General features: G+C 44.2%; 42 protein-coding genes and 2 tRNA genes (1 of these 44 cut by a window edge). 21 read left to right on the forward strand and 23 right to left on the reverse strand.

Going from position 1 to position 52,611, the window contains the following annotated elements; all coding sequences use genetic code 11:
- Positions 1-4 carry the start of a phosphohistidine phosphatase SixA gene (gene sixA / locus ACRN9H_RS07375; protein WP_220772986.1) on the reverse strand. It extends 467 nt beyond the left edge of the window, so 4 of the gene's 471 nt are visible here — the first part of the coding sequence; its start codon is at positions 2-4; its stop codon lies beyond the left edge, outside the window.
- Positions 5-435: 431 nt separating this feature from the next.
- On the opposite strand from sixA, the gene ACRN9H_RS07380 reads away from it, so the two are divergent.
- From ACRN9H_RS07380 to ACRN9H_RS07390, 3 genes are all read left to right on the forward strand, one after another.
- Positions 436-3,225 (forward strand): insulinase family protein, encoded by a 2,790-nt coding sequence (locus ACRN9H_RS07380; protein WP_432313118.1) that lies wholly within the window; start codon positions 436-438, stop codon positions 3,223-3,225.
- 281 nt (positions 3,226-3,506) lie between these two features.
- Positions 3,507-7,787: an EAL domain-containing protein gene (locus ACRN9H_RS07385; protein ID WP_432313119.1), complete on the forward strand. Its 4,281-nt coding sequence runs from the start codon at positions 3,507-3,509 to the stop codon at positions 7,785-7,787.
- A gap of 109 nt (positions 7,788-7,896) precedes the next feature.
- On the forward strand, positions 7,897-8,637 hold the full coding sequence (locus tag ACRN9H_RS07390) for a hypothetical protein (RefSeq protein WP_432313120.1): 741 nt from the start codon (positions 7,897-7,899) through the stop codon (positions 8,635-8,637).
- A 615-nt stretch (positions 8,638-9,252) separates the two neighbouring features.
- Here the strand turns inward: ACRN9H_RS07390 and fadJ are convergent.
- Together fadJ and fadI are read right to left on the reverse strand one after the other, a co-directional pair.
- A complete protein-coding gene (gene fadJ, locus ACRN9H_RS07395) occupies positions 9,253-11,373 on the reverse strand; it encodes a fatty acid oxidation complex subunit alpha FadJ (RefSeq protein WP_432313121.1) in 2,121 nt (706 codons plus the stop codon).
- A 5-nt stretch (positions 11,374-11,378) separates the two neighbouring features.
- Positions 11,379-12,689, reverse strand: coding sequence for an acetyl-CoA C-acyltransferase FadI (gene fadI, locus ACRN9H_RS07400; protein ID WP_432313122.1), 1,311 nt, complete (start codon positions 12,687-12,689; stop codon positions 11,379-11,381).
- 262 nt (positions 12,690-12,951) lie between these two features.
- Here fadI and ACRN9H_RS07405 point away from each other — a divergent pair, with 262 nt between their 5' ends.
- The 15 genes from ACRN9H_RS07405 (at position 12,952) to ACRN9H_RS07475 (ending at position 30,968) form a co-directional block, all read left to right on the forward strand.
- Positions 12,952-13,908 (forward strand): AAA family ATPase, encoded by a 957-nt coding sequence (locus ACRN9H_RS07405; protein WP_028761051.1) that lies wholly within the window; start codon positions 12,952-12,954, stop codon positions 13,906-13,908.
- 25 nt (positions 13,909-13,933) lie between these two features.
- Positions 13,934-14,887, forward strand: a complete 954-nt coding sequence (locus ACRN9H_RS07410; protein WP_432313123.1) for a DUF58 domain-containing protein — start codon at positions 13,934-13,936, stop codon at positions 14,885-14,887.
- Positions 14,888-14,889: 2 nt separating this feature from the next.
- Complete coding sequence (locus ACRN9H_RS07415; protein WP_432313124.1) at positions 14,890-15,534, forward strand: DUF4381 domain-containing protein; 645 nt, start codon at positions 14,890-14,892, stop codon at positions 15,532-15,534.
- On the forward strand, positions 15,528-16,547 hold the full coding sequence (locus tag ACRN9H_RS07420) for a vWA domain-containing protein (protein ID WP_432313125.1): 1,020 nt from the start codon (positions 15,528-15,530) through the stop codon (positions 16,545-16,547). Before ACRN9H_RS07415 ends, ACRN9H_RS07420 begins: the two co-directional genes overlap by 7 nt.
- Positions 16,547-18,550, forward strand: coding sequence for a VWA domain-containing protein (locus ACRN9H_RS07425; RefSeq protein ID WP_432313126.1), 2,004 nt, complete (start codon positions 16,547-16,549; stop codon positions 18,548-18,550). Before ACRN9H_RS07420 ends, ACRN9H_RS07425 begins: the two co-directional genes overlap by 1 nt.
- The gene (locus ACRN9H_RS07430; RefSeq protein ID WP_432313127.1) at positions 18,544-20,241 is read left to right on the forward strand and encodes a BatD family protein; all 1,698 of its coding nucleotides are present in this window, start codon (positions 18,544-18,546) and stop codon (positions 20,239-20,241) included. The genes ACRN9H_RS07425 and ACRN9H_RS07430 overlap by 7 nt, the downstream gene beginning before the upstream one ends.
- Before the next feature lie 84 nt (positions 20,242-20,325).
- Positions 20,326-20,889, forward strand: coding sequence for a sigma-70 family RNA polymerase sigma factor (locus ACRN9H_RS07435; protein WP_432313128.1), 564 nt, complete (start codon positions 20,326-20,328; stop codon positions 20,887-20,889).
- Positions 20,882-21,586: a DUF3379 domain-containing protein gene (locus ACRN9H_RS07440; protein WP_432313129.1), complete on the forward strand. Its 705-nt coding sequence runs from the start codon at positions 20,882-20,884 to the stop codon at positions 21,584-21,586. The genes ACRN9H_RS07435 and ACRN9H_RS07440 overlap by 8 nt, the downstream gene beginning before the upstream one ends.
- 146 nt (positions 21,587-21,732) lie before the next feature.
- A complete protein-coding gene (gene putP / locus ACRN9H_RS07445; protein ID WP_432313130.1) occupies positions 21,733-23,184 on the forward strand; it encodes a sodium/proline symporter PutP in 1,452 nt (483 codons plus the stop codon).
- Between the two features lie 354 nt (positions 23,185-23,538).
- The gene (locus tag ACRN9H_RS07450; RefSeq protein WP_432313131.1) at positions 23,539-24,837 is read left to right on the forward strand and encodes an OmpP1/FadL family transporter; all 1,299 of its coding nucleotides are present in this window, start codon (positions 23,539-23,541) and stop codon (positions 24,835-24,837) included.
- A gap of 201 nt (positions 24,838-25,038) precedes the next feature.
- Positions 25,039-25,755 (forward strand): SIMPL domain-containing protein, encoded by a 717-nt coding sequence (locus ACRN9H_RS07455; RefSeq protein ID WP_432313132.1) that lies wholly within the window; start codon positions 25,039-25,041, stop codon positions 25,753-25,755.
- A 176-nt stretch (positions 25,756-25,931) separates the two neighbouring features.
- Entirely contained in the window at positions 25,932-26,945 is a 1,014-nt protein-coding gene (locus ACRN9H_RS07460) for an efflux RND transporter periplasmic adaptor subunit (RefSeq protein WP_432313155.1), read from the forward strand.
- A gap of 36 nt (positions 26,946-26,981) precedes the next feature.
- Positions 26,982-30,218 (forward strand): efflux RND transporter permease subunit, encoded by a 3,237-nt coding sequence (locus ACRN9H_RS07465; protein WP_432313133.1) that lies wholly within the window; start codon positions 26,982-26,984, stop codon positions 30,216-30,218.
- A gap of 43 nt (positions 30,219-30,261) precedes the next feature.
- A complete protein-coding gene (locus tag ACRN9H_RS07470) occupies positions 30,262-30,474 on the forward strand; it encodes a YgaP family membrane protein (RefSeq protein ID WP_432313134.1) in 213 nt (70 codons plus the stop codon).
- 92 nt (positions 30,475-30,566) lie between these two features.
- Positions 30,567-30,968 (forward strand): rhodanese-like domain-containing protein, encoded by a 402-nt coding sequence (locus tag ACRN9H_RS07475; protein ID WP_432313135.1) that lies wholly within the window; start codon positions 30,567-30,569, stop codon positions 30,966-30,968.
- A 180-nt stretch (positions 30,969-31,148) separates the two neighbouring features.
- On the opposite strand, the gene ACRN9H_RS07480 is transcribed toward ACRN9H_RS07475, so the two are convergent.
- From ACRN9H_RS07480 to ACRN9H_RS07525, 10 genes are all read right to left on the reverse strand, one after another.
- Complete coding sequence (locus tag ACRN9H_RS07480; protein WP_432313136.1) at positions 31,149-31,691, reverse strand: YaeQ family protein; 543 nt, start codon at positions 31,689-31,691, stop codon at positions 31,149-31,151.
- 121 nt (positions 31,692-31,812) lie between these two features.
- Positions 31,813-32,724 (reverse strand): precorrin-2 dehydrogenase/sirohydrochlorin ferrochelatase family protein, encoded by a 912-nt coding sequence (locus ACRN9H_RS07485; protein WP_432313137.1) that lies wholly within the window; start codon positions 32,722-32,724, stop codon positions 31,813-31,815.
- A 19-nt stretch (positions 32,725-32,743) separates the two neighbouring features.
- A complete protein-coding gene (locus ACRN9H_RS07490) occupies positions 32,744-33,103 on the reverse strand; it encodes a rhodanese-like domain-containing protein (RefSeq protein ID WP_432313138.1) in 360 nt (119 codons plus the stop codon).
- A gap of 141 nt (positions 33,104-33,244) precedes the next feature.
- Positions 33,245-33,562, reverse strand: coding sequence for a putative signal transducing protein (locus ACRN9H_RS07495; protein ID WP_432306256.1), 318 nt, complete (start codon positions 33,560-33,562; stop codon positions 33,245-33,247).
- Positions 33,563-33,791: 229 nt separating this feature from the next.
- Positions 33,792-34,739 (reverse strand): protein translocase subunit SecF, encoded by a 948-nt coding sequence (gene secF, locus ACRN9H_RS07500; RefSeq protein WP_432313139.1) that lies wholly within the window; start codon positions 34,737-34,739, stop codon positions 33,792-33,794.
- A 12-nt stretch (positions 34,740-34,751) separates the two neighbouring features.
- Positions 34,752-36,602 (reverse strand): protein translocase subunit SecD, encoded by a 1,851-nt coding sequence (gene secD, locus ACRN9H_RS07505; RefSeq protein ID WP_220774402.1) that lies wholly within the window; start codon positions 36,600-36,602, stop codon positions 34,752-34,754.
- 17 nt (positions 36,603-36,619) lie between these two features.
- Positions 36,620-36,952, reverse strand: coding sequence for a preprotein translocase subunit YajC (gene yajC / locus ACRN9H_RS07510; RefSeq protein ID WP_432313140.1), 333 nt, complete (start codon positions 36,950-36,952; stop codon positions 36,620-36,622).
- Between the two features lie 26 nt (positions 36,953-36,978).
- Entirely contained in the window at positions 36,979-38,103 is a 1,125-nt protein-coding gene (gene tgt, locus ACRN9H_RS07515) for a tRNA guanosine(34) transglycosylase Tgt (RefSeq protein WP_220774403.1), read from the reverse strand.
- A 162-nt stretch (positions 38,104-38,265) separates the two neighbouring features.
- Positions 38,266-39,303, reverse strand: a complete 1,038-nt coding sequence (gene queA, locus ACRN9H_RS07520; protein ID WP_432313141.1) for a tRNA preQ1(34) S-adenosylmethionine ribosyltransferase-isomerase QueA — start codon at positions 39,301-39,303, stop codon at positions 38,266-38,268.
- Positions 39,304-39,366: 63 nt separating this feature from the next.
- Entirely contained in the window at positions 39,367-39,576 is a 210-nt protein-coding gene (locus ACRN9H_RS07525; RefSeq protein ID WP_432313142.1) for a hypothetical protein, read from the reverse strand.
- A gap of 106 nt (positions 39,577-39,682) precedes the next feature.
- Between ACRN9H_RS07525 and ACRN9H_RS07530 the strand changes: the two genes are divergently transcribed.
- Positions 39,683-40,306, forward strand: coding sequence for an ACP phosphodiesterase (locus tag ACRN9H_RS07530; protein ID WP_432313143.1), 624 nt, complete (start codon positions 39,683-39,685; stop codon positions 40,304-40,306).
- 76 nt (positions 40,307-40,382) lie between these two features.
- A complete protein-coding gene (locus tag ACRN9H_RS07535; RefSeq protein WP_432313144.1) occupies positions 40,383-41,054 on the forward strand; it encodes an RluA family pseudouridine synthase in 672 nt (223 codons plus the stop codon).
- Positions 41,055-41,138: 84 nt separating this feature from the next.
- Here ACRN9H_RS07535 and ACRN9H_RS07540 read toward each other — a convergent pair whose 3' ends face one another.
- The 8 genes from ACRN9H_RS07540 to ACRN9H_RS07575 form a co-directional block, all read right to left on the reverse strand.
- Positions 41,139-41,579: a hypothetical protein gene (locus ACRN9H_RS07540; RefSeq protein ID WP_432313145.1), complete on the reverse strand. Its 441-nt coding sequence runs from the start codon at positions 41,577-41,579 to the stop codon at positions 41,139-41,141.
- Between the two features lie 786 nt (positions 41,580-42,365).
- A complete protein-coding gene (locus ACRN9H_RS07545) occupies positions 42,366-42,890 on the reverse strand; it encodes a CIA30 family protein (protein WP_432313146.1) in 525 nt (174 codons plus the stop codon).
- A 74-nt stretch (positions 42,891-42,964) separates the two neighbouring features.
- Positions 42,965-44,188, reverse strand: coding sequence for a serine/threonine transporter SstT (sstT, locus tag ACRN9H_RS07550; RefSeq protein WP_432313147.1), 1,224 nt, complete (start codon positions 44,186-44,188; stop codon positions 42,965-42,967).
- Between the two features lie 175 nt (positions 44,189-44,363).
- Entirely contained in the window at positions 44,364-45,260 is an 897-nt protein-coding gene (locus ACRN9H_RS07555) for a chemotaxis protein CheV (RefSeq protein ID WP_263188399.1), read from the reverse strand.
- A 139-nt stretch (positions 45,261-45,399) separates the two neighbouring features.
- Positions 45,400-45,870 carry a dual specificity protein phosphatase family protein gene (locus ACRN9H_RS07560; protein ID WP_432313148.1) on the reverse strand — a complete coding sequence of 157 codons (471 nt, stop codon included), beginning with the start codon at positions 45,868-45,870 and terminating at the stop codon, positions 45,400-45,402.
- Positions 45,871-45,942: 72 nt separating this feature from the next.
- Positions 45,943-47,226 (reverse strand): DEAD/DEAH box helicase, encoded by a 1,284-nt coding sequence (locus tag ACRN9H_RS07565; RefSeq protein ID WP_432313149.1) that lies wholly within the window; start codon positions 47,224-47,226, stop codon positions 45,943-45,945.
- A gap of 59 nt (positions 47,227-47,285) precedes the next feature.
- Positions 47,286-47,831, reverse strand: a complete 546-nt coding sequence (locus ACRN9H_RS07570; protein WP_432313150.1) for a methylated-DNA--[protein]-cysteine S-methyltransferase — start codon at positions 47,829-47,831, stop codon at positions 47,286-47,288.
- A gap of 104 nt (positions 47,832-47,935) precedes the next feature.
- Positions 47,936-49,642: an Ada metal-binding domain-containing protein gene (locus tag ACRN9H_RS07575; RefSeq protein ID WP_432313151.1), complete on the reverse strand. Its 1,707-nt coding sequence runs from the start codon at positions 49,640-49,642 to the stop codon at positions 47,936-47,938.
- A gap of 226 nt (positions 49,643-49,868) precedes the next feature.
- Here ACRN9H_RS07575 and ACRN9H_RS07580 point away from each other — a divergent pair, with 226 nt between their 5' ends.
- Entirely contained in the window at positions 49,869-51,698 is a 1,830-nt protein-coding gene (locus tag ACRN9H_RS07580) for an ABC transporter ATP-binding protein (protein WP_107882282.1), read from the forward strand.
- A gap of 581 nt (positions 51,699-52,279) precedes the next feature.
- Here the strand turns inward: ACRN9H_RS07580 and ACRN9H_RS07585 are convergent.
- A tRNA-Glu gene (locus ACRN9H_RS07585) sits at positions 52,280-52,355 on the reverse strand.
- Positions 52,356-52,484: 129 nt separating this feature from the next.
- A tRNA-Glu gene (locus ACRN9H_RS07590) sits at positions 52,485-52,560 on the reverse strand.
- Between the last annotated feature and the right edge of the window lie 51 nt (positions 52,561-52,611).

The raw sequence follows: 52,611 nt of genomic DNA on the forward strand, positions 1-52,611 counted from the left end.
GCATACTTATCTCGTGACTCACACGTGTTTTTGTTTTATCCCAATTGTAGCCCTAAAATCCGTTTCAACAAACCATGTATACCCAAGCGACCTCAAAATACGAGTTCAGAGCGCCTAGGGTGCTTCAATTCAAGGCGTATCAATGACAGAATGTCGGCCACCTTTTAAATTGATGCAACACGGAAGTGGAGTACCCTAGGCGCTCCATCCCGGCGGGTTTTAACGCACTTTATGCTGTGTTAGTTATTTTTAACTTAGTCCACTAGGTCTGCAAATAACCGCATTGCCTAAAGTGCGTTAAATTCCCGCTGAATCCTGCATTTTGAGGTGGTTTGGGTATAAGACTTAATCTTTAGTCGATAAACACAAGAGATATTTGCTAAAAACCATTAAGACTATCAATATATAACAAGCTATCGTTACCGGAGTGTCTCTTTGCAAGCCTCTCAGTCCATATATAAAAGTCCAAATGATCACCGCCAGTATCGTTATCTTGTATTAGATAACGCGCTTAGGGTGCTATTAGTTGAAGATCAAGATGCCAGCCAAGCGGCGGCATCCATGGCTGTAGGCGTAGGTCATTTCGATGATCCCGCCGATAGACCCGGTATGGCGCATTTCTTAGAGCATATGCTCTTTCTTGGCACAGAGAAGTTCCCCGATTCAGGCGAGTATCACGCTTTTATTAATCAACATGGTGGCAATAATAACGCTTGGACAGGTACTGAGCACACCAACTTTTTTTTCACCATCAATGAAGACGTGTTTGCCGATTCTTTAGACAGATTTAGCCAGTTTTTTATCGCACCTAAATTTGATTTAGAATTAGTGGATAGAGAGCGACAAGCCATTGAATCTGAATTTAGTTTAAAGCTCAAAGATGATATCCGCCGAACCTATCAAGTGCTAAAAGAAACCGTTAACCCGCTCCACCCTTTTTCAAAATTCTCTGTCGGTAACTTAGTCACTTTAGGCGGTGAACAAGCGCAAGTTCGTAGCGAATTACTCAACTTTTACCAAAGCCATTACAGTGCCAACTTAATGACACTGTGCTTAGTCGCGCCACTTTCTCTTGATGAATTACAAGACTTAGCAAACCATTATTTTAGTGGCATACAGAACTTAGGTTTAGTTAAAAACTATCCTCAAGTGCCTATTTTCTCTGAAAAAGAACTATTAACTCAAATCAACATTGTGCCGCTTAAAGAACAAAAACGTTTAAGTATCAGTTTTAACTTCCCAGGAATTGACCACTACTACAAACGTAAACCTTTGACTTATATCAGCCATATTTTAGGTAATGAGAGCCAAGGTAGTCTGTTGTCCTATCTTAAAGAGCAAGGACTGGTGAATAACTTGTCTGCGGGCGGCGGCGTAAACGGGTATAACTTTAAAGATTACAGTATCGGCTTGCAGTTAACCGATAAGGGACTGGCGAATCTTGATGAGATTATCAGTTGTTGTTTTGAGTATATAGAACTCATCAAAACCCAAGGGTTAGATGAATGGCGTTATTTAGAACGCGCAAATTTACTTAAAATGGCATTTCGTTATCAAGAACAAGTAAAATCACTCGATTTAGCCAGCCATCTCAGCATCAATATGCATCATTATGACGTTGAAGACTTAGTCTTTGGCGACTACCGCATGGATGGACTCGATATCCCTGAGACTATCGAGTTACTTGAGCTAATGACGCCATCGAACATGCGTCTACAGCTTATCGCGCAATCGGTTAAAACAGATCGTAAAGCGAACTGGTATCACACACCTTATAAAGTCAGCACGATTGCACCACAATCTCTTGCTCGCTGGCAAGTTAAGCATATTCGTAATGAATTACAACTACCTACGCCGAACCCTTTTATCGTAGCGGACTCTATTCCCAGGCCAGATAAGAGTGATGTAGATGTTCCTGTGATCGTCGCTGAATCAACTGGATACCGTATTTGGCATAAGAAAGATGATGAGTTTAATGTGCCGAAAGGCCACATGTATTTATCACTGGATTCAGAACAAGCGAGTAAAACGCCAAAGCATGCCGCCCTCACCCGCTTATATGTTGAAATGCTGCTAGATTATTTGACCGAGCCAACCTATCAGGCTGAAGTCGCGGGCTTAAGTTACAATATTTATCCGCATCAAGGTGGCATTACTCTACATTTATCTGGATTCACGGGTAATCAAGAAACTCTGCTGGCTTTATTAATTGATAAAGCGAGGGAACGTAATTTTACTGAAGATCGTTTTGCGCTGATTAAATCTCAATTACTGCGCAGCTGGCAGAATATGGCCCAAGCTAAACCCATTTCACAATTGTTTACTAGCCTGACCGTTACACTGCAAAAAAGCAGTTATGAACCCGCACGCATGGCACAAATGCTGGAAGACATTAGCCTAGAAGATTTACATGATCATGTACGCGCCTTTTACGAAAAAATTTACCTCGAAGGTTTAGTCTATGGGGATTGGTTAGTCTCAGAAGCTCAAGCTCTCGGCAAACGCTTAGAGCACATTTTAGCCTTAGTTTCGACGCCAAGCGCCGAGTCCACCAGAGAATTAGTCAATCTAACCGCCCAAGGTACGTTGTTAAGAGAACTCGCTATAGATCATCAAGACAGCGCAATCATAGTCTATTACCAATCAGCCGTGGCAACGCCAGAAAAAATGGCGCTATTTAGCTTACTTAATCACACTATGTCGTCCACCTTCTTCCATGAACTGCGCACCGAAAAGCAATTGGGCTATATGGTCGGGACAGGTTATCTGCCACTCAATCGTCATCCTGGACTCATTTTTTATATACAGTCACCCACAACCGGTCCATTGCATTTATTAGAAGCAATCGATGAGTTTATTGCCGACTTTAATTATGCGGTGATGCAAATTACTAATGAAGAATGGGAAAGCACAAAGGTAGGCTTAATTAGCCAAATAATGGAACATGATGCGAATCTCAAAACGCGTAGTCAACGTTATTGGGTCAGTGTCGGTAATAGAGATTATCAATTTAACCAAAGAGAAATCGTTGTCGATGAGATAGCCAAACTCACCCGTACCGATTTACTTAAATTTATGATGCGTAGAATGCGTACTAAACACAGTGACCGCTTAGTCTTATTTAGCACTGGTGAAGAGCATAAAACCCAAGCACCACTGTTATCAGAAAAAATGATTACCGATCTCAAGACTTTTAAGCAAACAGCAGAGAAGTTTAATTTTTAGACAGAACATTTTTACTCACACATTTGCTCGCTATTTGAGGTAAACAAACAGAACCGCTACAAATTAGCCCAACAATAGTCGTATCTATCACTGTTGGGCATAATACTGATGTAAAACATGGCTAATCCATGTTTTATCACATATTAAGTGAACAATTTTACCGCATCTGTATGTTGTAAAATGATTTTTGGTAAACTGCACTTTGACAAACCACTCGCTTTCTGGAAAAGTAATGTAACACTAATGTTTCATGGCATCATCGGATAATAAGAACAAATACTATGCCTAAAGCACTCTTGGCTTTTGCCCTCTTAATAACTATAAATTCTTTCCAATTTTCCCTTATGAGCCAAGAACTTACTCAAGAGGTTATACCTATAGAATTAAGAACTAAGCTTTTCAGTGTTCCAGAAGGATTATCACAAAGTACTGTAACATCCATAGCAGAAGACCTTGATGGTTACATTTGGATTGGAACATTAAATGGCCTAAATCGATTTGATGGTAGAGAATTTAAAAAATTCTATTCGAATGATGGTTCCGGGCTAGATAGTTCATTTATTCAAAGTGCTATATTTGATGGTAAGAGCCTCTTTATTGGAACCGATAAAGGATTAAATGTTTACTCACCTAATAAGGAACGATTTGAAAAAGTTAAAAACTTACAGAATGCAATATGGTCATTAAGTATCTCTGATAATAATATTATTGTTGGCACAGATAATAAAATAATCGAAGTAGATCAAGACACACACAAAGTAATATTAAGCATAGAAAATAAAAATTTCAACAGCATAAAGCGTATAATAAAAATAGGAAGCGATTACCTTTTAAAGAATCATGATGGAAAAACATTCTTTTACTCTAAAGGCAAGTCAGAAAAATTAATTGACGATGTAATAGACATAAGTGAAATAGATGGCAACTACTTTATATTTACACATGATTCCATTTATAACCTTGACAAAAAAAACATAAAAATAAATAAAATTAAATCCTTCGAAATAGATAGCATGTCAACTAATGGGAACTACATCACTCTCATTAAAGATAATTACATTTACAACCTCAATAAAAAAACTTTCGAAAAAAAAATAATTGGAAGCATTCTTGATTTTGATTCAATACAGAAGCCACACCTATTATTTCAGGGAGAAAACTATATTTTTGTGGCTAGGGTTAACATGGGGATTTCATTAATAGACAATAAAAAAAACATAGTCTCTGTTATAAATAAATCGAGAACAAACGTCTGGAATATCACTTCAGAAAAAAATAACGAGCTAACCATATCCAGCAACAAAAATAACATTTTAAAAATTGACACGCTTAAAAAAAATGAAACAGTAATTGCAACCAATATTGAAAACATAACAAGTGCAGTTTCAAAAAATGATAATGTTTTTTTTGGAGGGTTAAATGGATTCTACTATAAGTCAAAGGATCAAATTAAACCTATAAGAATTAGTAACGATGAAGTGGTTGCCATCTCCGATATTAAAAATAATAAAATTTTATTCGGGACAAGTAACTTTGAAATAAAAGAAGTTAACATTGAAAGTAAAAAAGTTACTTCGAAATTAGTTTTAAAAAACAAGTTACCAATTTTTGAAATAAAAAATATATCAGACGAAAATTATATAGTTGCAACGCAAGCTGGATTGATTGAGATAGGTAATGGAATTGAAAAAAATATATATAGCAATGGTATTGTATATAGCATTGTTCACAAAGATGGTATAACTTACTTTGGTACTAAATCAGCAATCTACTCTTATAATCACAAATATAAATTAACAAAACTTATTTTCAATAGTAGAAACCCCATTTACTCCTTATCAGTTAATAATGAAAATGAAATAGCAGCATCATCAATTCAAGAGCTAATTGTTAACATAGGTGAAAAATTTTATGTTTTAAACACCGACTTTGGTACGCAAGATGAGTACAATACACAAAGCGCAATCGCTATTGAGCACTACTTCTATTTTGGCGGGATAAATGGCATTAGCGAAATAAACGTTGCTAAACTCAAAGAATATATAAAAAAAGGTGGAATAGAGACTGTTATCAGCGACCTTTACATCTTCAATGAAATACAAAAAGTAGGAGATGGAAAACTTACAACATCGATATCTAAATCCTCAAAAATAGAGTTAAAATATTCTGACTATCCTTTTACATTAAAGTTTAACTCACCTAAATCTGGCAGTATAAGCATTGATTATTTTTATCAATTAGAGGGTTTATCAAATGATTGGATTGCAGATAAAGGGAATAATTCAGCAACATATACTAATCTATCACCCGGAGAATACTCATTTAATGTCTATGGGGTAAATCCTATCACTAATGAACCAGGCCCCACTCATAGCTTAAAAATAGAAATAACGCCTCCTTGGTGGCTATCTACCTATGCTAAATTATTTTATTTTATCGTATTAATACTTGTAGCGCTTATATCTATCAAATTTCTCTTGAAAAAAAGAGAAGTTCAACGCCAGATTGCATTAAGTGAAGAAAGATTAAAACTGTCCTTATGGGGAAGTGGTGATGAAATGTGGGACTGGGACATAGAAACCGGTAATATTTTTCGCTCAAATATTTGGGGAGCATTAGAGTTTCCCCGTGATGGACATCGCTCTGGCAAATCAAATGAAGAAAGTAATATTCATCCAATGGACCAGGAACGCGTTCGAGAGGCGCTTAATAAACATTTTTATGGTGAAACAGACCATTTCGAAGCGGCATATCGAGTAAAAGGTAAAGATGATAATTGGGTATGGATCTTAGACCGAGCAAAAATTGTAGAACGTGATGACAAAGATAATGCCCTACGTATGACTGGCACAATTAAAAATATTAGCCAATTCAAACAGAAAGAAGAACAATTGAAATTGTTTGAGAAGGCAATTGAAAACATTTCAGAAGGTATGTTTATTCTTGATAATCAGTACCATTTTGTTGAAGTTAATGAGGCTTGCTGCAAGATTTCATTACGCAATCGTACTGATTTCATGGGAAAATTACTCACATTTGATTTGTATCCCGAAACCTTTTCCACTCAAATCAGAACAATATTAAAACAACAAGGCCGATGGACAAATGAAGTCGAAGCATTGAGAGGAGATAAAAGTCGCTTTAATATGGAACTGACTATCGATGCCATCTATGATGAACAAGGTGAACTATCACACTACGTTGGTATTTTTTCCGATATATCGAGACGAAAACAACAAGAAGAAGAACTTAGAAAATTAACAAATAATGATGTATTAACTGGACTTCCAAATCGTTCTAATTTACAAGTCACCTTAAGTAACTTAGTCAATAAAGAAATAGCCCATGCTCTCATGGTACTTGACCTTGATAACTTTAAACGTATTAATGACTCCCTCGGTCATCAGGTTGGAGATACATTACTACAACTGGTTTCAGTGCGTATAAAATCATTACTGCCTAAAAATACCAGCATTTATCGATTAGGTGGAGATGAGTTTGCAATTGTACTCGATAAAAATTCAGATATAAATGCCAGTGCAGCAATCGCAAGTCGTGTTATAGAAGGACTGAAACCAGCCTTCGAAATTAATCATGAACTATTAGTCTTAGGATTAAGTATTGGTATCGTATTATTTCCTGAGGATGAGCAAAATGAGCAAGCATTACTAAGAAAAGCCGACATCGCTATGTACCATGCTAAATCAGCAGGGGGTAATTGTTACCAGTTTTATTCAGAGCCATTAAACCAACATGCTATTCGTCAATTAGAGGTGGAAACCTTAATTCGTGAAGGTTTAAAGGAAGATTTATTCGAAGTCTATTATCAGCCTAAAGTTGATCTTAAACGCGGTAAAATTACTGGTATGGAGGCTTTAGTTAGATTAAACCATCCAATACATGGCTTAATTCCACCGAATGATTTTATTCCTCTGGCAGAAGAAAATGGTTTAATTATTGAAATTGGTGAAATTGTATTACGCAAAGCCTGTTTCGCCGCACAGAACTGGCGGGAACAAGGAATATTTAGCGGCAGGGTTGCAGTCAATTTATCGTCACGTCAATTTGCGCTCCCCGATCTTCAACAGCGAATAGAGTCAATTTTAAGACTTACTAAGCTGCCAGCTTGTCACCTAGAATTAGAAATTACTGAAGGTACCGTCATTAAACAGCCGGAAACGGCAATTATTGTCATGCAACAACTGGCTAAAATGGGTGTCAGTTTGGCACTAGATGATTTCGGTACTGGGTACTCGTCACTCTCATACTTAAAGCGCTTCCCGATTCATACATTGAAGATTGATAAAGCGTTTGTTGACGATATTGATAAGTCTGATCGCGATCTAAAAATGGTCGATTCTATTATCACAATCGCCCATAACATGGGGCTATCAGTGGTAGGTGAAGGCGTAGAGCAGATTGCACAATTAAATATTTTACGGGCGCTCAACTGCGAAGAGATTCAAGGTTATATTTTTAGTAAGGCCATAAAAGAAAGTGAGTTTACTCTGCTACTCCAAGAAAATATAGCCAAACCTGATATGACTAGAAACATTATCTAATCACTTAACTCTCAATTTGATTGCAATTTTAGACATTGGCACAACACATGCATTAGTACTGTTAGTGTCAATAATAAATCAATATCAACTACCCTGAGAGAGAATTAGAATGATTAAAGGAATCCTAGTAACAGTTACTTTATTATCTTCAATTGGTTTAACTGCGAATAGTGTTGCGCTTGAAGGTGCTCCGAATGTTAAATTCAAATCACTTGAAGTAGCAGGTGCTCCTAACGTTAAATTCAAATCACTTGAAATAGCAGGTGCTCCTAATGTCAAATTCAAACCACTCGAAGTAGCGGGCGCTCCTAATGTCAAATTCAAACCACTCGAAGTAGCGGGCGCTCCTAATGTTAAATTCAAATCATTCGAAGTTGCAGGTGCTCCTAACGTTAAATTCAAATCACTTGAAATAGCAGGTGCTCCTAATGTCAAATTCAAACCACTCGAAGTAGCGGGCGCTCCTAATGTCAAATTCAAATCACTTGAAATAGCAGGTGCTCCTAATGTCAAATTCAAATCACTTGAAGTAGCGGGTGCTCCTAATGTCAAATTCAAACCACTCGAAGTAGCGGGCGCTCCTAATGTCAAATTCAAACCACTCGAAGTAGCGGGCGCTCCTAATGTTAAATTCAAATCATTCGAAGTTGCAGGTGCTCCTAACGTTAAATTCAAATCACTTGAAATAGCAGGTGCTCCTAATGTCAAATTCAAACCACTCGAAGTAGCGGGCGCTCCTAATGTCAAATTCAAATCACTTGAAATAGCAGGTGCTCCTAATGTCAAATTCAAATCACTTGAAGTAGCTGGTGCTCCTAATGTCAAATTCAAATTATTCGAAATCGCATAACTGAATAAATGAGGAGAGTGACTATGCTAAATTCAATTAAAAAAGCACTCGGTTTATCTAAGCCAGCGCGTAAAAAGGTTAAGTTACCTGATGGTTTAAACCAACTTGAAGTGATTTCGGCAAAGGGTTGGTGGAACTAGATTTAAGCCTTAAAGTAATGAGCCTAATGAATAAACAGCGATAAAAATTTAAATTAGGCCCAGCTGAAAAACTAAAGGGAGCATAGCTCCCTTTAGTTTTTAATATTTATTAAAGGCCATATCTTTAAAAATAACTAAAAATAACTAAAAATAATAACGCTCGGTATTTTACTCCCCATCAAAAAAAATCGCTTGTGAGCCATTCAAATTAATACCCATTTTGATATTCGTTCAGATATTAGACTAAGCGTTCTATGCGTACCCGCTATCAACATACAAGTGGTCAACTAAACAATGAACTAAAGCATCTAACTCAGCGGAATAACATTAAAGTCAACTTCAACCATTTAAGGGTGCTGCTCATACAAGAATCACATCAACATTTTGAACGTTTCTTAGGCAAAATAATGCCTTGTGGCAATAAAAAAGCGGCAATTTTATGCCGCTTTTTTGTTCAATATCGAGTTGTGAAGACTTAGAAGAAGCGCGAGTTTTCTTGAGCCATGGTTTTTAAGCGCTCACAAGGTTCGAATCTGTTACCGAATTGACTTTGATAACCTTCAAGGATCTTCACTAAGTTCGCGGCGCCTAAAGTGTCAATATAATGGAATGGGCCACCGAGGAATGGCGGAAAGCCAATACCGAAAATGGCGCCAATATCACCATCTCTTGGCGATGCGATAATACCGTCTTCTAAACAACGCACCGCTTCGTTAAGCATTTGTACGACACAACGCTCGGCAACCGCTTTTGCGTCTTTATTGGTGCCAGGCTTAATGCCTAACACGCCATAAACACTCTCATCGACAGCTTTAGCTTTCTTGCTCGATGCGCCGTATTGATAGAAACCTTTACCATTTTTACGGCCTTTACGATCGTCACTCAAAAGCTTGTCAAAAGCCGCTGGCGCTTTAAAACGTTCACCCAATTCTTTCTCAAGGATCGGTGAAATCTTAGCGCCCACGTCGATACCCACTTCGTCGAGTAAAGTAATGGGGCCCACAGGGAAACCAAATTTAACTAAAGCTTTATCCAAATGCTCAACACTTTGGCCTTCCAGTAGTAATTGCGCGGCCTCGTTCATGTAAAGCGCAAGAATACGGTTCACATAGAAACCCGCGCCATCCTGCACCACTATCGGAGTTTTACCTTGCTTACGGGCAAATGCGACAGTAGTCGCAATGGTTTCTGGCGACGTTTTAGCATGGGCAATCACTTCCACCAGCGGCATTTTTTCCACTGGCGAGAAATAATGCAGACCAATCACATTTTCAGGACGCATCGCCGCCTCGGCGATTTGGCTAATCGGCAAAGATGAGGTATTTGACGCAAAAATAGTGTGCTCACCACACTCACGCTCAATGTCTTTCACCATTTGATGTTTAAGTGCTAAGTCTTCAAATACTGCTTCCACAACGATGTCGGCATCTTTAACGCCTTTATACTCAGTGGTTGTAGTCATCAGTGCCATTAAGTTGTCACGGGCAGCAGGCGTCATATGGCGGCGCTTAACCCCTTTATCCAACAGCTTGTAGGCGTAAGCTAATGCATTGCTTAAACCTTTTTCGCTGATGTCTTTGACGCGAACGGGGATTTTAGCCTTAGTGGTCGTCACAGAGGCAATGCCTCCGCCCATTAAACCGCCACCTAAGATCACCGCTTTTTTCACTTTACGCGGGCTCGCACCTTCAGCGCCGGTTTCTTTCTTCATTTCTGTGGTCGCGAAGAAAATACTGCGCAGCGCAGCAGATTCTTTTGATACCACTAATTCGGCAAAGTGACTCGCTTCGACTTCTAGTCCTTTTTGCATGCCCTTCGCAATCCCTTGACGCACGCAGTCAATAATTTTGGCTGGTGCTGGATAATTACCTTGGGTTTTCTTTTCGACTTGTTTAGTCGCTTGATCGAAAATAATGTTACGGCCAAAGCTCGTGCCTTCAAGCACTTGATTAATGAGTGACTTTTTAACTAGTTTAGGTGCACTTTTACCCGCAAGCGCCATCTCAACTGCGGTTTGCAACAAAATCGTCTGCGGTACAACATCATTCACTAAGCCCATTTTCAAGGCTTGTTTAGGACGGATTTGTTTACCGGTCAGCATCATATCTAAGGCTGTCGTAATGCCGACTAAACGTGGCAAACGTTGAGTCCCGCCGCCGCCTGGCAATAAGCCAAGTTGGACTTCCGGAACGCCGAGCATAGTCTTGCCATCGTCGCTACATACCCTTTGATGACAAGCTAAGGCTAACTCTAAACCACCGCCTAAACAGGCGCCATGGATTGCCGCAACCACAGGAATCGTTAAGGCTTCTAGCTCATTGAAAACTACATGACCTTTTTGGGATAAGGCTTTGGCATCGCTCGCCGTTTTACAAGCATCGAGCATAGAAATATCTGCGCCCGCAACAAAAGAATCTTTTTTGCCAGAGATCAGCACTAAACCGCGAATGCTCGAATCACTTTTGATCTCGGCCAGAATTTCACTGATTTCAGGGCCAAACTGCGCTTTTAGGGTGTTCATGGTTTCACCAGGAACATCCATAGTTAAAATAGCAATGCCGTCGTCGCGGCGGGTCAAATTAAAGGTCTTTTCCATGCCGATTACTCCACTTCCACTATCATAGCCACACCTAAACCACCGGCCGCACAAGCCGTTGTTAGGCCAGTTCCACCACCGCGGCGCTTAAGCTCACGGCACACTTGGGTGATTAAACGGGTTCCCGTTGCCGCAAAAGGATGACCATAAGCGAGCGAGCCACCGAGCACGTTAAACTTACTCATGTCAATTTCGCCAATCGCGCGGTTACGGCCGAGTTTTTCTTCGGCAAATTTTTTCGAAGCAAACATCTGCATATTCGCTAATGTCTGCGCCGCAAAGGCTTCGTGCATTTCAATCAGGGTAAGATCTTCTAATTCCATTCCGGCACGTTTTAACGCCAGTGGCGTCGCGTAGGATGGCCCCATCAGCATATCTTGCCACACATCAATGGCGCTAAAGGCGTAACTCTTAATGTAACCAATCGGTTGATAACCTAAGGCTTTGGCTCGACCTTCACTCATCAGGATAATCGCTGAGGCACCGTCAGTCAGTGGCGTACTGTTGGCCGCCGTCACAGTTCCATGTTGTTTGTCGAATGCAGGACGCAACTTAGCATATGACTCCAATACTGAGTTTTCGCGGATATTGTTATCGCGATCGATAAACTGCTTATACGGCGGTATATGCGCGACCATCACTTCGTCACGCAAATGGCCCGAAGCCCAAGTTTCACTCGCTAAGGTATGTGAGCGGTGCGCTAAGGCATCTTGATCGGCACGGCTAATATTGTAGGTTTTTGCCATCTGCTCGGCGGTTTGTCCCATAGACAAGCCCGTTGAGTACTCTGCCACCGCAGGCGGCACAGGTAATAAATCCTTTAAACCTAAACGGCGGAAAATTTGTAACTTTTGCCCAAAGCTACGGGCTTTATTCAAATCGACTAACGCATGGGCTAATTTTTTCGACACGCCGATAGGCAAGACAGAAGAAGAGTCGGCGCCGCCCGCAATACCGATTTCGATATTGCCCGTCATGATAGATTCGGCCACGTTTACGGCAGATTGGAAGCTAGTCGCACAGGCGCGAGTGACACTATAGGCATCAGTCGCCACATTCATGCCAGTACCGAGGACGATTTCTCGTGCAATATTAGGTGCGGCGGGCATTTGAACTACTTGGCCATACACTAATTGCTCAATCAGCTTAGGATCGAGTTCCGAGCGTGCCAACAGCTCATTAACTACCATTTTACCCATATCTAATGCCGATACGCCGTGGAATGCCGTGGCTTGCTTTGCAAATGGCGTTCTTAAACCCGCTACAATGGCGATACGTTCACCCTTGGCGTTCGTAACCTGTTGTCTATCACTCATTTGTCACCCTCTTTATGTGCGCAATCGCTGAGAGATTTCAGGCGGCGCTAGCTATTTCCGTGTTTGACCCATTGTTTTACGGCGAAAAACGCCCAATAACAGGTCTGACCATTAAAGTGTGATCTGATTCTAACTTCTTGTCAGCAAGTTTTAAACACCTGTTTGTTTTTTTAACACTAGCCAAACCCTAAGGGAATTCTTTACCATAGCTGTTGTCTATAGCCCACACACGTATTTTCAACATAATAAAACGAGTAGCATCATGCCTTTGAGTCGCTTCCACGCATTACGCACTTACCTAAATAAGGTTGTTTTAGGGCAGCCAGTATTGACCGAAAATCTGCTCATTGCCTTAATTGCCAATGGCCACTTATTAGTTGAAGGTCCACCGGGACTGGCCAAGACCCGTGCGGTGAAAGCCTTATGTGACGGGGTTGAGGGCGATTTTCACCGCATTCAATTTACCCCTGATCTGCTGCCTGCCGACTTAACCGGCACAGATATTTATCGCTCGCAAACCGGCACCTTCGAATTTGAAGCCGGACCGATTTTCCACAATTTAATTCTGGCGGACGAAATTAACCGCGCCCCCGCCAAAGTACAATCGGCCTTATTAGAAGCCATGGCCGAAGGTCAAGTCACCGTCGGTAAGCACAGTTATAAGCTGCCACCGCTGTTTTTAGTGATGGCAACCCAAAATCCATTAGAAAACGAAGGCACTTATCCCCTGCCCGAAGCACAGCTTGACCGTTTTTTAATGCACTTGAATCTTGATTACCCGAGCGGCGAGACTGAAATCGAAATTCTGCGCCAATCCCGTAAAGAAGCGCTCACCCACGAATTGCCAACCACTGAGCCGATTGCACAAGCAGATGTGTTTGCCGCCCGTGACGAAGCCATGGAAATCTATCTCGCCGAGCCGCTCGAAAAGTACATAGTCGAAATCGTGATGGCGACCCGTGAGCCTTTACGTTACAGCGAAGACTTAGCTAAGTGGCTTGAGTACGGCGTCAGCCCGCGCGCAACTATTTCATTAGAACGCTGCGCCCGCGCCCGTGCTTGGCTGCACGAGCGAGACTTTGTTTCACCAGAAGACATTCAAGCCGTCGCACCGAACGTGTTAAGACACAGATTGCTACTCAGCTACCAAGCACAGGCCGAAGGTGTCAGCCGCGATCACGTGATCAACCACATCTTAAGTCAAGTTGCAGTACCTTAACGGTGAAGATAAAAGGTGGAATAAGATGAGTGACACAGCGCGACTCTCAGCCTCGGTCGATGGCTTGCCGCTTTTTGCCGATGGCTTGCATTTAACCGAGCAAGAGCTGCTGGCGTGCCAAAATATCGCCCGCGCTATGCCTGAGCGTTATAGCCGTGCCCGCGCTAATTTAGCGGGCCATCGCAGCAGCTTAATCAAAGGCCGCGGTATGGAGTTTGCCGAGGTGCGCCACTACCAACAGGGCGACGATGTGCGCACCATTGATTGGCGCGTTACCGCTCGTACTGGCACAACTCACACTAAGTTATTTGTCGAAGAACGTGAGCGCCCTATTTTATTGTTAATCGACTTGAGCCAAAGCCTCTATTTTGGTTCGAGTTTATTGCTGCAATCGGTGCAAGCAGGACACCTAGCCACCACCTTAGGTTGGAATGCGATTAACCATGGCGATCGACTCGGCGCCTTGATCGCCTGCGAGTCTGAGCATCTAGAGCTCAAACCCCGCAGCCGTCGTCAGGGCATATTGCAATTGATCTCGGGCCTGCGCCGTGTACACGAAAATCAGCTCAATCATGTTGGCAGTGGCCAGCGCGATCCTGACCATATCTTGCGTGCCTGTCAGCGATTACAACGTATCGCCAAACCCGGCTCCTTAGTTTGGATAGTGACAGATGGCAGCCATTTTAGCCCTCAATGTATCGCGCCTCTCACTGAGCTTAAGCGTCATTGCGATGTGGGCGCCTATCTTATTACCGATCCTCTGCGTCAAGGTACACTGCCGTTACCGCACAACTTTAATTTGCCGGTACGTGATGGGAATGAGGACTTAGTGCTCACCCGCCACAGTTATCAGGCATGGCTCGACATTCAGCTGCGTCAGCAAAGGGACTTTATCGCCATGATGCAGCAACTGCGCGTGCGCACCCAGCTCATAGATGCGGGTGCTCCCCTAGCCCATCAATTGGAATTATTGCGTTAACTATGGATCCAGCAACAGTGAATTCAGAAATAGCAAATCCACAGGCAACAGTACCTATGCCTTCTACGGCGCCAAACCCTGCGCTGGCGGATCTGCAGGATATCATTCATCCCGATCCAATCGGCGCTTGGCCTTGGGCAATCGGTTATTGGTTGGTCCTCGGGCTAGTGATTGCTCTCATCACACTTTTAGTTATCTGGCTAAGAAAACGCGCCCGTGACTTCGCACCGAAAAAAGCCGCTAAACAGTTACTTAATCAGCTCGATAGACAAGCGACTTCCTATGCCTCTGACGTCAACAGCCTATTAAAGCGAACCGCCATGAGTTACCTCAGCAGAGATGCAATAGCCTCCTTAGATGGTGAAGCTTGGGCGACTTGGCTAGACAGCTATTTACCCGCGCCAAAACGCCAACGTATTGGCGCCTTGTTGGCCAAACGTCATCAACCAACGCCGTTGACCTTAGCTGAAGCCAATGAGTTACATGAACTCGCACAAGCTTGGTTGGCATCGAAAGCAACACTGAGTGCGCCTCTGCCGAATCTTGTTCAAGCTAAGGGCTACGTTCAAGCGAGTGGCGACGCTCAAGCTAAGAGCAAAGCGCCAATCCAGCCAGCTGACACCAAACAACCGGAGGCACAATGTTAACAATTGCATGGCCTTGGCTATTGATATTACTGCCTTTACCTTTGATTTTTTGGCGCCAACAAACCGTACAAGTGGATGGTGGCCGGCTGCAATTACCCGGAATAAGCCAAACGGGCAAACAAAGCTTAGCGGCCAACACGCGCCAGAGTCGCAAACGCTACTGGCTGATGTGGTGCCTATTAGTGCTCGCTATTGCTCGTCCGCAATGGCTTGGCGAACCTATAGAACTGCCGAGCCAAGGCCGCGATCTGATGATGGCGGTGGATTTATCCGGCAGTATGCAGATTGAAGACATGGTGGTAAATGGCAAAACCGTTGACCGTTTCACTTTAATTCAGCACGTCGTCAGTGACTTTATCGAACGCCGTAAAGGCGATCGTATCGGTTTAATTCTCTTTGCCGATCACGCCTATTTACAGGCGCCGCTCACCCAAGATAGACGTTCAGTGGCGCAGTTTTTAAAAGAAGCACAAATCGGCTTAGTCGGTAAACAAACCGCCATAGGTGAAGCCATAGGGCTGGCGGTAAAACGCTTCGATAAAATGGACGAGAGTAACAGAGTGTTGATTTTATTGACCGACGGCTCTAACAACGCGGGCAATATTGAGCCGGAGCAAGCGGCGCAAATTGCCGCTAATCGTAAAGTCACTATTTACACTGTCGGTGTCGGTGCCGATGTGATGGAGCGCCGTACACTCTTTGGCCGCGAGCGGGTTAATCCTTCGATGGATCTGGATGAAAACCAACTTAAGCATATCGCCGACGTCACCCACGGCCGTTATTTTCGCGCCCGTAACAGCCAAGAGTTAGACCAGATTTACCAAGAAATCGATAAACTCGAACCTGTGAGTCGCGACCAGTTAAGCTATCGTCCGCAGGCAGATCTGTTCTATTGGCCGCTGGCACTGGCATTACTGACGAGTCTGTGGATTGCCTTAGGTCAATTGCCACTGTTTGCAGCGCGCCGCGTTAAACCCTCTGTCGCAACCACTTCACAGGGGAACATCAAATAATGAGCCTACATTTTATTCGTCCCGAATGGCTACTCGCACTAGTACCGCTAGCCTTAGCCTTGTTGAGTTTATGGCGGCAACACGAGAGCCACAGCGCTTGGAATCGTTATATTGCGCCGCACTTAGCCAAGATATTGGTCACCCAAGGCAATAAGAAATCCCGCCGTCCGTTGCATTTATTAGCCTTCACTTGGTTGATTGCGACCTTAGCACTCGCCGGACCTGCCGTTAATAAACAATCCTTACCTGTGTTTGCCGCCGAGCAAGGCCGCGTACTGGTGATGGACATGTCCGTATCTATGTTCGCCACCGATCTTGCGCCGAATCGGTTAACCCAAGCCAAATTTAGGGCAACGGATCTCCTGCGTAATCTCAAAGAAGGTGAAACTGGTTTAGTCGCCTTTGCAGGCGATGCCTTTACTATTAGCCCATTAACCCGTGATACCGGCACATTACTCAATTTACTGCCGACTTTAAGTCCTGAGATTATGCCCGTTCGTGGTTCAAACTTAGCGGCAGGCTTGACCCAAGCCAAAACGCTACTGGCTCAGGGTGGCCATATTCGCGGTGATATTATCGTGATGACAGATGGCATAACCGCTGCCCAATTTGATGACGCTAACTCGGCATTAAGTGGCACGCAATATCGTCTTGCCGTCGTCGCTTTTGGTACCAGCCAAGGCGCGCCAATTCGTCTACCCGATGGGCAATTACAACGCGACAGCAGCAACGAAGTCGTTGTGGCCAGCACTGATTTCGCTCTGCTGCAAAAACTGGCCGTGAATAACAAAGGCGTTCTGATCCAAAATCGCACCGACGGTAATGATCTCGCCCAATTACAGCAATGGTTAAGCGATGCTGGCGATGCGAAAGCCACAGATCTTGATGGTGAAACTTGGCAGGATCTCGGTCCTTACCTCGCCTTATTATTACTGCTACCCGCCCTTTTCAGCTTTAGACAAGGAATCGTGGCCAGTGTTGGATTTATCACTCTTGCTGGCAGCTTACTGCTCGCGGCTGTGCCTCAGCCAGCCCATGCCAGTGTGTGGGACAATGCCTGGGACAATGTGTGGAAAACCACAGATCAACAAGCGATGCAGGCCTATCAATCCCAGGATTACGCAAACGCCGCTAAGCAGTTTGAGTCGCCCCAATGGCGTGGCAGCGCCCAATACAAAGCCGGTGATTACCAGCAAGCACTAAAAACCTTCGAGCAAGATAGTTCAGCCCAAGGCCTCTACAATCAAGGCAATGCGTTGATGCAACTCGGTAAACCCGATAAGGCCAAGGAGCGCTATCAAGCCGCGCTTGAGAAACAAGCTGATTTCCCTGCGGCCAAGGCCAACCTTGAACTTGCTGAAAAGTTATTGCAGGAACAGCAACAACAGCAAGGTAAAAACGAGCAACAGGATAAGAACCAAGATCAACAAGGCGACCAACAATCCGGTAATCAAAAATCGCAGGATAAACAGCAATCTGACCAAGATAGCGCTCAGAAAAATAAGCAAGATCAAGCAGGGCAAGAGTCTCAGGATCAACAGGACGATGCCAATTCTGAGCAGCAAAAAACGAATGAGCAACAATCTGAGCAAGATAAGCAAAATGGCAATGCTCAGGATAAGCAGGATGAAGCCAAGCAGCAAAATGGCGTGCAGGATGCGCAGGAAAATGAGACGGTAGACAATTCACCTGTAGAAAATGAAGCTAAGATGCAAGCGCAGGCTAAAGCCGATGCTGAAGAGCAAAAGTCAGCAGAACAGGAAAAGCAAAACGTTGCCGCCAAAGAAGCTCCTGAGCAAAATGCGCAAGATAAACAAGAGGCTGCTATGAGTGAATCGGTAGAGGCACCGCCAACCAATAGCGAGCCACTGCCCGCAGAAATGCAGCGAGCACTGAGGGGCGTGAGTGAAGACCCGCAAGTGTTACTGCGCAACAAGATGCAGTTGGAATATCAAAAACGCCGTCAAAATGGCCAAATATCAAAGGATAACGAACAGTGGTGACGAGACAATTTTTTATCCTGCTACTCCTTGCCATCGGAGTCGCTCATCCCGCCTTTGCACTTAGCAAAATTGAGGCCTCGGTCGATCGCAACCCTGTGATGGAGGGCGAATACTTTGTGCTCAACATCAGTGTCGATGACGAAGTCGATACCGGAAAGCTAGACACGTCCGCCCTACTGAAAGATTTTATTGTCGGCCGTACTAGCGTGAGCCGCAGCACGCAAATCATGAACTTCGATGCGGTCAAAGAAACCCGCTGGCAAGTACTGCTCGCACCAAAACAAAAAGGCCAGTTGACCATTCCAGCCTTTAGTATTGACGGCGTCAGCTCATCGCCTATTCCACTACAAGTGGTCGAAACCGGTAGCCAACCCGCACAAATGAATAATCTGTTTATCGACGCCAAAGTGTCAACTGACGAAGCCTATGTCGGTCAATTGATTACCTACAAAGTAAAACTCTATCTAGCGGTAGAATTGCAACGAGGCGTATTGAGCGCACCAGTAATTGAAGGTGGGCAAATCAAACAAATCGGTGAAGATAAGGATGGCTCAGAAATCGTCGATGGACGCCGTTACCGCGTAATTGAACGCACCTATGGCATTATTCCCGACTTACCGGGCCAAATTAATATTAAAGGGGCGACCTTTGCCGGCGATGTACTGGTTGAATCCCAACGCCGCGGCGGTATGTTTGGCTTTAATGAAAGTCGCCCAATGCAAGCGGGAGCACCATCGCTCACGGTGCAAGTCAACCCTGCACCGGCCAGTTTCCAAGGTCAGTGGTTAGTTGCCGATCTTGTCGTATTAAAAGAAACATTTCCGGAGGATATTAACGAGTTTACCGTCGGTAGCCCCATTACCCGCACGATAACGCTTTTAGCCTCAAATGCTGATGAAAATAGTTTGCCCGATATCAGCCAAGCGCTCCCTGAAGAGCTTAAGTTATATCCTGAAAAACCCCAGCGACAGACCTTTGTGCGCGAGGCGCAAATCGTGTCTCAGTACAGTATTTCGTCGGCTATTGTCCCCAGTAAAGCCGGAACGTTTACTTTGCCCGAGGTAAAAATACCTTGGTGGAATCCACACCTTAAACGCCAAGAAACGGCAACACTACCCGCACGTACTATCGTGGTCAAAGGTGGCAGGGTTAGCGATACTCCCGCAGAGCCTACGTGGCAAGCTAACGCTACAACAGACAACGGTTGGTCTTGGGTCAGCAGCGTTTTTGCAACGCTTTGGTTAGTCACAATGATTGTTTGGCTAATCACATTTATCGCTTGGCGCCGCGCCTTAAAAAATCAAATAACCGCCCCTATTGTGCTTAACTCTGCGCCAGCCACAGCTGTAACGAGTTTACAAGGATTAGAGCAAGCCTGTGCTAGTGGCGATGTGAGCCATATAATGTTGCAGTTACAGCGCTATTTCAGCGAATTAGAACAAACGCCGATGACACTCGATAAGATTGCCGAACAATCTTTACCACTCGCACAGGCGATACAGCAACTACAACTAGCCGCCTATGGTGCAAAGGCCGATGTCAACCATACTGATAATGCAACCACAAGTACTAGCAGTGCAAATCAGCACTTAAGTGCCCAGTGCACCGCATTACTTAACGTGGTCAAAGCCTATAAACGTCAACACTCAAAACCCAAGTCAGCACCTTTAAGCCCATTAAATCCGCAATAAACCCTCAATAAAAAAATAGGTTTAATGACATAGAAGCGAGCTCAACCATGCTAAATATTCAACTAAAAGACCAAAAGGTAAAAAATGTTTACTCATTGGCGTAAGAAATCGGCTGAGCCTGCGGTCTCTTCTGACATGCTAAGTAAACAACGACGCTATAACAGCCTAGTCAAGGCACTACATGCCGATATCTTCCGTTATGCCTATTGGCTATGTGGCGATAAACACGTGGCTGAAGACATTACCCAAGAAACATTTTTACGGGCATGGAAAGCATTAGATTCACTCAAAGATGATAAAGCCGCAAAAGCATGGCTAATCACTATTCTGCGGCGTGAAAATGCCCGGCGCTTTGAGCGTAAACAGTTTGATTATTCCGATGTTGAACAAGACACCTTAGAGGACAACATCTCTAATAGCAGTGAAGAACAGACCGAGCAATATTTGATCCGTCGGCAAATCAGTCGGCTTGATATCGAATACCGTGAACCATTGTTACTGCAACTTATTGGTGGCTTTAGCGGCGATGAAATTGCCGAGCTGATGGAGCTTAATCGCAACACTGTGATGACACGTTTATTTCGGGCGAGGAGCCAATTGAAAGAATTACTTGAAAAATCAGAGGTGAGAGGCCAATCCAATGGATGAGCTTAAATTTAGACGTCAAGCCTATGAAAACCCTAACAATCAAGATGCCGACTTTCTGCGTCAAGTAGATGCTAAGCCAGAAAACCAAGCGTTTGTGAATGAACTTAAAAACCTCGATGCTAAACTCTGCAATGCATTGAAGATTGGCGTACCTGAAGATTTAGCCGATAAGCTAATCCTACGCCAGCAATTGCAGCAACATCATAAACAGCGACGCCGAACCGGCTTTCTAATGGCAATGGCAGCTTCAATTGCCTTTACTGTAGGGATAAGTTTTAGTTTATTGCGCCTTGGCCCTGTCGATTTAGCCGAGCATGCTCTGGCCCATGTCTATCATGAAGATATCGCTTTACACTTAGACCAACATGTTGACTTTAAACAAGTTAATGCTCGATTAGCTTCTTTAAAAGACTTTGGCAATGCCAAGTTTACCCAGCAACCCGGCAAAGTGTACTTCACCTCTTATTGCGATTTTCAGGGTGTAAAAAGCTTGCATCTCGTGCTTCAAGGCGAGCAAGGTAAAGTCACCTTATTTATCGTACCGCTGGAAAAACGTATGGTGCTAGATCAAACGTTTGCCGACAGCCAATATCAAGGTATAGGTTTTGAAACTGCTGACGCTTTTATTTTGCTTGTAGGTGAAGATAAATCTGATCTTAACTACGTGAAAAACGAAATAAAAAATATCTTCATTTAACCCCATCATTTTTAAATCTAATCTCCGATATCAATACGCATCGGAGGTTAGATTTTAATCACACATTTATCAGCTAATGGGCGATTGCTCAAACATCTGGTAGCATGCTCGCCACTTTTAAAAATAAAAAGATGGGAAAAGGCAAGATGACGATTGAAACCCCAATTTTAATCACATTTGTTAGCTATTTAGTATTGATGATGGGCATAGGTTTTTGGGCTTATCGTGCTACCGATACTGTTGATGATTATATTTTAGGTGGCCGAAAAATGGGCCCCGCCGTTACTGCGCTCAGTGTGGGTGCATCCGATATGTCTGGTTGGCTATTACTGGGTTTGCCCGGCGCAGTTTACTTAGGTGGTTTAGGTGAAGCGTGGATTGGCATAGGCTTAATTGTTGGCGCTTGGCTAAACTGGTTATTTGTAGCTAAACGCTTGCGCATATACACTCAGCTGGCTGATAACGCACTGACTTTACCTGATTTTTTTGAGAAACGTTTCCACGATACCCAAGGTTATCTCAAGCTCGTGTCTGCCATCACTATTTTAGTATTTTTTACTTTCTATGCTTCTTCAGGCATGGTGGGCGGCGCGATTTTGTTTGAAAAAGTCTTTGGCCTTGATTATACCGTTGCCCTGGTTATTGGCTCTGCCATCATAGTCGGTTACACCTTTATAGGCGGTTTCTTTGCCGTGTGTTGGACGGACTTTTTCCAAGGTTGTTTAATGCTTATTGCCCTATTAATTGTGCCGTTTGCAGTGTTCACTAATCCTGAAAGTCAGGCCGGAATTGAATCAATAGATCCCGCGATGCTGGCACTTGTCAGCGATAAAACCACAGTGTTCGGCATGTTGTCTTTACTTGCGTGGGGGTTAGGCTATTTTGGTCAGCCGCATATTTTATCGCGCTTTATGGCGATAAGCAGTGCCGATGCCCTACCCTTATCGCGCCGTATTGCTATGAGCTGGATGATATTATCTTTGGTAGGTGCGCTGGCAACAGGGATTGCTGGCTCTATCTATTTTGCTAAAGATCCACTGGCAAACCCCGAAACGGTATTTATCCATTTAGCCCAAGCGGCCTTTAATCCTTGGATTGGCGGTTTACTTATCGCGGCTATTTTATCGGCAATTATGAGCACTATCGATTCGCAACTACTGGTTTGCTCAAGCGTTATCACCGAAGACTTCTATCGCAAATGGCTACGCCCACAAGCGGATGATCGCGAGTTAATGATGGTAGGACGTTTAGGCGTACTCGCTATTGCTGTGATTGCTGGCGTGGTGGCACTCAATCCTGACAGTAGCGTACTGAGCTTAGTAAGCTATGCATGGGCTGGTTTTGGCGCTGCATTCGGCCCAGTGGTGTTATTGTCGTTATTTTGGAAACAATATAGCCGTAATGGCGCGATTGCCACTATCATAGTGGGCGCGTTAACCGTGGTTATTTGGAAGCAATTATCGGGTGGAATTTTTGAATTATATGAAATTCTACCAGGCTTTGTACTTGCCTCCCTTGCCGGTATTTTAGTCAGTAAATTATCTGCACCGAGTCCACAAGTGACCGCAGAGTTCGAACAATTTAAATCTGCACTCTAATCTAAACTCTCATTAATAATGTAAAAAGCGTACACATGTACGCTTTTTACATTTTGTAGCGTTTTAACTGACTCTCGAAATACTACAAACTGTTAACGTTAATTAAAACTTCCCATCGTCCCCAAAGCCCTTGATACCAAGCCACTGGCCAGACCATTCAATCATCACACGCCAAAAACCATGATTGAAACACTTTTAATTAACTGAAAATTAACATATTTTACATCTGGTCGGACTTGTTGACAATGCATTCCATCCATAATATGCCAAGGACTAAAAAATGGATTTCGACACTGTACTGGGGAGTTCGGTCGAATAAAAATCCAATACTTATAAAAAATAGAGAGAATAATAGTGAAAAAATTCAACAAAACACTCGTTGCCATTTCGGTCGCATTAGCCAGTACACAAACCTTAGCTGCAGGTTTCCAACTCAACAGCCAATCCGCTACAGGCACTGGCCGTGCATTCTCTGGTGATGCCGTTATCGCCGATAACGCGTCAGTCATATCTCGTAACCCTGCGGCAATGGCCTTATTTGATAAGGATTCACTTTCTGTTGGTTTAACTTATGTCGATGTTTCAGTTGATGTAAAAGACGTGAACTTCGCTGGCGGAGCTGTTGATTTAGGCAGTATCGATGATGCAGGCAGCACTAAGGTCATTCCTAATATTTACTATATCCATCCCATCGATGACAAATTTGCCGTAGGTTTTGCCGCTTTTTCTAATTTTGGTACAGGTACCGATTCAGCCACATTGTCTAAAAATGTTGCTGCTGCACCCTTTGACCTATTAGGTAAAACAGAAGTCACCACAATTAACTTTAATACTAGCCTTTCATACCGCATCAATGACATGTTCAGCATAGGTGCAGGTATTGATGCTGTTTACGGTGAAGGGCGCTTGACACGTGATGCTGGCCTAACACCGCTGGTTGATGTTGATGCCGATGGCTGGGCATTTGGCGGTATCCTTGGCGCAACGATTGAGTTAAATCAGGATAACCGTTTTGGTTTAAGCTACCGCTTTAGCCCAACGGTTAATGTTGAAGGCGATATCGATACTATCTCTACTGCGAATTTAGGATTGGGCGGCCCAACAACACTAGCCACCAGCTTCGATAGCTTAGATGTACCTCTAGCCGATATCTTCCAAGTAGCAGGTTTCCATCAGCTGACGTCTCAATTTGCAGTGCATTACACCGCCCAGTTCACCAAATGGGGGGATTTTGAGCAAATTACTGCTAAAGATGGCGTAGCCACCATTTTACCTGGCCAAGCTGGCGCAGGAACTACCGTTAAAGCGGGTGATATAGCCCTAAAAGAATACCAATGGAAAGATTCATGGTTATTCAGCCTAGGTGGTACTTACACGATTAACGAACAATTTACCGTTCGCGCAGGTTACATGCATGATATGGGTGTGGTTGATGATATTAGCTCAATCTCAATTCCAGATTCAGACCGTAACTGGTTTACTGCGGGTATGAGCTACCATGTTAACCCACAGAACAGCATCGATTTGGGTATCGCCTATGTCAAAGGTGAAGAAGTCCACTTAATTGAGAATAGCGCAATCGCCGGCCCAGTTAATGCGATTACTGAGTCAAGTGCTATGTACTACTCGGTGCAATACAGCTATCAGTTCTAAGATAAGCGCTACATCCCCAAAGCCGCATTGATTGCGGCTTTTTTGTATCATTAATTTAGGGTTTAACAATAATTCAAACTGATATTTTCCATCCTCTCATCCCGCAGGCTTTAAGCGGCGACAATACCGAATAAACCCAGTGCATAACCTCCATTAATTGCGTATTGTAGGCTTAGTTTATTTAATTAAGAGATTATTTTTATGGTAAAAACTAATACCCTTCCAGCCCTTTTACTCGGTGGATTCCTCTGTGTAGGCCTAGTATATGTCGGCCAAACCGCAAGCTCAGCTTTATTACAAATGAAAGCGATGGAGCGTACCGTCACGGTAAAGGGCTTGGCAGAAAAAGAAGTTAAAGCCAATGTCGCTATCTGGCCAATCAATTTTACTGAAGTCGATAATAATCTGCCCAAACTCTACGAGACGGTTCAGAAAAAAACCGACCGTGTGGTGACATTCTTAAAAGAACAGGGCTTTAATGACAGCGAAATTACCATCTCTTTACCGTCCATTGAAGACCGCCAAGCCCAAGGTTATGTAGACCCAAACGTGAGATACCGTTACTCCGCAAAAGTTAATTTATCGGTTTATACTCCACAAATCGATTTGATGCTTAACACCCGTAAACAAATGATTAACTTAGTGAAAGAAGACATAGCAATCGCCAGCCAAGACTATGGTAATAGCGCCGAGTTCCTCTTCACCGACCTCAACTCAGTTAAACCTTTGATGGTGCAAGAAGCAACGCAAAATGGCCGTGAAGTCGCAGAGAAATTTGCCAAAGACTCAGATTCTCGCCTCGGTAAAATTAAAACTGCCAGTCAAGGCCAGTTCACGATTTCAGATCGCGACAGCAGCACACCTTATATTAAACAAATTCGCATTGTCTCCACACTAAGCTATTACTTAAACGATTAGTTATATTGACTTATTGATTGGTAACCTATTAATAATTTGGGAATAAGAGGCATATTGGTCTTATTCCTAAATTAGCCAACCGCATTACATTAAATTTTTCTAATAAATAGTGATTGCCTATTCAACGCAACTCCATTAGAATTTTCTCATGAATAACATCTGGGATAATTTTAATGATGACGTCTATTTTTCGCACTCTGTTCTTACTGCTGCTATTTTCTAGTGCTCAAGCTCAAGCAGCCTCAGTCGACACTATCGACGTTTTAAATAAACCCTATGCTAATTGGGTTACCTTAGATGCCACCATTGAAGCGGTCAAAGCGGCCACTGTGTCGGCACAAACCTCTGGCCGTATCGTCAAGCTCAACTACGATGTTAACGATATCGTCCCCGAAGGCGCTGCCCTACTTGAAATAACCAATAAAGAACAAGGCGCTGAACTGGCAAGCTTTGAAGCTGATCTAGCCAAAGCGAAAGCTTTAAATGTCGAAGCTCAAGCACAATACAAACGTTATAAAGAGCTATTTCCCCAAGGCGCGATTTCTAAGGGCGCGATGGATGAAGCCACCGCTAATGCTAAGGCCACAGAACAAGCCGTCAGTGCAGCACAAGCCCGTGTCATCAAAGCCAACGAATCCTTAAAATACACGGTTGTTTCGGCACCATTTAGTGGCATAGTCACTGAGCGTTTTGTCGAACTTGGCGAAACCGTAAGCCCAGGACAAGCACTACTTTCAGGGTTTTCAGCAAGCCAAATGCGCGCTATTACCCAAGTGCCACAGCGTTACATTAACCAACTTAAAAATTCCCCCGAATTTCTCGTCCGTTTAAGTGATGGGCGCGAGTTCACCTCAACTGACCTCACTATTTTTAGTTTTGCCGATCCCGTCAGCCACAGTTATCAAGTGCGCATTAATCTGCCTGAAAATGAAGCCAATCTTCAACCCGGTACTTGGGCAAAAGCTTCCTTTAAAAATGGCGATCGGGAAAAAATCCAACTGCCCACCTCAGCGTTACTCACAATGAACGAACTGAGCAGTGTTTATTTAAAGCAGGGGGAAGAATTTGTACTCACTCAAGTCCGTGTCACTGAGCCCTTAGATGGCGAGGTAGAAGTGCTGGCGGGCCTTAAGTCGGGCGACAAGGTGGCCGTTGATGCCTACCAAGTGTTGCTCAGCAAGAAGCAATAAATTCCCTAGCGACTTAAGCTTTGTCGAGGTTGTTTTATGAAACATGCTCCAGTACCACAAACCACACTTGGGATTTCCGGACGAATTGCCGCTGCCTTTCAAAATAGCGCCATCACGCCACTATTAGCACTTCTTGGGCTCTTACTGGGCTTATTTGCCATTTTGGTCACGCCAAAAGAAGAAGAGCCACAAATTGATGTCACCTTTGCCGATGTGTTTATCCCTTTTCCCGGCGCGACACCCACTGAAGTTGAAAACTTAGTCACTCTGCCTGCGGAACAAGTGATCTCCGAAATCAAAGGCATAGATACTCTGTACTCGTTCTCCCAACCCGATGGCGCGCTGATCATCGTCATCTTTAAAGTCGGCGTTGCGCGCAATGATGCCATTGTCAGCCTGTACAACCAGATTTATTCCAACATGGATAAATTACCGAGGGGCGCTGGTGTGGGCGATCCGCTAATTAAACCCCGCGGCATCGATGATGTGCCCATTGTCAGTTTGACCTTGTGGTCAAAGGACAGGCAAGTGTCGGCTGAGCAACTGACCCATGTCGCCCTTGGGTTAGAAACCGAAATTAAGCGCATTCCCGGCACCCGCGAAATCTATACCGTTGGCCAGCACGATATGGTGGCCAACATACGTATCGATCCCGCCAAGATGAACAGCTTTAATCTGACCTACGATAAGTTAAGACAAAGTCTGAATGACAATAATATAGTCTCTATGCCTGCATCTTTAGTGCAAGGTAATCAAGAGATTAAAGTTCAAGCTGGACAGTTTTTACAATCCATCGACGATCTCAAACAATTAGTCGTCAGTGTCTATCAGGATAAACAAGGTAAGCATATTCCGATTTATTTGGCAGATATTGCCGAAATCAGCTTAAAAAGTGATATCCCGAAACAGAGCGTTTGGCACGCAGATAAAACCGACATTTATCCCGCTGTCACAATCGCAATTGGTAAACAAGCAGGACAAAATGCCGTCGATATCGCCGACAGTGTGATTGAGCGGATTGCTAAGGTCGACAATGTGTTGATCCCGGCAAATGTCGAAGTCACAGTGTCACGTAACTATGGTGAAACCGCGGCGGATAAATCTAACACCCTTATTTTAAAACTGATTTTTGCCACCAGCGCCGTCGTCGTACTGGTCTTTTTAACCATGGGCGCACGCGAATCCTTAGTCGTGGGTGTGGCCATTATTATCACGCTAGCGATCACCCTTTTCGCCTCTTGGGCGTGGGGATTTACCTTAAACCGCGTGTCTTTGTTCGCCTTGATTTTCTCCATCGGCATCTTGGTCGACGATGCCATAGTCGTGGTCGAAAATATCCACCGGCATATGGCGCTCGGCAAAAAGTCCTTTAGTGAGCTTATCCCTGTGGCGGTCGATGAAGTCGGTGGTCCGACGATTCTGGCGACATTTACAGTTATCGCAGCCTTGCTGCCGATGGCCTTTGTATCGGGCTTAATGGGGCCTTACATGAGCCCTATTCCCATCAACGCCAGTATGGGCATGTTAATTTCTCTGGTGGTTGCCTTTGTAGTCACCCCTTGGCTTAGTCGTAAACTGCTGAAACATAATGACCAACACGACACTACCCAAGCCTCGCACGAGGATGAAGCCGAAACTAAGATGGTGCGCCTCTTCACCCACTTAATTGGTCCTTTCCTACTGGGTAAAAATGCCCGTAAGGCAAGAGTGGGACTCGCCGCTGGCGTGTTTGTATTAATTGGCATAGCCGTCGCGCTCCCTATTGGTCAGCTCGTGGTACTGAAAATGCTGCCCTTCGATAATAAGTCCGAGTTTCAAGTGATGGTGGACATGCCAGAAGGCACTCCCGTAGAGCAAACACAAAGAGTGCTACAGGATTTGAGTCGCTACCTAACAACCGTCCCTGAAGTCGAGCATCTGCAATTGTATGCGGGCACTAACGCGCCAATGAACTTTAACGGCTTAGTGCGCCACTATTTCCTGCGTCACAGCCAAGAGCTTGGCGACATCCAAGTGAACCTAGTGGATAAGAAACACCGCAAGCGCGACAGCCACAGCATAGCGGTATCGGTGCGTGACGAACTGCAGCAAATTGGCGAGCAATATCAAGCCAATATCAAAGTGGTTGAAGTGCCACCAGGGCCGCCAGTGTGGTCGCCGCTGGTTGCCGAAGTGTATGGCCCAAGCCCCGCTATTCGCGAGCAAGCCGCATATGAGATGCAGGCACTGTTCCATGAAACCAAAGATGTGGTCGATATCGATATTTTCTTGCCCGCCGCCCAGCAAAAATGGCAAGTTATGATCGACCGCAGTAAAGCCAGCCTGATGGCCGTGCCTTACAGCAATATTGTCGACTTGATTGCCACCTCAGTTGGCGGCAAAGATGTGAGTTATTTACATCAAGCCCAGCAAAAACAACCGATACCGATCCGTCTGCAATTAAACGAAGGCGCAAAAGTCGATTTAGAGCAAGTGCTGAATATGAAGTTACTGAGCCAAACGGGGCAATCTGTGCCTGTCTCTGAGCTGGTGACCATCAAACGCGGCAAAATCGATGCACCAATTATCCATAAGAATATGATCCCTATGATCATGGTCGTCGCCGATATGTCGGGACCACTGGACAGCCCGCTCTATGGTATGTTCGATATGGCGGGTAAAATTGATGGCACCGATGGCTTAGGGTTTGATCAGCATTATATTAACCAACCCACAGGGTTAGACTCGGTCGCCGTGTTGTGGGATGGCGAATGGAAAATCACCTACGAAACCTTTAGAGACATGGGTATCGCCTATGCCGTTGGCATGATCGCAATTTATCTTTTGGTGGTGGCGCAGTTTAGATCATATCTAGTGCCGCTCATCATCATGGCGCCAATTCCATTGACTGTGATTGGCGTAATGCCTGGACATGCCCTACTCGGTGCCCAATTCACTGCCACATCTATGATAGGCATGATCGCGCTGGCGGGGATTATTGTGCGTAACTCGATATTATTGGTCGATTTTATTAATCAAGAAACCGCATCCGGCGTGCCCTTTGAACGGGCAGTGATCCACTCTGGCGCCGTGCGAGCTAAACCTATCATGCTGACTGCATTTGCAGCCATGATAGGGGCATTGTTTATTCTTGATGACCCTATTTTCAATGGGTTAGCTATTAGTCTGATCTTTGGTATTTTTATCTCGACCATACTGACGTTAATCGTTATTCCAGTGTTGTATTACACGACAATGAAAAATCGCATGCCCCTAAATCAACCACAAAACTAACCACAATAAAGGCCGCTATCCAAACGGTCTCAAGGAGTAAAGTATGTCAATAGAACGCAGCATTATGGCTTTTGCCGGATTGATGGTGTTACTGTCGCTGGTGTTAACCGCCTATGTGCACCACAACTTCTTATGGCTAACCGCATTTGTTGGCGCTAACCTATTACAAAGTGCATTTACTGGTTTTTGCCCTGCCGCCATGGTTTTACGCAAATTAGGTGTAAAATCAGAGGCTGAAATTGCCAAGCAAAGCTAACCTATATAAAGTCAGTGCCTAAAGGTAAAGTGAGCGAAGACCCGCTTAACTAAAGCAAGCTGGTCTAAAACATGTCTTTAAGGAGAGATAAAGTGATCCACAACCTTATTACCCGTGGCCAAAGCCTAATGCGCTTAGCTCTATTAAGCCTATCCTCACTGATGCTAATACCTATGATGGTAAACGCTGCCGTTCAAAATCCAGCCATAGCGTGGGATAAAATTGCAACAGGCGCTATGGTGCTAGATGTTAGAACACCTGAGGAGTTTGCCGAAGGGCATATCGCCAATGCCGTCAACATTCCCTTTGAACAAGTGGCAGAGGAATTTGCTAAGCGTGGCATCGCCAAAGACGCCCCTGTAGTGCTGTATTGTCACAGCGGCCGCCGTAGCAGTATTGCAACCAAAGCCTTAGTCGCTGCGGGATACACGCAAACCTATGATGGTGGCGGTTATTCAAGCTTAGTTGAAGCGCAAAAAGCGCCAGCTAAGTAATGAGCTCCACAAAGTGAGTCTTAACGCGCTAAGGTAATATTTAAAACACAATTTTAATCAGCTAGCTGCTTTTACCCAGCCTATAAATGACAGACTAATAAACTAAAAGCGCCAATAGCTAATGCCGCTCACTCTTAAGTGAAGACATTCGCTATCGGCGCTTTTTAATCAGATGCGTGATTAAATATCTTTAAGGATTTCAGGCTCGATCAGCACGCTGTTTTCGCTATCTGATAGCCAAATTTGGCCTTCACTGATAGAAACCTGCAATGCCATATTACGGCCAACAAAAATTTGCATCGCCGCTACTGACTCTTCGGCAATATTCCATACTTTAAGATTTTGATAACGCTCTAACGTTTGCTGATTTTGCTTCCACCAAATTGGTACGCTGCGACCACCATAGGTAAATAACTGCACCACTTTGGCACGGCCACTGGCCTTTCTCAGCCATTTTTCATCAGCTTGACCAAACTCAACCCACAACTCAATTTCACCGGATAAGGTTTTATCCCACAGTTCAGGCTCGTCCTCAACGCACATACCTTTACTAAAATTTAAGCTTTCACTGGCATTAATAATAAACGCCAATAAACGTACCATCATGCGGCCATCGGTTTCTGAAGGATGCTGGGCCAATGTTAGCTGATGATCTTGGTAATAATGTCGATCCATATCGGCAATCTGTAAATTGACCTTAAACACGGTCGCTTTGGGAGCCATAGTCATCCTAAGTGCAGAGTAAGTGCAGAGTGAAATCCTAAAAAAGCGAAATCCTAAAATAAGGTCGCTGAGTCTACCTGAGACTCAGTGTTAGCTCAAACGAACAATGGCACATTGAGTATTAAAGCGCACCTTGGCGTAAATGTTTGGCCATAGGGAAATGCGCTTTTAACTGATTGATTTTTTGCGTATCTGCCACTAACAACATGCGTATGCCTTGCTCATATTGTTGACTCAATTCACTAAGTGCAGGTAAAAAACCACGATTAGCATCACGGCGTACGAGTTCAGTCAGTGCATCACTCACCTCCTCTTGGCTATATACCCAATCGAGCCGTTGTAATAGCGGTATCGCCGCGAGCGGTAATAAGTCAATTTGGGTAGCATCATCGATTAGCAATATTTCACCACGACTAACTAAATGATCAAACGCATTGTGATAATGTTCGGCAGTACGACTATCAAAACGGTCGCCATTGGTATCGAAAAAGCGTTCCCAAAATAAGCGTCGTTTTGATGTTGAATCGAGTTTATCTTGCACTTCTACACGTCTATCGGCGACAAAATCAAATAAAGGCTTAAGTGATTGCGGCAAGCTGGTCTCTAAACGTGAGCGAATGGTACGCGCAAATACCGGCGCGGCGCCCGCAGTGCTTATGGCCACCACTAAACGACCACGATCGACAATGGATGGGGTAATAAAACGGCAAAATGCAGGATTATCAACGGCGTTAACCCAAATGCCCCGCGCGGTGGCTAGGGTCGCCAACTCGGCATTTAAACTGTCATTGGCGGTGGCTAAATAGACTAAATCATAGTTTTGAATATCGGCGTGGACCACTTCACGCTGGGATAGCAGAATACGGCCCGTATCCGCATAACCCCGCACTTCAGGATTAATCTCTGGGGCTATCACGTGAATATTAGCCTCGGTACGTGTTAATAGTGCTAGCTTACGACTGGCCACATCGCCCGCCCCCACCAGCAAGACATTCAAATTAACTGTATCGATAAATAAGGGGAAATATTGCATTGAAATAGGTCCTAGACGCTTAATCCTGTACAACAGGTAATTGTCGCTGTATCCAGCCCTTATAACCACCCACCATAGAGGCAACACGGGTATAGCCCATAAGTTGAAGATTATGGGCCGCTAAAGCTGAGCGCGCACCACCTGCGCAGTAGAGCAAAATGGGAGTATTTTTATCGGGGAAACGTGCTTCAATATCACGCTCTAAAATACCTCGACTTAAATGTTGAGCTTGGGGTAAATGATCCTGTAGCCACTCGCGATCCTCTCGCACATCAATTAAATGCCAGCTGTCATCTAATTGATAAGCTTCTATGGTCACTTCGGTTATTTTAGGCAGAATAGCATTAACAAGAGCGGAAAAGGCATTGGGGTGCTGCATCACAGACTCCTAGGTAAGATATTGAATGATGCGAATAAAGTCAGCTTATCAACAAAGTGTAATGCGCTCATCTCGCTCAAGCAATCTTTTTTGCGGCACCATTTAGCTAAGGAATTAACCAACTAAGATTAAGTACTTAGATTAATTATGGCTTTCACTGCGCTCCGAGCTGCACTGCCAACAAAGCTCAAAACTGCCCTCATTGGTCTCATGGCACAATACACATTGCCATTGCGGACTTTCAACATCCAAGGCATTTAATTGAATTTGCGCTGGCCCATGTTGTGATTCCCTCACCCATAACTCCACATTTTGCATTCCGGTTGGGAGTTCACCTACGCCACCTAACAACGCTTCACCTCTGAGTTCAACATGAATACCACAGGTTTCTAATAAACCTTTCCATGTGTGGGCTTGCAATAAGTTACCACCTGCCACTAATACCTTACGTTCTTCCATGGGACATCCTACGGCTACTAGTCTCTAAATAAGGGTTGCCGACATCCTACTGCTAAATAGCCGAGCGTGTCGAGTGCTGTTTTTTACATCATTCATTAATAGCGTTAACAATGACTTTCTACTCAACAAAGTATAATGAGATACTGATTTTGCAAGCAACATGCATCATCCACTCTAACATTTGCGTAAAAAAAACCACCCGAAGGTGGCTTTTACTCCAACTTAGCTGTTAAGGCATCATTGGCGGTTGATCTGCGCCTTCTTTCTCTATCTCAACTGGCATCATGTGTTCACGATTGATACCCAGTTTCACGGCTAAGAAACTTGCCACATAAATAGAAGAATAAGTACCCACAAAAATCCCCATCAGCAATGCAGTCGCAAAGCCATGGATCATAGTGCCCCCCTTAAGGAACAAGGCCACAACCGTCACTAAAGTCGTACCTGTGGTGATAATCGTCCGGCTCATCGTTTGAGTAATAGAAACGTTGACTATTTCTTCAGGTTCGCTCTTGCGCATCTTAAGGAAGTTTTCACGGATACGGTCAAATACCACGATAGTATCGTTAAGTGAATAACCTACAACCGTCAATAGACCCGCTAAAACGGTCAAATCGAATTCCAATTGGAATACCGAAAATACCCCTAAGGTTACAATCACGTCGTGTGCGAGAGCTGCCACAGAACCAAAAGCTAAGCGCCATTCAAAACGAAATGACACATAGATCATGATACAAATCAGCGCGACTAATACCGCTAAAGCACCTTGTTCAGCCAGTTCTTTACCCACTTGTGGGCCAACAAACTCAACACGCTTTTGCTGTACTTGTGGATCAACTTTCTGTGCGGCTTCCATGACGGATTTAACTTGCACATCACTTTTAACGCCTTCTTTCACCTGTAAACGTACTAATACGTCACGGCTAGAACCGAAGTTTTGCACAATGGCGCCTTCGGAATCAGGCGTTGTCAGTTGCACACGCAGTGCGTTTAAATCAACAGGCTGAGTAAACTCCATTTCAACGACGGTGCCGCCAGTGAAATCAAGCCCCCAGTTAATGCCATTGACAGCAAGCGATACCAGCGATGCCAGCACCAATACAGCCGACATAATACTGATAGGCAATGCATGACGGAGGAAGTTTACCGTATGTTTTAAAGATAAAATTTCAATCATTATCACTTCCCCTTAGATAGACAGAGTCTTCACGCGCTTACCACCCCAAATCGCGTTAACGATTGAGCGAGTACCCACGATAGCGGTGAACATAGAAGTGGCAATACCTATCATTAGGGTCACCGCGAAACCTTTAATCGCACCGGTTCCTACAGCAAACAAAATGAGTGCAGTGATAAAGGTGGTGATGTTAGCATCCGCAATAGTTGAAAATGCGTTGCCATAACCTTCATGGATAGCTTGCTGTACACTACGACCTGCGCGTAACTCTTCACGGATACGCTCATAAATCAGTACGTTGCCGTCAACTGCCATACCCACAGTCAACACCATACCGGCAATACCGGGTAGGGTTAACACAGCGCCTGGGATCATCGACATAACGCCGACAACCATAACTAAGTTTGCGGTTAAAGCGAGGTTTGCGATAAAACCAAAGGCACGGTAGTAAACCAACATAAAGAGTAAGACAATCGCCATACCCCATACCATAGCTTGCACACCACTTTGAATGTTTTCAGCACCTAAGCTTGGACCAATAGTACGTTCTTCAACAATCGATACCGGTGCAATCAGGGCACCTGCACGCAGTAATAGCGCGAGGTTTTGCGCTTCACCATGGCTTAAGCCAGTGATCACAAAGTTACGGCCTAAGCGAGCTTGAATAGTTGCAACAGAAATCACTTCTTGGATTTTGTGCATCTTAACGCTACCGTCGGCATTACGCTCACCACTGTCTTTATACTCGATGAACAAAGTGGCCATAGGCTTACCTATGTTGTCTTTGGTCACGTCAGAGAAAATGGTACCGCCTTTCGCGTCTAAGTTAATGCTTACCTGTGGACGACTATACTGGTCAAAGCTAGGCTGTGCGCCAGTGATATGATCACCCGTCAGCATCACTTCTTTTTTCAATATAACAGTGCCACCTTCGCGGCGAGGATACACTTCAGAACCTGCAGGTACACGACCTGATTGCGCAGCATTAGGATCAGCTTTGTCATCCACCATGTGAAATTCTATCGATGCTGTCGCACCTAAGATTTCCTTGGCACGAGCGGTATCTTGCACCCCTGGCAGCTCAACGATAATGCGCTCAGCGCCTTGACGTTGTACAACCGGTTCAGCCACACCTAACTCGTTAACACGATTACGAATAGTGGTAATGTTCTGTTGCAGTGCTTCTTCTTTAACTTGCTTGATATAGGTTTCGCTCATGACAGCTTGCAGGGCAAAATCTTCACCACGGCTCACATCACTAAAAACCATATCGTTACTGCGAGTCTTAAGGAAACGTTCCGCACTGGCTAGACTTTCAGCATCACGAAATTTAATTTCGATACCCGCAGCATTATTACGAATGCCGGCATAACGAATTTTTTCTTCACGTAATTGTGAACGGAAATCAGCAACTTTAGCTTCTTCCATCTTACGAATCGCTTCGCCCATGTCCACTTCCATGAGGAAATGCACACCACCGCGAAGGTCAAGACCGAGCTTCATTGGGCTGCCGCCCATGGACTCAAGCCACTTAGGTGTTGCAGGCGCTAAGTTTAGCGCTACTGTAAACTTGTCACCTAGGCTATCTGCAATCACTTCTTTAGCCAGTAGTTGTTGCTCCGGATTTTGCACTCGGACCAACAACTGACCTTTTTCAAGCTCAGAGCGCTTTACCGCAATGCCCTTACTGGCTAACAGCTCGTTCACACTGGCTTGGGTCGATGCGGTAACTTCAGCACCTCGAGTCGCCACCACTTGCACCGCGTGATCTTCACCAAAAAGGTTCGGTACGGCATAGAAACAACCTATGGCAATGACGAGCATCACCATAATGTTTTTCCACATTGGGTATTTATTTAACACGCCTGAGCCCTCTTGGCTTACAACGACTGGATAGAGCCCTTAGGCAATACAGCTGCAATATAGTCTTTTTTGATCGTGATTTGCGTCGTGTCGTTCAAGCTCAGTAACACGTAATCGCTTTCGTCGCTGATTTTTGCAACTTTGCCTAAAATTCCGCCACTGGTTAACACTTCATCGCCTTTGCCAATAGATGACATGAGGTTTTTGTGCTCTTTAACGCGTTTTGATTGTGGACGGAAAATCATGAAATAGAAAATCAAGCCGAAAATCGCCAGCATGAAAATCAGTTCCATCGTGCCGCCACCTTGTGGTGCACCAGCAGCGCTTGCGTATGCATTTGAAATAAACATAGTTCTCTCTTTTTATTAGCAAAAAATCAATCGACTAACTCTGGTACTTCGCGACCTTGACTGGTATAGAAGTCCTTTACAAAGGCGTCTAATGTACCCGTCTCAATCGCACCGCGCAAACCTTCCATTAACATTTGATAGTATCTCAAATTGTGCATGGTGTTTAAACGCGCACCCAGAATCTCATTACAACGATCTAAGTGGTAAAGGTATGCCCGCGAATAGTTTTTACAGGTATAACAATCACACTTAGTATCAAGTGGTGAGGTGTCATCTCGATGACGCGCATTGCGTATTTTGATTACACCTTCACTCGTAAACAGATGACCGTTTCGAGCATTACGGGTTGGCATCACACAGTCAAACATGTCAACACCGCGACGTACGCCTTCAACGAGATCTTCTGGTTTACCGACCCCCATCAGATAGCGAGGTTTGTCAGCAGGAATTTGCGGACAAATATGCTCAAGAATGCGATGCATATCTGCTTTAGGCTCACCTACGGCCAAACCACCGACGGCATAACCGTCAAAACCGATATCGACTAAGCCTTTTAAGCTTTCATCGCGTAAATCTTCATACACACCGCCCTGAATAATACCGAACAGAGAGTTAGGGTTCTCTAAACGGTCAAATTCATCGCGCGAACGCTTCGCCCAACGCAAAGACATTTGCATTGATTTGCGCGCTTCATCTTCAGTGGCGGGATACGGAGTACATTCGTCAAAAATCATCACCACATCACTGCCCAACGCATCTTGAATTTGCATTGATTTTTCAGGATCTAAGAAGATTTTTTCGCCATTAATAGGCGAACGAAAATGCACTCCTTCTTCAGTGATTTTGCGAATATCACCAAGACTAAATACTTGGAAACCACCCGAATCAGTTAATATTGGACGCTGCCAGTTCATAAAATCATGCAAGTCACCGTGCTTACGCATGATTTCTTCGCCTGGACGCAACCATAAATGGAAGGTGTTACCGAGCAGAATGTCAGCTCCAGTAGCACGTACTTCTTCTGGCGTCATACCTTTAACCGTGCCGTAGGTTCCCACAGGCATAAAAGCGGGAGTTTCAACTGTACCACGGTCAAAAATCAACCGACCACGGCGTGCGCGGCCGTCGGTAGTATCTAATTCAAATTTCATAATTCACCTCGCCAGAAAAACAGTCTGACTACATTTTTAATGGCCAATGCCATTTTGATTAACAATAGAGATGGGGACAATGCAAAAAGGTTCAACCTTTCGATAAAATAAATTTGCCGCCTATACTCACTGTGGGCGGCTATTTTAAAGCAAAATCATACTCTAGTGGGCTTTTTTCGTCACAAACATGGCATCACCATAACTAAAAAAGCGATATTTTTGCGCAATAGCATGTTGATATGCTGCCATAACATGATCAAAACCCGCAAAGGCGGACACTAACATGATCAAGGTAGATTCTGGCAAATGGAAGTTAGTCACCATGGCATCAACCACTTGGAACTGATAACCAGGATAAATAAAGATATCAGTATCACCACTGAAGGCTTTGAGTTCACCCTCACCTGCGCGTGCCGCACTTTCTAAGGAACGTACAGATGTTGTACCAACAGCCACGACGCGTTTACCCGCCGCTTTGGTTTGCACGATTAAATCGACCACATCCTGCGGTACATTGGCCCATTCAGAATGCATCTTGTGCTCAAGAATAGTGTCAACGCGTACGGGCTGGAAAGTTCCTGCGCCGACATGCAAGGTCACAAAGGCAATATTAACGCCCTTAGCCTTTAATGCTTCAAGCATCGCATCGTCAAAATGCAAGCCAGCCGTCGGCGCTGCAACTGCACCGGGATTTTGGTTATATACGGTTTGATAACGCTCTTTGTCGGCATCTTCGTCGGGTCTGTCGATATAAGGCGGTAATGGCATGTGCCCTACTGCTTCGAGCACTTCTAAGATAGTCAACTCAGCTAACAGCTCAAGTTCAAACAAGGTATCGTGGCGTGCCACCATCTTCATTTGATAACCACCATCTAGGTGGATTAATGAATCGACTTTGGGGGATTTAGAGCTGCGAACATGGGCGAGAATACGCTTATCATCAAGTATACGCTCAACTAAGATCTCTAACTTACCGCCACTGGCTTTTTGACCAAACATGCGCGCGGGGATCACTCGGGTATTATTGAATACCATTAAATCGCCAGGATTAATCATCCCCAGTAGATCGGTAAATTGTTTATCACCTAACGCGCCAGAGTTGCCATTTAAAGTAAGTAGGCGTGATGCATTACGCTGCGCCATAGGATAGCGAGCGATCAGCTCATCGGGGAGATCGAAAGAAAAGTCAGCAACGCGCATAGTGGCCTCAAGATAGCGTTAAACGGCGGCTAGTCTATAGGGTAGAGGCCAATAAGATCAAGATTACTTATTACCAGCGTCTACTTCTTGCTCAAGACACTGCGGATTGGCCCCCTCTGAGGATACATTCTCATCAGCACCATATTTAAGCCGTGTGGGGCTAAAATCATCCAAACTAAAAGGGTGTTGTTCAAAGGGAATTTCGACTAGCACTTTTTTGCGCTTAGGCCGCTCATCTTTACTGAGCATTTTAGTAAACCAGTTACACATCATCCATGATCCTAAAAAAGTGAAAAAAAACTACATTTTTACCTTGGGCGCTTTCCTAAGCGCACTACAGCATGCTACCGTGAACCGACGTGGTTAACCAAGCATATATATGAACTTTCTTACACACTTACATCTTGCCGACATCAGTAAAACCCATCTTGCCGCTAATGTGGCAGGTAACTATATTCAAGCACCAATCTCACAAGCGCCAATGGAATTACGTCAAGCTTTGTGGCTAAACCAAGAAATTAACGCTTTGTGCGCCAGCCACGAACTCACTATCGAATTAATGGAAGCTTTTCCTGTAGCCTTAAAAAGCATAGCAGCAGAACTGATGGCAGTGAGTTTTGATCATTACTTGGCTTACTATTGGGAAGAATACCATCCAGAACCACTGGATGCATTTAGCCAAAAGGCTTATGGCGCCCTAGCGTCCTTTGCAGCACAAGGCAGTGACCCATATCATCCTCAATCTTTGTTAACGCTTATTCCAACCATGCGCAGCGAAGATTGGCTAGGCAGTTATACTACCGAGCAAGGACTACGCCGCGCTTTAACACAAGTGGCAAAACAGCACCCACAAGCTGCGCTATTTAAAGATAGCCATAAAATTATCGATAAAATGCAGATAGAAATTGAAACGGCATTTCGCACTTTTTATCCACAATTAATGGCTTACAGCCGCATTTGGGGTCGTAAGACGCCAGCTGAATATTTGCCCTCGACGCTCTAAAAAATGAGCGAGCATCAGATTATGCTGTTGGCCTAAGTAAATTTTGTTAATATGGCCGCGCGAAAATGAGGATAAGATGCAAATATTTGATTACCAGCCCCCAGCGGTTCCCTGGCTAGACATACGTTATAAAGATAGAGATCTGATTATCATCAATAAACCTTCGGGATTATTGTCTAACCCAGGTCGAGCAGCCCACACCTTCGATTGCGCGCTAACACGTCTGCAAACACTCTATCCTGAAACAATTTTAGTGCATCGCCTTGACTGCGCGACCTCGGGCATTATGGTGTTCGCTCGTAATAAGAAAGCCGAGTCACATCTAAAAACGCAGTTTCAAGATAGGCAGAGTAAGAAAGTTTATATTGCTGAAGTGATGGGAGATGTGACGCAGGAACAGGGCGTTATTGACTTCGCGATTGCGCCAGACTCTGAGCATCCACCCTATCAAAAGACGTTACAAAAGGGAGCGACTGGCGGTAAAAGCGCCCTCACCCACTACCGTGTACTCGAGCGCCGAGAAAACAGCACCTTAATCGAGCTTTCGCCAGAAACAGGCCGCACTCATCAATTACGCGTGCATATGCTTGCCCTAGGCCATGCGATTTTAGGCGATGAGTTTTACGGTGATGCCGAGGTTATCAAAGCCGCACCGCGTTTATGCTTACATGCAGAAAGCTTAAGTCTGACCCATCCCTATTCGGCTAAACCGCTCTTTTTTAGCAGTAAACATCCCTTTAGCGAATAACTCAATCCCATAAAAGCAAAAGGTCGCGACTTAGCACAGAGCTAAAATGCGACCTTAGTTATTTACGGATTCGACTGTCGTCGTTTAAGCGACGCGCATGCCTTGAGCAAAATCGGCATCGGCGGCTAATTTATCCGCTTGGAAATAACAGCCCTGCTCATTACAAAATTGCAATTGCTGCGACTGTGTCACGATAAAGAATTCACCAAAAAAATTACCGCCGACATCTTCTAGCTTTTGGCCTTCGGGTGTTTGCGTTATATAGACTTCATCTAAACTATGGCAGCCATCGCTAAACCAAGTTTCTAAAAAACATTTATCGTTTTCTTTATAGAGGGTAATTTTGTCACCCAATAAAGGACGATCATCTAACCAACGGCCTACAATTTCACGATTTTGCATATCGGTCTCCCGCCAATGAAGGCGACGGCGTTTTTCAATTCCAGACATCCTGATATCCTTATGCAATACCCAATCACCTGAGGTGAAAGTCAGTTTTGGTAGTACATTAAGCATAGAACCCATTTGACTCTTTACTCCTTATGACTACACATTACTTAAAACAACGTATGTAATGTGATCATTTGGTTAATTAATGTTTGCTAACTCTATAAAATAAAAAGATAAACACCTTTGATTAATTAATCGGCAGTGTAGCTCAATGTGTAAATTAAAACGTGATCATTATCACTCTTTACTCATTGCTAAAGTAAAGGTCGCTAAAAGACTTATTTCTGTAGTGAATAAGCTATTGGATCTTTTATGGCTCATTTGAATGAGGTTTCTGATATAAATCCTTAGTGAATTATCACACTAACAACGCCAAGGATAATTTCACTATTTTTAGGTCAAAAAATAAAAAGCGTTATGTATAATATTTATCGACGTAATTTTTTAGGTTAAAGATGCCGCTACCGCTGGGCTCGTCACTGCAAATATTGCCCTATACCAATCACTTAACCGTTAACTGCTCATAAAAAGACCAATAACGCAATTTATAATGCAGAGACCTGAGTTATCAGACCTGTTAAGCCGCGGTATGATCTCAACTAAATGGGAATAGCATGCATTGATGGCGATAGAGCCAATGGGGCGTAACAAACATAATTTTATCAAAGTGCTAGCGCTTACAATTGAATAATATTGGTACATTGTTGATCGCTCTGAGCGCCCCCCCAAACGGCATGATGATGGCGAACGCTAACTACGACCGCGAAAAACTCACTATAAGAGTAAGTGTCTCGGCCTTATTTTTATTTAATCAAGTCGATGGATGATATATCTGTCAGTTACAAGTAATAACAGCACAAGCTAGTAATAACCTATTTCTTTAATTGACAGTGAAAATTCACCGCTTTGCTGGGCACCAATCACTAGCCCTAAGCTGCAGAGTTGACTTAACGCTATATCTGGACGGGAAATTGCTTTACCGCGACATTGCGGCTGAAAATTACTGAAAGGAATATTGATACGCTGCCAATTTATGATTTTCGTGTCATTCACACCAAACATTTGATGACTTGGCATGGGCATTACCGCTTGATATACCGTACTTTGAGGGGTGTTTACATCTTTTAAATTCACTTTATAGTGCTTATCTCGCTCGCTATCTAGTACAAGATAAATCCCCGTAAACCCACTCACATCTATAGGGGTGAACTCACAACGCACCGAGGCAAAACCGCCACCATTAGCCAGTGAAACATGGCCACTGAACTCGCCATAACCTAGAGGCGAAATTATCATTTTACTGCGGGACAAACCGCCCATCACAGTATCATTTATGCCATACCAAGGCTTTATCGCATCTAGCACTTTAAAATCAAAAAAGATCATAACGACTCCCATAAAAAAGCAGCCACCTAAGTGACTGCTTTTATATTAATTTTCAATACGAATAACAGCACTCGTTAACTTATTTTAGCTTTATTCTCAGCAGCTTCACAAGCGGCAGCGGTAAAGATAACGTCAGTTGAGCTATTCAGTGCGGTTTCAGCAGCATCTTGAACCACACCAATAATAAAGCCCACTGCCACTACTTGCATAGCAACATCGTTAGAAATACCAAACAAGCTACAAGCCAGTGGAATCAGCAGTAATGAACCGCCAGCAACGCCAGATGCGCCGCAAGCTGAAACCGCGGCGACAACGCTCAGTAACAATGCTGTCAGTAGATCAACTTGAATACCTAAGGTATGAGCTGCGGCTAAAGTCAATACTGTAATAGTGATCGCCGCGCCGCCCATGTTAATGGTGGCACCTAAAGGAATAGAAACTGAATACGTGTCTTCATGTAGATTTAATTTTTCACATAGCGCCATATTCACCGGAATATTTGCCGCACTCGAGCGAGTAAAAAATGCGGTAACACCACTTTCACGCAAACATTGAAATACCAGCGGGTACGGATTACGTCTAATCTTAACGAACACAATCAATGGATTAACGATTAAAGCGATAATCGCCATCGCACCTAATAACACCGCCAATAGCTGTGCATAGCCTGCAATTGCCGCAAAGCCGGTTTCAGCAAATGTGGCAGCAACTAAACCAAAAATACCGATAGGCGCTAAACGAATAATAAAGCGCACCATTTGCGAAATACCATGGCTCATGTCGGCAAACACTTGTTTAGTCGAATCGGTAGCGTGATGTAAGGCTAAACCTAAACCCACACCCCAAGCGAGAATACCAATATAGTTGCCCGTCATTAACGCATTAACTGGGTTATCGACCAATTTGAATAATAAAGTATTGATGACCTCGCCAATGCCTTGTGGCGGACTTGTGCCTTCCACGCCAGCTACTAGTACTAAATCAGTGGGGAAAATTGAACTTAAAATGACTGCGGTTAATGCTGCGGCAAACGTGCCAAATAGATACAGAACTACAATAGGACGCATATTAGTTTGAGTATTTTTCTTTTGATTGGCAATCGATGACGCCACTAAGATGAATACTAATATTGGCGCTATCGCTTTTAATGCACCCACAAATAAGCTACCTAAAAAAGCGATATCTTTTGCGCTATCAGGTGAAAAAGTGGCTAAAACCACACCCGCGATGATGCCTAATAAGATTTGTATAACGAGACTTCCATTAGCCAATTTAGCTAATAATGATTTTTGTTTCATGAGTTAACCTATCGTTATTATATTTTGGTTGAGATCCCCAACGCACGCCTTCGAAAATGAGGCCATTAGGTTTTTATAGGATGTGACTGGACTTGTCTAGTCTTACAAAGAAATAAGCGAGCAAAATCCCCCTCTTGCTCGCCTAAAGCTCACAAAAACCGCACACGCTGCTTGATTAGTGCTTTTTGATAGCTAAATCAGCACCACGCAACATGGCATCAATCAACTCATGGGCATCAAATTTCGTTAGCGCTTCATTTGCCCCGACTTGATGAGCTTGGCTCACGCTAATTTCGCTGGATAGAGACGTGTGCAGAATAATGTAAGCATTGGCAGTTAACGGATTATCCCGCACCTCAAACGCCAATTCATAACCATCAAGCCCTGGCATTTCGATATCACTCACTAAAATATCAATAGGATGATGATCCAGTGCCGCCTGCTCCATAATAGCTAAGGCTTCTTTACCGTCTGCGGTCACCCGATAAGGTATGTTTATCATATCTAGGGCATCGGATAATTGCTTACGGGCAACTTTAGAATCATCAACCAGTAGAATATTCATCGGCTTAAGTTTTTCACGCTGCACATCGGTCAAAATAGCGCGGTTAGCTTGTGGGTTATCAGGGAAAATTTTTGACAATAACAGTTCAACATCGAGCAACTGCACCAATTGATCTTGAAAACGGGTAACGCCAGTCAAATAGGCATTTTTACCTAAGTTGGCTGAAGGGGCTTCAATATCACGCCAGTTACACTCGATAATTTTATCGATACCGCGCACTAAAAAGCCAATAATCATCCGTTGGCAGTCAGTGATAATAATGTAGCACTTCTCTAATTCATCGGCTGTTATCGGTCTGTAACCAATAGCGGCCGCCATATCAATAATCGGTATAGTATGGCCACGAATAGTCGCCGCGCCAAGAATCGTCGGGTGCGATTGGGGAATTTTACTTAATGGCGTGTACGGCACTAACTCACGAATTTTTAGCGTGCCCAAAGCAAATACTTGGGTCTGTGACAACTTAAACAGTAGTAATCCCTGCGACTGACTTGCCTTGCTTTTCATAATGATATGGGTAACTCACTCAAACGAATCTAGAGATAGCTTAACCTTAAAACAATTAAAAATTGATGATTAAGGTCAAACACATGAAAATTATTACCTATTAATTAGTCGATTTAACGACCAAATGGCTTTTAAAGACTTAGTCTTGTAATGCATATAAGACGTCAAAAGCAAATTGATCCCAACCTTCGGCAGTAAAAGCGATATCGCGAATATTGCGTACTTGGCTCACCGCATGTAATGGTGCTGCGCCGTTAACCATCAGATAATACGCCATAATTAAACCCGTGCGATCTTTACCTGAACGACAATGAATGACCACAGGTATATCATCAGCTTCACATTGCTGAATAAACGCTAAAGCCTTAGGCAACTGAGCCACACAAATCGCCACGTCTCCATTTTGGGGTGGCACATTGCGCGACAATGGAATGCATTCGTAACGTAAATCAAGCTGTTTAAATGCGCTCGGTTCGCAGCCTTCACCGCCATTAACTGACAAAACGGCACCAATGCCAGCGTCTTTGAGCGTTTGTAAATCCCAAGGATCTTTATTTGGGCCACTGCGCCCTGCGACTTTACCTTCAACTAACCAAAATAAGTGCTGCATAAACCTTACCTACGACAAGTGAGATGACAAGGGACATTAGAGATAAGCTAAGAATAGCTTGTTTCCAACGACTTAAGATTTTTTACCCCAAAATTCAGCATTGGCAGGCGGTAACTGTTTACGTTTTTTTTTGCCCGTACCTTCAGGCTTAGCGACTGGCTTTTCTTGTTCTAACAATTCGGTCGGCATTTCATCATCAGCTTCAAAACCCACAATTTGTTCACGCACTAGCTTAAGCTTATTCTTTTTTTCTATAATGCCAAAGTGGTGATAATCCTCATGAGAAATCAAGGTCACGGCTAAACCTGCTTCACCGGCGCGGCCACTACGGCCAATACGATGCATATAATCTGCAGGGCTTCTGGGCAAATCAAAGTTGATCACCACAGGCAGTTTATCGATATCAATACCACGAGCAGCAATATCGGTCGCAATTAACACACTGATCTCACCATTCTTAAAGCCATCGAGCACCCGCGTACGCGCCCCTTGAGCTTTATCGCCATGGAACACTTCGGCAGTGATCCCACGTTTAGATAACTTTTGCGCTAAATGATTACAGGTATTTTTGGCACTCACAAAAATCAACGCCTGTGACCACTGATGTTCTTTAATCAGATGCGCCAATAATGCGGTTTTCATCGGACGATTAACGGTAATCACCCGCTGATGAATCGTGCTTTCTTGCTCACTTTGCAATTGATATTCAAGTGGATTATTAAGCAGTTTTGCCGTTAATTCACGGACTTCTTCTGGGAATGTCGCTGAGAATAATAAGGTTTGTTTCTTGGCGGGCAACGCATCGAGCACTTGGGCTAATTCTTCTGTAAAGCCAAGGCTTAACATGCGGTCAGCTTCATCGAGCACTAAGGCGCTGACACGGTTAAGTTTGATAGCATTACTCGACAACAGATCTAACAAACGACCAGGCGTTGCTACGAGTACGTCGGCGCCAGAGCGTAAGCTCTGCATTTGCGCATTCACCGATACACCACCAAACGCAGCGACAATTTTCAGTTTGCCATTGAGATGTGAGGCATAGGATAAAAAGCTGTCAGCGACTTGTTGTGCTAATTCACGGGTTGGGACTAAGACCAAACAACGAACATAAGCGCCTGTCTTATCCTCTGTTTTTGCTTCAACAAGTTGTTGCAACAGCGGCACGGCAAAGGCTGCCGTTTTACCCGAGCCCGTATTAGCACCGGCTAACACATCGCGCCCCGCAAGCACAGCGGGGATCGTCGCCGTCTGTACTGGTGTGGGCGAAACATACGCTAATTCGGTTAATCGATTTAGCAAGGGTGCAATAATGCCGAGTTGGGCAAAGCTTGCCGCAGAGGAAGAAGCCTGAGTCATAGAAAGTTTAACTGCTCACCAATATCTTAATAGACGGCTATTCTAGCTTAAATATCGAGTCAATGCTTGGCAGTTTCCAGCGTTAATAACTGCTGTTTCATCGCAAGCCCATAGGCGTAACCCGTTAACTTGCCGTTTTTGCCTATCACTCTATGGCAAGGAACGATAATCGCAATGGGATTCGCACCATTGGCAGCGCCCACGGCGCGCACCGCCTTAGGCCGACCGATTTGCTCGGCAATCTGCCCATAACTGCAGCTCTGTCCGTAATCTAGATTGAGCAAGGCTTGCCATACGTCGCGCTGAAATTCAGTGCCCTTAGGTGCGAGCTTTACATCAAATTCAATCAGTTCACCTGCAAAATAACGCGCGAGCTGCACTTGAGTTTCACTAATATGCACCTTAGCTTGATTGAGGACATCCTCACTCACCTTGGCAAGCGCAATCTCAGTGCGTTCCGAGCCGACAACCGTTAAATGACTCAGCCCATAGGCATTGGCATTTAACTGCAATATTCCAACAGGACTGATAAACGTACCCACGGCGCAGGGCTGATATTCTGCAATGCTTAGTGCTTGGTTCAATTGACGAATCGCATGTTTCATAATCTGTCTCTTTATTTGCTCTTTGTTTGATCTTAATTTGGTTCTTAACTGAACTGCTTACTCATCTTTTTAAACTGGCCATTCAATGTGAGACGGCTTAATGGTTATTGATGCCAGAGCTGAAACGTTAAATAACTGCCCCAAGGCGCGATTTCTTGACTCAGTTGCTGGCACAGCTTCGGGTAGTTAACCGTACCCGCAGCGGCTTCATCCAGCCTATGGGTCTTGCCATACAAAGCAAGCAAATGCTTTTTAACAATCAAATCGGTATGCAAAAACACGTTTGGATCACCTAAGCCACGAAGCTTGGCATACGCTATCGTCCAAGGACCTATGCCTTTAACGCTTAGCCAATCATCGACACTCGCCTCAGGATGTGCGCAGATAAACGCCGCGAGCGCATTGAGGGCTAATTTACGAGCGCCGGGCATTTTTAGCTCTGTTAGACTCGCCTCACGAATGGCCTCGGGTGTAGGGAATAATCGATACTCACAACCATTGAGGCTAAAACGATCGCCATAGGCTTCAACTAATATATTCAGTAACTTAGTTGCCTGCACGACCGTCACTTGCTGGCCTAAAATCGCACGGCAGGCCGCCTCAAATAAGGAACCTGCACCGGGAATGCGTAATCCCGAAAACGGTGTTAATCCTAAACTTGGTAGCGCACTTAAGCCTTGTTCAATCTGCAGCATATCCGCATCGAGATCTAAAATGCGCCGCACTTCAGTGACCAGCAATTGTAGCTCATCGACAGGAGAGTCTTCGGTCAACATTATCGCGAGTTTGAAGCGATTTAGCTTAGGCTCATGGATAATATCCACTGTGCCGCGCATCTTACCTAGGGCAAAACAACGACCATATTCAAGCCCGTTAGCTTTAACTTCAGTGGTAAAGTTCGCCTCCTGTTCAAGATGCACTGCTTCGCTCGCTTGTGGATGACTCCTTTGCGGCGAGAACCATTCCATCCCCGTCACTGCACGTAAGCGATAAAATGCCAGCTGCGATGCCCAATCTAGCGGCGGACGATAATACTGATACAAGGTTAATCCATAGTGCGGCACAAATTCACCCAAAGTATCAATTTCACCGAATCCTGTTGATGGCTCAATCGTTGATGGCTCAATCATGGACTCCTTTGCCGCTTTGGTTAATGCACTCTTTCTTAACTGCGTCGGCGTCAATTGCAAGGTTTGCTTAAACGCCTCATTGAAACGGCGAATACTGTTGAAACCCGCCGCCATCGCGACTTGAGTGATAGATAATTGGGTTTGGTGCAATAATTGTTTCGCAAACAGTAACTGCCGGTATAAGGCATATTGTTTTGGCGAAGTGCCAAAGCCTTCGGTAAATAGCTTATTAAGATAACGACTGCTGATCCCTAATCGGTCAGCCAATTGTGTTACTGTCGAAGCTGGCTCTCCCGATGATTTTCCCGCTAAGGCGCCCGCTTCGATTAAGCTAATGGCCCTCGCTAACGTTGTGCCAGTCCCCTTCCAAGGATTCGAGCCCGGCGCACTGTCGGGGCGACAACGTAAACATGGGCGTAATCCTGCCTGCGCGGCTTTAATGGCCGAATCAAAATAACGCACATTTTGCTCTTTTGGTGCCACGGCAGGACACACAGTTCGGCAATAAATGCCCGTCGTTAATACGCCCACAAAAAACTTACCATCAAACCGCGGATCGCGGCTCATCCTCGCCTCACGGCAAATGGACGCAGAAAGTTGCCCTGCAATGGACTCCAGCGAATGCACCGAATCTATTTCATCACGCTCATTTGCACTCTCAGACGCTCTATCTGCACTCATTTTTCATCACGCCCGACAATATTCGCTCACAATTAATTTCTTGTTGATTACTTTACGTAAAACTAACATGTAGCACTAGCGGAAAACGGAACTCAATCATTTCCATGCTGTTAATGCATGAAATCCTATATGCTATACCCAAGCTACCTGAGGATACGAGTTTCAACAGCAGCTGGTTATTTAGGTATAAATACGACTATTTTTTATCTCAACATAGAGTTAATTCATGTTTAAACGATTTGAATCTTGGGTTGAAGCCCTCCCCGATGACGAACCCACTAAGCCACCTACTGGGGTTTATGCTTTTTGTCGTCACTATACTAAAGGCTACGAGCTGCCATTAATCCTAATGTCTATTCTGACCGCAATGCTGGCCATGCTTGAGGTGTCATTGTTCGGATTTATGGGCCAGTTAGTTGATTGGCTTGTGAAAAAAGATCCACAGACCTTATTTCAAGATGAAGGGACAACCTTAATACTCATGGGCGTGATGATGCTGATTGTCATGCCTGTGTTGGTATTACTGCATGCGCTTATCATGCATCAAACCTTACTCGGCAATTATCCTATGTCGATTCGTTGGCTCGCACATCGTTATTTGCTGAAGCAAAGTGTGTCATTTTATCAAAATGATTTTGCGGGGCGAATCGCGACTAAAGTGATGCAAACCTCCTTAGCCGTGCGCGAAACTGTGATGAAATTGCTCGATGTACTGGTATACATTTTAGTGTATTTCACCTCTATGCTAGTGATGATCGCCAGCGCCGATGTGCGTCTCGTACTCCCCATGTTAGTGTGGCTCGCATTGTATGTTGGGCTGCAATGGTATTTTGTACCTAAGTTAAAAAGTGTCTCTACTGAGCAAGCCGATGCACGCTCAACCATGACAGGCCGTATCGTCGACAGCTACACCAACATCACCACAGTAAAATTATTCGCTCACACACAAAAAGAGGCTGAATACGCTAAATCCAGTATGCAAATATTTTTAGATACTGTGTATCGTCAGATGCGTTTAGTGACTGGCATTAGTGTCAGCGTGCAGATTATTAACTATATGTTGGCCTTTAGTATTGCAGCGGTATCGATTGCCTTATGGACCGATAGCGCTATTACTGTCGGTTCCATTGCCATAGCGGTGAGTTTAGCACTGCGTTTAAACGGCATGTCACAGTGGATAATGTGGGAAATCAGTTCATTATTTGAAAATATTGGCACCGTCATCGATGGGATGAACACGCTATCAAAAACAACAATAATCCAAGACGAACCTAACGCAAAACCGCTTATCGTTAATCAAGGTAAGATTGATTTCAAACATGTGTGTTTCCATTACGGTGAACAGACTGGCGTGATTGAAGATCTGAATCTGCATATTAAAGCGGGTGAGAAAGTCGGTCTTGTTGGCCGTTCTGGCGCGGGTAAATCGACCCTAGTCAATTTACTCATGCGTTTTTATGATGTTGAAAAAGGTCAGATTAATATTGATGACCAAGACATCAAAACGGTAACGCAAGATTCACTGCGTTCGCAAATAGGCATGGTCACGCAAGATACATCACTTTTGCATCGCACTATCCGCGAGAATATTCTTTACGGTAATCCAAGTGCCAGTGAAGAACAGCTCGACAGCGCCATTAAGCAAGCTCAAGCCTATGACTTTATTCAAAGCTTAAGCGATCCTAACGGTAACCATGGCTTAGATGCTCAAGTCGGTGAGCGGGGTGTAAAACTCTCTGGCGGACAAAGACAACGTATCGCCATCGCACGGGTTTTATTAAAAAATGCACCGATTTTACTACTTGATGAGGCCACTTCTGCGCTAGATTCAGAAGTTGAAGCGGCAATACAAGAAAGCTTATATGAATTAATGCAAGGTAAGACAGTGATCGCCATTGCCCATCGACTTTCAACCATTGCCGCAATGGATAGGCTAATCGTGTTAGATCAAGGCCGAGTCGTCGAACAAGGCACACACCAAGAACTTATCGCCGCTGGCGGTATTTATGCCCAACTATGGGCGCACCAAACCGGTGGATTCTTAGGTGTAGATTAAGCCAAAAGTTAGATGACGAAAGGCGACACTCAGCAATGAGTGTCGCCTTTTTTTATCTCAACTATATACATACCTTAATACAGCCCTCTTTTTGGAAACCTCCCCCTCACTTTCACTCAAATTACCAGCCAGTTTAACGCGACACCTCTACCATACTCGTAGCTATAAGAACCGCTCACTTAAAACCTCACTCGCTCAGCTATTGGAGAAATGAGATAAATCGCTATTAACGGTTCACAATATCAGTATTGGGACTATTAGCATTGAGAGTAATAGCATTCAAAATGTCAGACATTAAACAATCCGAAAGATTATTTTTAATAGAGGGTTAGCATAGAGTTAAGCAGGAAGGCGCCTTAATAAGTTTTATCGCGTGATTAAACAGAGTTACAGTTTGCGGCCTTATTTATCGTCATGAGTGGATTGCATTGAAGGATTACTTCGATGAATAACTCAGGGCGGATGACTTATAAATGAATCGAGTTAATTCTCAATTTCACACTCAAAATTTAGAGACAAAAAAACCACCTTAAGGTGGTTTATTGTCTTTAACCAAAGTTTCGATAAACCTTGATTAAAATTGGTATCCCCTAGGGGATTCGAACCCCTGTTACCGCCGTGAAAGGGCGGTGTCCTAGGCCTCTAGACGAAGGGGACCCGGACTTATGTTTCACCTCATAACTGAGGCGCTCAATTAAGAGCAGTATATCGACTCATGTAGGCTATGATATCGATACCTTTGTTCTTACCAAACAACACGTTAGTTATCTGCTAGGAACCAAAATGTGGTATCCCCTAGGGGATTCGAACCCCTGTTACCGCCGTGAAAGGGCGGTGTCCTAGGCCTCTAGACGAAGGGGACCCGGACTTATGATTTAACTCGTAACCGAGCTTTGTAACACATTCACTTCCG

The sequence above is a fragment of the Shewanella sp. MF08487 genome (assembly GCF_050848685.1).
GTDB classification, from domain to species: domain Bacteria; phylum Pseudomonadota; class Gammaproteobacteria; order Enterobacterales; family Shewanellaceae; genus Shewanella; species Shewanella glacialipiscicola.

Excerpts from the sequence above, each read along its gene's own strand:
- ACRN9H_RS07385 (WP_432313119.1), top strand. The coding sequence starts at position 3,507 with ATGCCTAAAGCACTCTTGGCTTTTGCCCTCTTAATAACTATAAATTCT.
- ACRN9H_RS07390 (WP_432313120.1), top strand. The coding sequence starts at position 7,897 with ATGATTAAAGGAATCCTAGTAACAGTTACTTTATTATCTTCAATTGGT.
- fadJ (WP_432313121.1), bottom strand. The coding sequence starts at position 11,373 with ATGGAAAAGACCTTTAATTTGACCCGCCGCGACGACGGCATTGCTATT.
- fadI (WP_432313122.1), bottom strand. The coding sequence starts at position 12,689 with ATGAGTGATAGACAACAGGTTACGAACGCCAAGGGTGAACGTATCGCC.
- ACRN9H_RS07405 (WP_028761051.1), top strand. The coding sequence starts at position 12,952 with ATGCCTTTGAGTCGCTTCCACGCATTACGCACTTACCTAAATAAGGTT.
- ACRN9H_RS07410 (WP_432313123.1), top strand. The coding sequence starts at position 13,934 with ATGAGTGACACAGCGCGACTCTCAGCCTCGGTCGATGGCTTGCCGCTT.
- ACRN9H_RS07415 (WP_432313124.1), top strand. The coding sequence starts at position 14,890 with ATGGATCCAGCAACAGTGAATTCAGAAATAGCAAATCCACAGGCAACA.
- ACRN9H_RS07420 (WP_432313125.1), top strand. The coding sequence starts at position 15,528 with ATGTTAACAATTGCATGGCCTTGGCTATTGATATTACTGCCTTTACCT.
- ACRN9H_RS07425 (WP_432313126.1), top strand. The coding sequence starts at position 16,547 with ATGAGCCTACATTTTATTCGTCCCGAATGGCTACTCGCACTAGTACCG.
- ACRN9H_RS07435 (WP_432313128.1), top strand. The coding sequence starts at position 20,326 with ATGTTTACTCATTGGCGTAAGAAATCGGCTGAGCCTGCGGTCTCTTCT.
- ACRN9H_RS07440 (WP_432313129.1), top strand. The coding sequence starts at position 20,882 with ATGGATGAGCTTAAATTTAGACGTCAAGCCTATGAAAACCCTAACAAT.
- putP (WP_432313130.1), top strand. The coding sequence starts at position 21,733 with ATGACGATTGAAACCCCAATTTTAATCACATTTGTTAGCTATTTAGTA.
- ACRN9H_RS07455 (WP_432313132.1), top strand. The coding sequence starts at position 25,039 with ATGGTAAAAACTAATACCCTTCCAGCCCTTTTACTCGGTGGATTCCTC.
- ACRN9H_RS07460 (WP_432313155.1), top strand. The coding sequence starts at position 25,932 with ATGACGTCTATTTTTCGCACTCTGTTCTTACTGCTGCTATTTTCTAGT.
- ACRN9H_RS07465 (WP_432313133.1), top strand. The coding sequence starts at position 26,982 with ATGAAACATGCTCCAGTACCACAAACCACACTTGGGATTTCCGGACGA.
- ACRN9H_RS07470 (WP_432313134.1), top strand. The coding sequence starts at position 30,262 with ATGTCAATAGAACGCAGCATTATGGCTTTTGCCGGATTGATGGTGTTA.
- ACRN9H_RS07480 (WP_432313136.1), bottom strand. The coding sequence starts at position 31,691 with ATGGCTCCCAAAGCGACCGTGTTTAAGGTCAATTTACAGATTGCCGAT.
- ACRN9H_RS07485 (WP_432313137.1), bottom strand. The coding sequence starts at position 32,724 with ATGCAATATTTCCCCTTATTTATCGATACAGTTAATTTGAATGTCTTG.
- ACRN9H_RS07490 (WP_432313138.1), bottom strand. The coding sequence starts at position 33,103 with ATGCAGCACCCCAATGCCTTTTCCGCTCTTGTTAATGCTATTCTGCCT.
- ACRN9H_RS07495 (WP_432306256.1), bottom strand. The coding sequence starts at position 33,562 with ATGGAAGAACGTAAGGTATTAGTGGCAGGTGGTAACTTATTGCAAGCC.
- secF (WP_432313139.1), bottom strand. The coding sequence starts at position 34,739 with ATGATTGAAATTTTATCTTTAAAACATACGGTAAACTTCCTCCGTCAT.
- yajC (WP_432313140.1), bottom strand. The coding sequence starts at position 36,952 with ATGTTTATTTCAAATGCATACGCAAGCGCTGCTGGTGCACCACAAGGT.
- tgt (WP_220774403.1), bottom strand. The coding sequence starts at position 38,103 with ATGAAATTTGAATTAGATACTACCGACGGCCGCGCACGCCGTGGTCGG.
- queA (WP_432313141.1), bottom strand. The coding sequence starts at position 39,303 with ATGCGCGTTGCTGACTTTTCTTTCGATCTCCCCGATGAGCTGATCGCT.
- ACRN9H_RS07525 (WP_432313142.1), bottom strand. The coding sequence starts at position 39,576 with ATGATGTGTAACTGGTTTACTAAAATGCTCAGTAAAGATGAGCGGCCT.
- ACRN9H_RS07530 (WP_432313143.1), top strand. The coding sequence starts at position 39,683 with ATGAACTTTCTTACACACTTACATCTTGCCGACATCAGTAAAACCCAT.
- ACRN9H_RS07535 (WP_432313144.1), top strand. The coding sequence starts at position 40,383 with ATGCAAATATTTGATTACCAGCCCCCAGCGGTTCCCTGGCTAGACATA.
- ACRN9H_RS07540 (WP_432313145.1), bottom strand. The coding sequence starts at position 41,579 with ATGGGTTCTATGCTTAATGTACTACCAAAACTGACTTTCACCTCAGGT.
- ACRN9H_RS07545 (WP_432313146.1), bottom strand. The coding sequence starts at position 42,890 with ATGATCTTTTTTGATTTTAAAGTGCTAGATGCGATAAAGCCTTGGTAT.
- sstT (WP_432313147.1), bottom strand. The coding sequence starts at position 44,188 with ATGAAACAAAAATCATTATTAGCTAAATTGGCTAATGGAAGTCTCGTT.
- ACRN9H_RS07555 (WP_263188399.1), bottom strand. The coding sequence starts at position 45,260 with ATGAAAAGCAAGGCAAGTCAGTCGCAGGGATTACTACTGTTTAAGTTG.
- ACRN9H_RS07560 (WP_432313148.1), bottom strand. The coding sequence starts at position 45,870 with ATGCAGCACTTATTTTGGTTAGTTGAAGGTAAAGTCGCAGGGCGCAGT.
- ACRN9H_RS07565 (WP_432313149.1), bottom strand. The coding sequence starts at position 47,226 with ATGACTCAGGCTTCTTCCTCTGCGGCAAGCTTTGCCCAACTCGGCATT.
- ACRN9H_RS07570 (WP_432313150.1), bottom strand. The coding sequence starts at position 47,831 with ATGAAACATGCGATTCGTCAATTGAACCAAGCACTAAGCATTGCAGAA.
- ACRN9H_RS07575 (WP_432313151.1), bottom strand. The coding sequence starts at position 49,642 with ATGAGTGCAGATAGAGCGTCTGAGAGTGCAAATGAGCGTGATGAAATA.
- ACRN9H_RS07580 (WP_107882282.1), top strand. The coding sequence starts at position 49,869 with ATGTTTAAACGATTTGAATCTTGGGTTGAAGCCCTCCCCGATGACGAA.